Raw genomic sequence first — 57,005 nt, 5'->3', positions numbered from 1 at the left:
ACCATCGCTCGAGCCTCCCCGCATCGACTCTGGTCTCAGCAGAATCTAAAAACAATCCAAAATCTCTGTTCAACGGCAGGGCTGGCCAGGGAAAATAGCGGTGGCTTTGTTTTGTTCTATCGCACTGTTCCCAGCGCGCCCGAGATAATCAAGATAATCATGACTCAATCCTACGTACTGGCCTTAGATTTAGGAACCACTGGCAATCGTGCCATTGTGTTTAATCGAGAGGGTCAGATTATCGCCCAAGCCTATCGGGAACTCACCCAGCATTACCCGAAGCCGGGATGGTTAGAGCATGACCCCATCCAGATTTGGAAGGATACGCATTGGGCGATTGAAACTGCGATTCGTCAGGCTAAGATTGCCCCTGATGAGATTGCTGCCATGGGACTCACGGTCCAGCGGGAGACCTGTCTGCTGTGGGATAAAACCACCGGTGAGCCCCTTCATCGCGCCATTGTCTGGCAAGATCGCCGCACGGCCGATCTGTGTCATCAACTGCGCGATCGCGGTGTGGCCGCCGACGTTCAGGCAAAAACGGGACTGGTCTTAGATGCCTACTTTTCGGCCACCAAGCTCAAGTGGTTGCTTGACTGGGTCAAGGCTAGCCCAAAATATGCGGACTTAGATCTAACCAACGTTCTGGCCGGAACCATTGATAGCTGGGTGCTGTGGAATCTGACGGGCCGAGCGGTCCATGCCACCGACCACAGCAATGCCAGTCGAACCATGCTGATGAACCTGGCACAGCAAGACTGGGATGAGAGCCTGCTGGCTTTGTTTGAGATTCCGCCGTCGCTAATGCCTGAGATTCGCCCCAGTTTGGGGGATTTTGGCCAGGCCCAGCTTGGAGACACCTCGATTCCCGTTCGGGCCATTTTTGGGGATCAGCAGGCGGCTCTCTTTGCCCATGGTTGTAACCACCCTGGACTGATCAAATGTACCTACGGCACCGGGGCCTTTCTGGTGACCCATACGGGGACAGAGATTGTGCGATCGCAGCACCAGCTTCTCTCCACCATTGCCTGGACCCAGACGGGGCATCCTGCTGGCTATGCCATAGAAGGCAGCATGTTTACCGCGGGAGCCTGCATTCAGTGGCTTAGGGATGGTTTAAACCTTATTCAACAGGCCGCAGAAACGTCGGTGCTGGCGGATCAGGTGCCCGATAATAACGGCGTTTATTTTGTTCCAGCTTTGAGCGGGCTGGGCGCTCCCCATTGGGATATGTCTGCTCGCGGGGCGTTTTTTGGTCTCACGGGTGGGGTCCAGCGAGCCCACATGGTGCGGGCAGTCCTGGAGGCCATTGCTTACCAGGTACGCGATGTGGTGCAGGCGGTCAATGATGACTGCGATCGCCCCGTTGAGATTCTGAAGGTGGACGGCGGCGCCTGCCAGAATGATTTTCTCATGCAGTACCAGGCCGATGTGCTGGGAATCCCCGTGGAGCGCCCAGCCGTGCTGGAGGCCACGGCCCAAGGCGCGGGATTTGGAGCCGGGCTGATGGCCGGGCTCTGGAGCGACTATTCTCAACTCATTGAATCTCGCGCCATTGATCGGGTCTTTGAGCCCAGTCATCGCGCCCCGCAGGTGCAGCAGCAGTTTCAATCCTGGATCCAGGCCGTGGAGCGGACTAAAAACTGGACGGACTAGGCATAGCTAGGACGCTTGTTCAGCTGAGTGGTCAGAAAGGTTTCAAACACCGAGCGGGGAACCGGAGGACTCACCAGATAGCCCTGCATGACATCGCAGCCATGGTTGCGCAGAAACTCTCGCTCTTCTATCCGCTCTACCCCTTCGGCAACGACGCGTAAATTTAGGGTGTGGGCTAATTTGACTACGGCTTCGGTAATGGCACCGTTGCCAGGGTTTTGATCCACATTCTGAATAAAACACTGATCAATTTTGAGGGTGTCGAAGGGAAACTGCTGCAGGTAGCTCAGGGATGAATAGCCGACACCAAAATCATCAATGGCGAGGCTGACCCCTAGGGCTTTGAGATCTCGCATGGTTTGGGCTGATTTTTGCGTATCTTGCATCAGGATACTTTCGGTGACCTCCAGCTCTAGCCATTCAGGGGCCACGCCATATTCGTTAAGGACCTCCTCCACAAGCTCGCACAGGTTAGGGCGATTGAAGCTCAGCCCCGACAGGTTAATCGACACCGTCAGCGGCCTTGCGCTATTGGCAGACCAGCGCTGCATGGCCTGACAGGCTAAACGCAGGACGCGCTCATCAATTTGGGCAATGACACCCGTTTCCTCGGCGACGGGGATAAAGCGTCCTGGCTCCAGGACTCCCCAATCCGGGTGGTGCCAGCGAACCAGTGCCTCGGCCCCCACAAATTGGCCCGTGCTGAGATCCACCTGGGGTTGGTAGTAGGCATGGAATTGATCCTCAGTCAGTCCCCGAAGGATATTGGTGGCGATCGCAAACTGATCGCTAGCCTGGGAGGATTCGAGAAACGGCTCCGTGAGAATCTGATTGCCTCCCTTGCGCTTAATCCGATTCAACAACTGCCGAGCCTGTCCCAGCATCACCTCAAACTGGGGTGGCGCGTCCAGGGAATATTGAATCGAAGCAATACTAGTGGTGATCAAGATTTCCTGATCTTCTACGGTGAGGGGGAGGGAGAGCCGCTGCTGCCAGACTCCATCTGCTGCCTTGGTCAGCAAGGGACTGCAATCTGGTGGAAGCATCAAGGCATAGAGATTTTCCTCAACCCGAGCCATAAAGGGGACGGTTTCGGGGAGGGAGGCCCAAAGACGCTGCTCAAAGCATCGCAAGACTTCATCACTAAAGTGGGGGCCAGAGGTGCTGCGAAACCAATTCAGCTGATCAATGCTCATCAAAATAAATCCGCCGATTTTCTCGGCAGCGAGATCCTGCTCTGAAAAGGTAGGGACCTCATGGAGCCGAAGAAAGTGATGCGCCAGGTCTCGACTCTGGACAAAGGGAAGCTCACCCTCCGGGCCTTGGGACAAGGGGAGAGCCGCGCTTAATACAGCGCTCTGGTCAGGTTGCCCTTTATGCAATCGAGTCTCAATGGCCTCTTGCAGCTCTGCCGGCGAGAACGGCATGGATAAAAAGTCATCGGCTCCCATGGCCATGGCCCGGCGAAAGCTGGACCGGTCGCCGCGATCTGAAATCATCAGGATCTGCACGGACTGGGTATGGGTGGCTGCGCGAAGTTCTTGGAGCGCGTCAAAGCCATCCAGGTGGGGCAGGTGATCCACACAAATGACTAAATTGGGCCTGTGGGTCTTGGCTAGCGCTAAACCCAGCTCCAGCGAATCAGCCTCAGTCACTTGCCAAGGTGTCCCCTGCAAATACTCCATTACCCATGAGGAGGACATTGAACAATGCTCAATGACTAGTAGACGGTTCGTCATAGATCGCTATTCCATCCGCGTCGTGTGAGAAAACGGCACATACGTATTGTGATATTCCCTAGTCTTCACCAAGACCCCGAATTTCTTTCACCGTCAAAATCTTTTGCCCCTGTTTCCGATCCTCTGCCTCCATCGGCGGCCCTGCATTGGAGATCGCCTTGTCCCCTAGTTCTCAGTCGAGAGGCTGCCCGATTGTAGAAAGGGCGCGAGTTCTCGATTGAGCCATCCGGCCTGGACAAATTCCGCATAGCTTTCAGCTTCAACCGCAAGCAACTCGCTTTTGAGCTGGTTTTCCATAAACTGAACCAAATTAGGGTGCTCTTCCCGAAGCTCAACCACTTTCTCCGAGAGGCGTTCAATTTCCCCACTGATTAACGTTTCCTGATAGCGCAGAAATTCCTTGTCGACGCCGGGACGATCCTGGGCTTCTCGCAGGCGCTCCAGAGATCGCCGCAGGGCAAGCTGTCGGGCTACGGCCTCCGAGTAGAGCTGTTGGAGCGGCTGATCTCCGGCTAGGCGCAGCCACAGTAACATTGGTTTGGTGGACAATCCCTGCACCAAGAGGGTAAATAATACTACCCCAAACACTGTTGCAATGACCGTCTCGCGATCGCTGAGATAAATGGGCAAGCTCAGGGCCAGGGCAATGGACACCGATCCGCGCAGCCCTCCCCACCACAGAATGATTTGAACCGGCAGAGAAATGTCCGATTTGGCACCGTAATTGCTGAGCGCTCCTAGACCAAACACGGCAACGGCCCGAGCTAGGGTCATCGCCACAATCGTAATCATGATGGTGGGTAAATTTTCGAGCAGAATGGGAAACTGAACTTGATCTCCAATCAGCAGAAAAACAATGGAGTTCACGAAAAAGGCGAGGAATTCCCAAAACTCACTGACGATGATGCGAGTGCGCGGGTTCATGCCGATTCGGGATCCAAAGTTGCCCAAGATGAGCGCCGTGGTCACCACGCCAATCACTCCGGATCCGCCTAAATCTTCGGTAATGATATAGGTGCCATAGGCTGCCACTAGGGTCAGAGATTGCTCCACCAGCGGCAGGTCAAATCGCTGCGTCAGGTAGGAAATTCCAAAGCCAATCAGCCCGCCCACTGCCACCCCAATGCCGACGACTGTCACCAGTTCCAGAACGGTTCCCTGCACGCTCACGGACCCACTGCCAAAGGCAATGGTAAACAGGAGCCCAAAGGCAACAACGGCCATGCCGTCATTGAAGAGGCTTTCCCCCTCCATGAGCGTTGTGAGTCGTTTGTCCGCGCCGAGTTCTCGAAATAGAGCGGTTACCGAGACCGGATCGGTGGCGGACAAACTGGCTCCAATCAGCAGAGCACTGGTTAAGGGCAGTCCAGCAAACCTGTTGACTCCAAAGGAAATTCCGGCGATCGCCACCACGACGCCAATGACCGCATAGAGGCCAATGGGAATCCAATCTTTCTTGAGATTGGCCCATCGCAGATTCCAGGCAGCCTCAAATAAAAGAGGGGGAAGGAAAATCGACAGAATCAGTTCCGGCGAAAGATTCACCAGCCGGATGTCCACAAACGCCAGTCCCAATCCCACGATCACGAGCAAAAGCGTATAGGGAATTTGACGAAACCAGCTAAAAACTTGGGGCAAGGTGGCCACACTTAACGAGACGGATAGCACTAGCAGGAAAGACTTGAGATTTTCCTCAATTGCCAGCTCCGTAGCCATGGTCGCTAACAAATTTTCCACCTCTGTGACAGATCAGAAATATTTTACCCGCAGTCTCTGGGGTATTTGAATTTTCCCCCGCAGCCCCAGAATTGTCTCCCTAGGATAGATGTCGAGGATGGAAATAGATGCAAAAAATGAGAAAGGGAAGTTCCTTTCCCCCATCCCACTGCGTTGAATCTATGGTCAAGCCCTTGGTCCATGTTGTGATTGTTGAGGATCATCTTCCGACTCAGCAAAGAATCTGCCACATGCTTGAAAGGCAGGGGTTTCAGGTTAGCCCATTCCGAGATGGAGCCTCAGGCCTGCAGTTTGCCCAATCCTCTCCTCCCCATCTGGTGATTACGGATCTGGATTTACCGGGAATGCACGGCTTTCAGTTGATGGCGGCCCTGCGCAGCATGCCTGCAACCTGTGAGGTGCCTATCCTGGTCTGCTCTGGGACCCAGGATGCTCTGTCCCGGCGCCTAGCGCAGTCCTATGGAATCATGGGCTATGTTCACAAGCCGTTTTCCGATGGCCAACTGCTACAAATGGTGTCACAAACCCTAGAGGGCCAGTCCGTGTCTCCTGCTGGTCTGAGGGTTTAGCTTTAAACCATTGCCAGGTCGCCTATCACATCAAGGCGCTTGTGGGCACTCAGAACAAGGTACTGGTCAGCTAACTGTTCCGCTGCGGATAGATCAATCCAGCCGAGCTCCCGAAGCAGATGTAACGCTGCTGCATATTTCGCTCGCTGGGCCCCATCGCGCACCTTAATGGCTAAGCCCATGCCTTCCCCGAGGCGACCGACGCATTGCACACCTTCCGCCCCAGTCTTGCTCACAAGTTCGCCGCCTGTGGCCCTCATCAAGTCCGTATCAAACTGGCCTGGGCCAGCGACCATTTCAGGATGATGAATCATGGCTCGCACAATTCGCTCCATGGAAAGGCTCTCTCCCGATGAGAGTTGGGCAAATAACCAGGCCATCTGATCGAGCTGGAGAAACAGGGTCGGTACGCCGCAATCATCATGGGCCGTCATTAGCTCGGCGGCTGGAATTTTAAGTAGATCAGCAATATGGTCGAGAATATACTGCTGCACTGGATGATTGACTTGCATGTAGCTAGATAGCGGCCAGTTTCTTTGCTTGCAGACGGCTAGCATCCCAGCGTGCTTTCCAGAGCAGTTGTACTCAAGGGCGCTGTTGCGTCCGTCGGGAATGGGGCATTGCAAGTCATTAGCCGACAGATCACATCGCCAGAGGATGCCAAAAACTTGACGAACCTGATCCAGGGTCCCTTGATGAGATCCACACATAATGGCCAGATCGCGATCGCCGAGGCTGAAGCGTTCAATGGCCCCCGTGGTAGACACAGCCAGCGCTTGGAATGGCTTGAGGGCAGAGCGAATAAAGGCACTGGTGGAGGCCTGTCCAGCGGTGGAGAGGACCCGACCGCGCTCATCACAGACAACCGCCTCGGCAAAATGACGAGACTCGACAATGCCATCGCGAAGGAGCTGAATTTCAATGGCCGGAGTTCCATTCCGATGACCCATGTTCATGGAGTAGTCCTGATCATGATTGAGAAAATTGAGAGGACGGTGATAGAACCTACTGCGCCCAAGGTCGTAAGCAAGCGATGCATCACCGGCCGCACCTCATAGGTACTAATCAGAATATCGCGATCCCGCTGTCCTTGATCCTTCGGCCAGCGCTGACCGTCGTACCACCCTGTTTCCTCGTAATCCACCACATCACGCTCCAGGCGATCGCGGACATAGCGCCAGCCCAGGTAGACCCGCAAGAGGACTAAAAACATAAAAATGGTTGCCCCACAGTTTGCAGCCAGAAAAATTTTTAGGGGAGATCGTCCCACCACCAGCGCTTCATAGGCAAAGGGAAGCGAAAACAACAGGAACGCCATCCAGATTCCCAGACAGCGGATGCCGTACTGCTTTACCGAGAGGGTTGACCAGCGAAAAAACCAGGACTCCTTTAAGCTTTGAAACTCATTGAGAGGGAGTTGTTCAGGGGGAACTGGACAGTTGGGAATCGAAACGTTCATGATTCACTAAATCTCCTACTGGTTTTATAGCACCTTTTCAGAAAAGCAATTCGGTGGATCCGCATGCCTGTGTGAGGTCAAGGTGGAGGAGGTTGAGGCTGGGACGACTAGCAAGGATCGGGGGGGAAGCATTGGCTTCTCCCGCCATGGTTTAAACTCAGTGGGCTCGATCCGTGGCAATCCAAAAGATTGCCAGAGGTCTGGGCGATCATTTCTTTGTGTGAATATTAGAATAATTTATGCTTTGTCAATCCTTTTCAGACCCAGGGAATTCTAGGGTTGTCCTACAGTGACTGCTGGAGGTCGCTCCTTTACCCCTTGAGTGCCCCATGCAAAGCGGATATTGATTCTCTATACTGTCTATGGCGATTGGGATATAGGGGTTACACTGGATGCCGCACTCCCGTCTGCATCAATGGCATATTCGCCAATGTTCAATGCCTGAGGTCACCCCATTGAAGAATTCAAAGGGATATAAGCTTTTCCTATTAATTTTGTTGATGCTGCCTGGAATTGGACTGCTCACAGGCTGTCAAACCGTTGTCAGTCATCTGGAGGCAATTCTCAGGCACGACTCACCTGCCCAGCGTGACTCCAAGGGACGGGCTGCCTTTGCGGCCCTGGATCAAGGGCAGTATGAACAGTCGATTCCCCTTTTTCTCAAAGCCCTGGAGACGGAATCCAATCCCCAAACGAAAAGCCAGCTCTACAGTGGTTTGGGGAGCGCCTATGACGAACTGAATCAGCTTTCGGAATCCATGGCAGCCTATGAGCAGGCCCTGGCCCTGACCCCAGACAATCCGCAAATTTGGGTTAATTTGGGAATTGTCCAGCGGCTTCAGGGCAATCATCAACAGGCCCTGCAGTCCTATCAGCAGGCTCTGAAGCTGGATGGGAACCTGGCCACGGCCCATTCTAGTATGGGCAGCCTTTACGTGCTGCAGGGGCAGCCAAAGCAGGCGATCGCTGCGTTTAAAAAGGCCCTGAGTCTGGATGCCAATCTTGCAGTTAGCCACGGCAATCTAGCGCTGGCCTATGCGATGGATGGTCAGTTTGAAAATGCGAACCAGTCGCTGAAGCGAGCCGTTGCCCTTGGCTACAACAATGGTCCCGTAATTCAGGCTCGGATCGAAGAGCTCCAAAAGTTGACCAATTGAAGGGCGCTGCTTTGATCTGCTAGGGCAGGGTCAGGTAGTGCAGGGCACTGTAGAGATGAAAAGCCTGGTCCCAATAGCATTCGTGGCGTCGTAGCAGGTGAATATGGGCTTCAATCTGGGTCAAAATCTCAACTTGATCCAGAATGGATTCAGCAAAATTTTGAAACCTCTGATGAACCAGAAGGTCAGGCCTGTGGCGCTTAAGAAGCTGCTTTAATCCCTGCCAATAGGCCCAAGAGGTCTGCGCTTGGAGCGGGTGTTTTAGCGTTTGTACCAGGGAAACCCCACGGTGAAACTGATAGGCGGCGTCGTAGAAGCGGAGAATTCCCTGTCCCTGAGAAAGATGAAGATCGCAAATTTGGGCGTGATCCTGGGTTTGGGTTTTCCGACGAACCTTTCCCTGGGAATCGCGCTCGACCACCTCCTCCAGAAGAGGCAATAGGGCATCAACGCGCTGACGAACCTCAGCCCATTCAAAGGTGAAGGATTGGGTTTCCTGGGGATGATCCCGATGACGCACCTGTACCTGCACCTGAGGGCCTATTGCCTGGAGATAGAGGACCTCATAGACGGGCAGGGCTTGAACCTGAGCCAGCGGCACCGCCAAACTGGGAACTCCTGCTCTGTCAAGGGATTGGTGTAAAAAAGCCATTTCAGGGACGGATCCGCTTCGGCACAAACGGTACTCCAAGGTGGGCAGCTTGAGGCGGGCGGTGTAGGGATCTAAGTTCAGGATTTCTGCCAGCTGCGGGGCCAGGGCCGGTTTTGCCGCGGGTTCCACGGGGCACAGAATCAGTAGACTAGTGGCGGATCGCCAAAAAGGAGGCTCGGGGTCGCCACAACCTGAGCTTGTTTCTACGGCTGTTCCTGAGCCTGATTTCGAGGCCGCTTCTGCAACCGTTTCCAGATGAACGAGCGGGATGGGCTGACGCTGTTTTGCTGGGGTGATGCGCCGCAGCCCCTCTCGACACTTTCTTGTAATCTTGACCCCCACATCATGCTGCATCAAGAGTCGATAGAGACGTTCCGCTTCCGCCCAGTGGCCCACGGCTTCCGCCCGGCAAGCTCGATAGAGAAGGTCATAGCTCAGTGCTTGCAGGTAGTGGGCAAGGGGCGTTTTCCCCAGGGTTTGCTGAAGCAGGAAAAAGGACTGCCACCGATGTCTCAGGGGCATCTTGCGCAACAGCTTGAGGGACTCTCCGTAACGTTTTTCGGTTAAGGTTTGCCGGAATGCCTCGGCAGGGGTTGGTGGTACACTCGCGAGCATAGTCATCAGGCGCTAGGGGCAGGACAGTAAGCAGAGACAGACAACGCCGATACCTCATAGCAGACGGCGGCCACCAGGCTCAGGGCAACGATGGGTGCCGTAGCGGCTCGCAGTACCCGTCGTCCCAGGGAGACGGCATGAAACCCCGCCGTGATGCAACTGTGTTCTTCTGAGGGAGTCCATCCTCCCTCAGGGCCAATCATCACCGTAATCCTGACCTGATCGAGGGTCGAAGCGGTCAGGGATAGAATTTCGGGCGCAATCCCCAGGAGCTGGTTCCAAAGAAGGGGCGCCTGCGGGTTTAAAGAGCACAGGTATCGGTACTGTCCTAAAGTATTGACCGAAATCTGTGGATGAATGACATCCGCTAGCGGGATTACCTCCGTAATTTCCGGCACCCCTTGTCCGTGGGACTGCTCCGTGGCTTCCTGGGCAATTCGTCGCCAGCGATCGAGGCGCTGGGCGCTGGGCTTTAGCACCGTCCGCTGGGTTTGCACGGGGATAATTTGGGCTACCCCCAGCTCCGTTGCCATCCGCACAACTTCGTCGAAGTAATTGCCCTTAGGGGGGGCTGCAATCAAGGTTACTGGGATCGACCACTCTCGCGGTGCTGCTAGTGCCTGGAGGAACCGTGCGGAGTGGACCTTTGGCCCCAGCTGGGTCAACCACTGCTGCCCTGGGGAGATGAGGCTGATAAAGGACTCTCCCCCCTTGAGACGAAGCACCTGCTTCAGATAGTGCCATTGGGGAGGGGTGAGGGTAACTTGATCTCCTGTGATCTGTTCTGGGGCGATCACCAGCCGCGGCAACTGTGGCAAAGTAAACTCCTTCAAGCTGTGAGATAGTAGAGCCATTCCTGACGAGCGATGTCCCTGGGGCAGGCCCGTGAGTTCTTTAAGTCACCCGTAGCAGGTGAGTGTACCGTCTATGATCTCCATTGAAACCTTGCGTACCGTTCATCCTTCAGCCTCGGTGACAGCTGAGGATCCAGGGTACGATCCAGAATATGAGCTAGTACAGCCCCTCAACCTATACGATTCTCCGCAGTTGACCCGCCTGGCAACCCAGGCGATCGCGGGTCGCCATCTGCGGCTGCGCTGGTCTGATCTGCCTGAACCCTTAACGCCCCAGATTTCAGCCATTCCCGTTCGCCTCTGCGAAGATGATTACCCAGGCTGGCTCAATCCCAGAGATTTGGGCTCTCTGATTCCCTGCGCCCTGGCCTACCATCCGGTCCCCCTCGATGCTGCAACCATTCAGGCCCGGATTCCAGCGGTGATTGACTATACGCACCAGGCTATGGCAGTGGAGAATGAATATCTCTGGGGAGGAACCTTGGGACCGAATTTCGATTGCTCTGGGCTGGTGCAGCGGGCCTTTGGATCCCAGGGCATTTGGCTACCTCGCGATGCCTATCAGCAGGAGGCGTTTTCCTCCGCATTGCCCCATTCCGCCCCATCGCCTCAGGCGATGGTAGAGCTGCTGGTGCCGGGAGATTTAATTTTTTTTGGAACACCTGCGAAGGCCACCCATGTCGCTCTTTACTTAGGCCAGGGTCGATACATCCATAGCTCAGGGAAAGATCAGGGCCGCAATAGGATTGGCATTGATAGTCTGGTGCAGTTAGATCATCCCGTCAGTCAAACCTACCATCGGCAGTTTCGTGGGGCAGGCCGCGTTGTTGAAAGTTACCGGGGCAACCAGCCCTGGGTTGTACAATCTTGAGCAATTCTCACAAGAGTGACCCACAACCAAAGGAGTGACAGCTACCGCCATCACTCCTTTGCACCTTATCTTTACGCCTTGCTTGCGTGAATTTTCAGGATCCCGCAAGTAGGGAAGTATCGGGGAGCTGCGGAACCCTGTCCTGCCCCGACCCTCACTCCGGTTGAGCGCAGTGAATTCCGAAGGTTACTTATACAGCTCAGTGGCAAGGCGGAGGGCCCAAAAGCCAGGAATCAGGGCAATAAATAAGGCGACGAAAACTTGAGTGTCTGACATGATTCAAAGAACTCCTGAAATCAATTTGAGGGGCTAAAGTTCTGTGAATTAATGTCCGTTACTTTGGGCCAAAGGAAAAGGATTTGTTACAAAAATTGGGGACTTGAGCACCCCAGGTGGTTTGTCTGCAGAGTTGGAATGCCCCGATCCCTCCCCTATCTCAGTATGATGATGAAGAGCAAGTTCCTTCTCTCGATTCACTGTTGGCCCCTTTCTTTGCCCCCTAAATCTCTATGTTTGATCAACTCAACCAGCTTGTTGAGCAACACTCCCAGCTTGGCGTTCACACTGCAGTCATCCTTGTGGTTCTTGTGAGCCTAGAGGCCGTGCTATCTGCGGATAATGCGATCGCCCTAGCGGCTCTGGTGCAGGGATTGGGAAATGTGGAGCTTGAGCGCAAAGCGCTGAATATTGGTCTGGTGGCGGCCTTTGTCATGCGCATGGCCCTCATTTTGACTGCAACTTGGGTGATTCGTTTTTGGCAGTTTGAATTGCTGGGTGCCCTTTATCTGCTTTGGCTTGCCGGGAAATATTTCTTCTCCGATGAAGGGGAGGCCCACGAGCACCACGGACCCCGCTTCTCTTCGCTATGGCAGGCGATTCCCCTGATTGCAATTACCGATCTTGCCTTCTCCCTGGACAGCGTGACCACCGCCATTGCCTTAGCCGACGATCGCTGGTTGGTGGTGACGGGCGGCGTCATTGGGATTCTTACCCTGAGGTTTTTAGCCGAACTGTTCATCACCTGGCTCCAGGAATATACTCACTTGCAAGATGCAGGATATATCACTGTCTCCCTAGTGGGGGGTAGACTGCTTCTAAAGGTGATCAATGACCGTTGGGTTCCACCGGAATGGCTGATGATTGTGCTGATCGCCCTGACCTTTGCCTGGGGCTTTTCCAAAAGGCGAGTTGTGGAAACGGATCCAGGCTCGCCAGAATCGGATTCGGCGTCTGACCTGGAAGAGACGGTAACCCTGGTGCCAGAATCGGTGGATCACGTCAGCTCAAAACCCACGGTCAAATCTTCGTAAGCTCAGGGATTAACCCAGTTAATTGCCCTGTTGAGCCCAATTTTAGTTCTGAATTCCCCTGATTCAACGCCCTGACCCTGAGCGCGCCCAGAGGACTGTACCTGTTCCCTCAGGTTCCGGTCAGCGGCGATTCCATTGCTTAACGCACCCCATGACCTCTTCCCCATCCCCCAGCCCGAAGCTAGAGCTGGCAGATCTACGAGAAAACTACACCCAGGCCGGACTGATTGAGTCGGACTTGGCCGCGGATCCCTGGCGTCAGTTTACCCAGTGGTTTCAAGAAGCTTTAGGGGCTAACTTGATTGAGCCCAACGCCATGACCCTAGCCACCGTGACGCCCGAGGGAAAACCGACGGCTCGAATCGTGCTGCTAAAAGAGCTCGATGATCGCGGCTTTATCTTTTTTACAAACTACACCAGCCGCAAAGCCCAAGACCTTGCCTCCAACCCTTGGGCTGCCCTGGTATTTCTGTGGACAGCCCTAGAGCGACAGGTCCGCATTGAAGGCCAAGTGGAGAAAATTGCAGACTCTGAAACGGATGCCTATTTTCAAACGCGTCCCAGGGGGAGTCAACTGGGAGCCTGGGTCTCCCCCCAAAGTCAGGTCATTTCAGATCGTCAATATCTTGAGGATGAACTGGATCGTCTAACCCAGCAATACCGGAACCAGGCGATTCCTCGTCCTCCTCACTGGGGCGGCTACCGAGTTATTCCCAATCGAATTGAGTTTTGGCAAGGACGCCCTAATCGTTTGCACGATCGTCTTTGTTACCAGATCAAGGCCGAGGGGGGTTGGACGGTGGAACGCCTAGCGCCCTGATCAACCAGCGGGGGAGAGATCTTGTCGGGCTCCTCTAAGAGCAAAACGGTATGCAGTACTTCAAAATGAATGCTACATTTTGTTTACAATGGAGAAAATAGCGCTTCCTTTTCACAATTGCTATTTGAAAAGGCCTTCACCAGGCATTTCTGGGAACCCTAGAGACAGTGAAGGCAATTGGCACCAGAAGACATCAGAGAGGGTATATGACATTTGACCCCGAAAACGCAAGCTTCATTATGAGTGATGCATCAGAAGAAGCTCAGGCCAATCTTCTGATGAAGTATTTACAAAATCAGCCGCCTGAAATACTTGCACGGGTGGCTAAGTCCGTTTCTCCAGAAATTAAACAAATTATTTCTCAGAACGTGCAGGGGTTGGTCGGAGTTTTACCCAGTGAAGCGTTTAATGTTCAAGTGGTGACTGACCGCGATAATATTGCTGGTCTGCTGGCCTCAGCGATGATGACCGGCTATTTTCTCCGTAAAATGGAGCAGCGCATGGAGCTGGAAACCAATCTGCTGGGGAGTGCCTCCTTTGAAGACTCGGGCGAGTTTTAGCTTTAGCTTTCAATCCACGCTTCCCCAGGCCGCGTCCACATTCTCTTAGTAGCGGTGATGTCGGAGCTGCTGACGATAGTCCTGGGATCGAATTCTTGGGCTACCGTCCAAGCTTTTAGCCCACACGACCAGATCGCTGCTTTCGAGGCTCATGGATCGGCCCAGGAGTTTAATCACCAGTTTGCCGCGATCGCACTCCATCCCGCGTAGGGATTGCCAGGGTTGAGCCTGCTTTTCTGACCCAGGACACCAAACAATTAAATCCAGGGGAATTCCTGCCCGGAGCCCAAACCCCCGTCCCCAAGAGATGCGCCACAGGCTTTTTGCCGAGGTACAGTTAAGCTGATAGTTCGGCGGTGCCTCACAATAGCGATAGCGATAAACGGGAGTATCTGCTTTCTTTTCAAAGGGCATATACCCTTGCTGCGTTAGCTTTTGATGAATGCATCCCCAATAGCTTGAATTCTCACGGGCTTCCACCACCGTTGGAATATGCTTGAGATTAACCGTTGAAATCGCACCGTCTCGGTTGGAGAGCAGCTGCATTGAATTGAGGACCGGTTCAATCCGCAAATTGGCATTGGACTCTAAGGGGCGCTCTCCACGCAAAATACCGTCTATGTAGATTTCAATAATTTGTTCATCGGACAAGGGGATGAACTCGGAATGGTTATGGCGTTCTGGAAAACCGTCGACGGCATAAGTCATAGAATTGGGCGGGGAATCAAGGACTTACCAAGACGCCAGGAGCAGGCCTGAACTGTAGGTCTGTTTCAAGCTCGGCGTCAGCTCAGCTCCCTTTGATTGTGCCCAATTTTGTGAAGCCGTGTGAACCTGATTTCAAATCTGAAGCTGAGACACCAGATCCTGAACCAGGTCAGCGGCAGCGGGTTCTGCTCCCGCCGCGCAGCGCACCATCGTGGTGGTGGAGTTTTCCGCAAACCCCATCCTCTCGTAAAACGCCTGTTGATAGGTGGTCATTAAATAAACTCGCTCCACCCGACGCATCTGGGGGTGATCCAGTAAAGCCTCCAGCAGCTTGCGTCCGACACCGAGACCTCGGTATTCAGGATGGACTACCACATCCCAAATGGTTGCGCGAAAGACGCCATCGGATGTTGCCCGCGCAAATCCAATCAGCTGCGGCCCGTTCCATACCGAGATGACGGGGCTGCTAAAGGCAAGAGCGGTTGATAAATCTGCTTCAGAGCGATCCTTAGCCCAAAACGCAGCTCGATTAAACAGCTCTCGCAGCTGCTTTACGGGATCTGCCCCCGCTTCTGCTAAAGGGGGAGGAATGAGTCCATCACAAACGTCCATAGGATTGAGTTGTTGCTCCTGTATTTTCTATATTTCCCCAGCTTGTGGTTCGAGAGAACCGCTCTGGCGGAGAGAGCGATCCCTAGGAGATATCTTCAGCCGCACTCACCCTTGGGAGTTGTTATACTGATGGGGGCTGCGCCCTGAATCACAAGAAACTTAATCTTAAGTCACCTTTATAAACATTTCTGACTATTTGATTACAGTTTATTGCGAAGTCAGCTTCGGGCTTTTTGGCAATGGTAACGTCAGTAGCGTGATGTAGCGAAATTGGTAGAAGGAGTTTCCCTTGCAGTTCGACACTCAACTTCAAAATGAGCCATCCATGCAGGAAGACATGAGCGATTATGTGGCACATCTTCAGCTGCACATGTCGCTTCAAGCTAGAAACCTGGTTCCAAGTCTGAACTATACCCACGATAGTCGAGAAGAGCTTCTTCAGCAGACCCAGGCAAATTTTGAAAAGTTTATCTCTCGACAGGCAAAGGGGTTTTAAACCATTCATATAATTCAAACCAAGATCTCGGGCAGCGTTCGGGCTTCGGCCTGTAGAATCTAGTCGTTTGGGGTAGAGCCTTCGTTTTGAAGCAGTCCTAGATTGAAGACCTTCTGCAAAATATAGAAGACCTTAAGCCAACAAGGGTCGTAGAACAAACCGTTCTGCGACCCTTTTGCATCAAGAACCTAGCTTTGGATGCCCTTGAGCCGGTTTACACAGCACGACGCTATTGATCTTCGTCGTTTGTATCCACCTTTGGGACAAATCCGGGCCGATCCTTATCTTCCCAGCCTACGGGGCGCTTGGAATTGTAAAAAGCGATAGATCCTAAGGACACAGCAGCGACAAATCCAAGTCCAAGGACGCCCGCATAGATTTTTCCGTAGGGAAAAGCTCCTTTCACGGCGGGCTCAGCCACCGCTAGCATCGCATCAAAGGCCATGATTAAAAGATGGGTCATTTCTAGCATTGTTTGAATTTGTAACCTCTAGAATACAGGTTTTCTATGGATCCTCCAACTGGGGCTGACCCAATGGGGTTGACGGGACAGATTGGAACACTTAAGGTAGGGAACTGTCTACTCTTTACTCTATATCTAGGGGTCTGGTTGTTGAACTCCGCTAGATGAAGCGTCTGAGAGCCTTCTTGTTGTTGCCAGATTAAGGTTTTTGCATGGTGATCGCGCAGTCCCTTTCCGCCGAGCTGAGTGAATCTCAAAAAGCAGTTTTACAAAAGTACGTCGTTAACGAGGAAAAAAGTTGGGAGGATGTTGTGCAGCGTGTAGCCCGCTACGTGGCGAGCGCTGAAGAAACGCCTGAGTTGCAACAGCAGTGGGAACAAAAGTTTTTATCCATTCTGCGGCCCATGAAGTTTGTGCCGGGGGGGTCTATCCTGGCCAACTGCGATCACGGTACTCGGGGACTGTTAAACTGCTTTGTCCTGTCGGCGGAGGACAATATCTACGATATTACCAAGCTAGTTTCCGATGCGGTGCTCACCACTAAGTTTAGAGGTGGAGTGGGAATTAATATTGGGGCCGTGGGACAAAAGGGGTTCATTCGCGCCAAGGGGGCGCCGTTTCAGGATGGGAAGGCCCTGGGACCTTGTTCCGTGCTGGATATGGTTTCGGAAAATTCCAAGAAGATTACCACTGGAAACAAAGCTCGCCGGGGTGCTTTTTTATTTTCCATGAACTGGCGGCATCCAGATATTTGGGAGTTCATTCAGGCCAAAACCCAATCCACGATTGACGCGAATTTTACGCGGTCCATCATTGAGCAGATGGCGGCATTGATTAATGCGGACCGGCCCCAGGAGGAGAAGCAGCAAAAGCTCAAAGCCCTGAATCAAGAGCTGACCACTGCCTGGGTGGAAACCCATCTCAATCCGGAGGGTAAGCGCGATCGCCGCTGGCACAATGCCAATATTTCCGTACAGCTTGACGATGAATTCTTTGCCAGGCTAGATCAAGGTGATGAGGATGCAAATCGGCTGTGGAATCGGATTGCGGAGAACGCGCATCAAACCGCCGATCCCGGTCTGCTGCTGATTGATAATGCTAAGCGGCGCAGCCCCATTCGAGAGTTTGTAACCTGCACCAATCCCTGTGGTGAAATTTTCCTGCCACCCAATAGTGCCTGTAACCTAGGCTCGCTCGTTCTGACGAAATTTATCTTCCGCAATGACCAGGGAGAGGTTGAGGTGAACTGGGATGACCTGGCCGAGACCGTGGCGATCGCCATTCGCTTTCTGGATAACGTTCTGAATGTTTCAGAGTTTGCGACACCGGACCAGAAGCACAATGTACGGCATGTTTTCCGGCAGCTGGGACTGGGAATTATGGGGTGGGCAGACTATTTGAAATTGGCTCGCATTCCCTATGATTCCTCAGCCCACCTGGATGAAATTGATCGCTGGGGTCAATGGATTGCCCACCATGCCTATCGCACCTCCGAGTCCCTTGCGGCTGAAAAAGGTGCCTGTGGGGTCTGGGAGCAGATCAAGGAGGTGAGAACAGGAAACCCCTTCGAACTGTGGGTCGATAGTGAAGGTAACCAGTACAATGGCGCGGAAGTCTTGGTGTCTGAGCGCCAGGATCTCACCCAGGTTCCCCGGCGTAACTCTACGGTGCTTTCCATTGCGCCCACGGGCAGTATTGCTCAACTGGCGGCTTGCTCCTGGGCCTTTGAACCTGACTTTGGGCTGACGGTTTGGAAGCAGGTTTTTGTGGATGCTTCCCAGAGTCAGCAGAACTGGGTGCAGATTCTCAATCCTTACCTGGACGATCTCGCGCTGAGTGAGGCGGATGCAGACCTTGTGAAGCGGACCGGGTCTTTAAAGGGCACGGACTTTGCCAAGGCGCATCCAGAGATTGCGGCAAGCTTTAAAATTGCCCGGGAGATTCCCCCGGGCTGGCATATCTTGGTGCAGTCGAAGTGGCAGGACTGGATTGATTCTTCCATCTCAAAAACCATTAATCTTCCGGCCCACGCCACCGTTGCAGAAATTAAGCAAATCTATCGATTGGCCCAGAAAGCAGGTTTAAAGGGAGTCACCATCTATCGCTCTGGTACCCTGGAGTCGGAACCCATCAAAGTGGGTGATGACGAGCGTGCCGACTAGCGACGGAACCGCGCCTAGGCGCAGCCCCCGGACCCAATTTTCTCATTCCATCATCTGTGCAATACCCGTGGCTTATACCGTAGAACTCCTTGCCCTCATTGAAGCGTTTCCGGATGCCTTTTTGGAGCCGGAGCAAAACCCAAAGCCGTCGCGGTCTCTCATGACCAGGGAGGAAGACCTGGATGATCACGGGGATCTGCTGGCGCTCATCCGTGAATTTCCAGCGGCATTTCAAGACCCCAAGGATGTTGAACGGGGCCAGTCTGCATCGGCCCAGTCTGCATCGGCCCAGTCTGCATCGGCCCAGTCTGCATCGGTCCAGTCGCCATCGACCCAATCTCCATCGGCCCAATCTCCATCGGCCCAATCTCCACGGGACAAAACCGCGATCGCCGATCTCACAGAGGAGAGTGCCCACCTGGCTGCGGCTCCCCCTGGGTATGGCCTGGCCCTGCACCGTCAGATTTCGACGCTCGGGTGGGGACAAATTGAGGTTTTTTTAAACTACGGTTCGTCAGGGTTACGGTCGATTTGGATGACGGTCGGGAAGTCCGGGACGGAGGTGCAGTCGCTCTGTGAGGCCATCGCCCGTTTGGTGAATTTACTCCTGGAACAGCGGGTTCCCGCATCCGAGATTGTGCGCCAAATTCGCGGAATTCGCGGCGGCGACTCCGAAGGGCTGGGGCCGCATCGATTTTTAGGCCTGGCAGACTTAATTGGCAAGGTGTTGCAGGAGGCGCCTCAGCAAGGGCCCAATCCGCTTGGTGAGGTTTCCAGAGGGAACGCCTCTAATCCAGAAGCCTCCTCTCATCCCATAGTGGATCTACCACCTGTTGCTGGGGTTTCTGCGGAGTCCCCCGTGTCTCCTCCGCCTCAGGTTGCAACCGTGCCTCCTGTCTCCCCGCCGACGGCTGGGGACAGCCTCGGGTTGATGCTGTTAGACAACTCCGCCCTGGCGTCCCTTTGCCCGGACTGTGGGGCAGAACTGCAGCAGGTGAATGGCTGCTCGGGCGGAGCCTGTGTGGTTTGTGGGTATAGCAGCTGCAGCTAAGGGGGGCGGCTGATTTATGGGCTTCAGGGCGTGGGGGGGGGCAGGTCCCTTTGCAAAGCAGCCACCGCCGCCTGTCTCACCTGGGGATGTTCATCCTTAGCCAGATATAGCAGGGCGGAATGACTCTTCTCCGAGGGCAAATTTCCCAGGGCCTCCGCCACGCGCTGACGAATCAGCCAATCCTTTGACTGGACGAACTCTAAAATGCGCTCAATCGCGTTGATGGCGCGAATTTCGCCTAGAGCCGCGATCGCTGCCACCTGAATCACGGATTCTTGGCTTTCCAGGGCCTTCATGAGCACATCAAAGGCCCGGGGGTCCTCTAAATTGCCCAGGGCCACTGCGGCACTGAACTGCACCAGCCAGGTGGTGTCTTCAAAAAAAGCGCGCACCAGAGGTTCAAAGGCGCGAGTGTCCCCCAGATAGCCCAGGGCACCGGCAGCATCGGCCCGAATCCCGTAGTCCTCGTCCTCGACAAGCAGTTTCACCAGCAGGGGAAAGGCTTCGTCGGTGCCCTTAACGCCCAGGGCTAAAATGGCCATGGAGCGCACGGGCAGATGCTCATCGTAGAGCACCTTCTTGATGAGGGGAAGGGCTTCTTCGGCAGAAAACTCGCGCAGTTCAGCCAGCGCCATGAGGCGATCGCGGGAATTCTCGCTGTCTAGCTGATTAGACAGATCTTGAATCGTGGGTCGGGACATGGAAAAATAGGCCAATCTAGTGGGAGAAGAAGCCGGTGAAGAGCAGCGGAGCGAGCAGCATAACTGCAATGACGAGCAGCAGCGTTCCAGCATCCACATCCAAGATAATCGGTGCTTTCTTCGGTTTCTCTTGAGGATCGCTCATGGTGATTTACTCCTGAGTTACGACTTTGCCACCCCACCGAAACTCTCCAGGGATGATGCCCTTTTTGCGGGCGAGTTCACCGGCAATGAGCTGAATCGGGAGAATTTCCAGGAGTGGAGCAAGACCCTGGTGACAGGGCGGGAGCGAAAGGTGGACCGAACCAGCTTCAGACCCTTGCTGACCGATGGTGACCAGATGGCCACCTCGCAAGGCAACATCGGCCCCCAGTCGCTGACTTAACTCTAACGTAGAACCCGCTGTGGTAAAGATTAAAACGCCCAAATTGGGGCTGAGCATTTCCATGGGACCGTGGCGAAACTCCCCCCCGGAAAAGCCGTGGGCTAACTGGCGCAGGGATTCCTTAAGTACGAGGGCTCCATCGTAAACCGCGGCCAGGCTAGGGCCTCGACCCACCAGGGCAAAGGTGGAAACCGCCGCAAGCGGATCCAGGGCCGGGGCAATCCATGCTTGATGCTGATGCAGCAGTGCCTGTTGGCTTTTCGCGATCGCTTCAATGGCCGCAAAGTCATTGGTGGTGAGTCGGTTCAGCAGTGCTTGTCCAATCCAGTGAAGCAGCGCTAGGGTGCTGGTAAAGGTTTTAGTGGCCACCCCCACCTCTGCTCCAGCCTGGGTGACAAAGGCTACATCACTGGCCTGGGCCAGGGTGTTATTGAGGGTGGTGGTGATGCTCAGGAGGTGGGGAGCGGCTTGTCCCCGCTGGCGGCGATCGCGGATCTGAGCGACGAGCCGCTGAATTTCGACGCTCTCCCCAGACTGGGAAACCGCCATACATAGACCGGGTCGATGGAGTAATTGGGGTAGATAGTGAATGAGCTCGGAGGTTTCCGCCCGCTGCACCCACAGTCCCTGCTGCATCAAGTTGAGATAAATTGGCCAGAGAACGCTGTGGGAGGCGCCCATACCGGTGAGCAGAATAGGGCTTGGATGTTCCCAGGACCAGAGGGGACGAATGGCGCTGGCGATTGAGGTGGGACTGTAGCGATCCAGCAGCGATCGCAGAATCTGGGGCTGTTCCAGAATATTATCGATGTAGCCCGATTTTTGTTGTTCGTTTCCCTGGCTGGAGGCAATGATCATGGCTCATTGGAGGCTTCTGTCGGGGGTAAGAGTAGATTCAGCGCTTGAGGGGGGGGCAGCCCCTGCACGCTGAGCAGGGCACTGTCCACGATTGTTGGGATCACGGGAGGTATCCGAGAAGCGCTCTGTGCGATCGCCCATGGACGTCTCTGTGACCCACCGGTGGGCTGGGGTGGGCAGGGATGATCCAGTTTGATCAGTGGAAAGAGAGATAGAGATGTCCGGCAACTGTTCAGCTGTGGACTCCACCGCAGGTTGAGTCTCAGAGTTAATAGGAGGAACTGTGGGTTGAGCGACATTGCCAGTGGGGCGATTGCACCATTTCACCTGATGCCAGCGTACCTCTTGGGGCTGGCCCTGGTTTTCGATTTTGCTGTCTTCCACAAGAAGAATCGAGCCTCTTGGAAGTTCAGCCCAGTCTGCTGTGGCTTCTGAATCAGTACTTTTAAAGATTTTCAGGCCTCTTTCATCGATAACTTCATACAGTTGACGCGACCGAAACTCCGGCAATGATGACGTTTGGGCACCCTGGTTCGTTCCCGGTGCGGCGGGGGATGAGGGAGAAGTCCTGCCAGATTCAAGAGGGCTGGGAGAGGGAGAACCGCCGCGCACCTGCTTGAGAAAGCTCGCCCCGCTCCAGGCTAGCAGGGCGAGTAGCGCCAGAACCAGCGCGCCTCCGCCAAACAAGAACGCTGGTGAACGCTTTGCAGATTTAGCCTGGTGACGCTGGGTGGAGGGAGGCTGGCCCTCAGTGGGTAACCAGGCCTCCTCCTCCGTTCGCTTATTCGATGGGCGGGGCACCGTCGGAGGACCACTCGGGGCTGCGGGAATGGCTTGCTGGACTGTCTTTTGGGCGGTGGCGGCCCCAGTGGAAAATCCAATCTGCATCAAGGCCACGGTGACGTTGTCATGGCCATTGAGCTGGTTGGCCAGTTCAATCAAACGCTGGCTGACGGAGGATAGTTCCTGGGACCGATACAACAGCGGCAGCAGTTCCTCTTGCCAGATCTCTTCAACCCGGTCGTAGTCGCTTAGTCCATCGGAACACAGGAGAACAATGCAGTCTTCATCGAGAACAAATCGCTGGACTGTTGGGTGCAAAATGGAAGAGGAGGCCATCCCTAAGGCTTGCACCAGCGATCCAGCCGTGGGCTGGCGCAGTGCTTCACGGTAGGGAAGGTAGCCTAGCCTGACTTCTCGGGAGGCGATATCATCATCCACCGTCATCTGGTAGCAGCCCAACTTGGTAATCAGGTAAGCACGACTGTCTCCCACATGGACTAGATAAAGCTGCTGATCATGCTCAAGGGCCATGATCAAGGTGGTGCCCATGCGCTGCCGATCCTGGCGCTGCTCCTGGTCGTTGCGTTGACTGATTAAATCGTTGGCATGACAGCAGGCTGCAGACAGTTGGGCTCTGATTTCTTCGGGAGAGAGGGTCCCTAGATCCAGCTTGCTAATGTGCTCGTGGAGTGCCGCGATTGCAGTGGCCGAGGCAACCTCCCCGCCAGCGTGTCCTCCTACTCCATCGCAAACAATGGCCAGCCGATCCTGGGACTGTTGGACGTAGGTGCCATTGGCGGGAAAGCACTGATCTTCGTTATGCTCCCGCACCATGCCCTTATCGGTGCGGGTGGCAAGGGCCACCGTGCAATATTGATCTTGCTGGAACTTTTGCATGGCCATTTCCAGCCGGGCAATGAGTTGGGCTGGCTGAGCCAGCTGCCCGGTGGTGAGTTCCTCGCAAATTTGGCCTAAAATTCCCCGCAGCGGTCCCGGCGTTGCTTGTAGCCAGTGACTCCAAAGCTGACCTAGTTGTACTAGAGTGGGCGGATCGGCCTCTGGATGGTCTTCGCGCAGTTCCAGGACCCGAAACAGACGACCTTCAACGCGCAGCAGATCTTGCATCAATAGGCTACTCGTCACCTTCTGAGCTTGGAAAGGTTCCCAGAGGCGGGCAATTTGCCAAAGCCAATTGAGCTGGCGCATGGGTTTTGCCTGGGACCAAGCCTGTTTGAGAGGGAGAGCGGGCGTCACGGGGGCCATGAGGCGCGGGTGCTTCTCATCGGTGGCAATCAAGGTCTGACTGAGATCTGTAGGGCACAGCGGGGCATCTTCCAGGAGCATAATGGGCAGCTGCTCCTCCTCGCCCACCCAGACCAGGGTATAAAATTGTGAATAGTGGATACGGTGGGGAAATAGCCGCAGATAGGGAAGTAGCGGCTCTGGAATCTCAACTTCAGTTTTAACGATCAGTCCTGGCTTCATGTCCAGAACTACTTGCGGCCCTCGAAATACGTAGCGATCGCTGAGGGTGTCTCCCGCTGCGAACTCTTGCTCTGAAAAATTGACAACCCACAGATATCGCTTGGGAATCCGCGTTTTACAATTGTGGCAAAACGTCTGTTCCTCAGGGTTTGCTGCCCGACATTTCATGTTGGGGCAGGTGATTGTCAGTGGAGCATTTTGCATGTGTGCCTGTATGTGGGATCAAGCAAGAACATCCGACCATTCAATGGGAAATCGTTGGGGATCTAAACCAAAGTAGACCAGGTTTGGTGTCACTACAGTGTAGAACTTGATTTCTTGACTAGTCTACAAAAGACTACCTGAAACCCGCAGGTTTGAGTTCTCTGTATTGCTAATTTTCACATCTGGCCTGGCCAAAGTTGCGAAATTGTGTGAGGGTTCGGTGGATCTAGGCCCGTCAAACCGGCCCCGGCCCCGGTTAGGATCACCATAGGTTTTGCAACAAAAAAAAACAATTTGACTGCTTCTGTCTTTGAGCGTGAACAGCTCCTGTTTGAACCCACCGTGGCGGCCTCGGATGCCGTGAACCTGGTGCTGGCGTTTCCCAATACTTACGACATTGGGATTACCAGCCTGGGCTATCAAGTGGTGTGGGCTACCCTCGCCTGTCGGGGGGATGTCAATGTGGCCCGCTATTTTACGGATGTGCATGAATCGCTGCCCAGTGACCTGGATTTGCTAGGTTTTTCCCTCTCCTGGGAACTAGACTATGGCAACATTCTCGATACCCTGGATGCCCTGCAAATCCCGCTTCGTGCTGGCGAGCGATCGCCGCGCGATCCGCTGGTGTTTGGAGGCGGGCCAGTGCTCACGGCCAATCCGGAACCCTACGCAGAATTTTTTGATGTGATTTTGCTGGGGGATGGGGAGGACCTACTGGGCGCCTTTATTGAGACCTATCAGCAGGTTCGAGGAGACCCGCGAGAGGCACAGCTGTTGGCCCTGGCCCAGGTTCCGGGAATCTATATTCCCAGTCTGTACCAGGTGAGCTACGAACATCCAGAGGGGGCAATTGCGGCCATTACTCCTCTGCACGCCCAGGTGCCTGCGGAAGTGGTGAAGCAAACCTATCGCGGTGACCGGCTCTCTGCATCGACGGTGGTGACGGACAGGGCTGCCTGGGAAAACATTTATATGGTGGAGGTGGTACGAAGCTGTCCAGAGCTGTGCCGCTTTTGTCTGGCTAGCTATCTAACCCTGCCCTTTCGAACCCCCCATGCCACCGACTCGCTCATCCCGCTCATTGAGCAGGGACTCAAGGTAACCAACCGGATTGGGCTACTGGGGGCATCGGTGACCCAGCATCCCGAGTTTGAAACCCTGCTGCACTATTTTGATCGTCCGCAGTGCGACGGAGTGCGCCTCAGCGTTGCTTCAATGCGCACGAACACTATCACTCCCCGGCTGGCCACCACCTTGGCCAACCATGGAACGCGATCGGTGACCATCGCCATTGAGAGCGGCTCGGAGCGGGTTCGCAATATTGTGAACAAAAAGCTGGATCAAGCCGACATTTTTCGGGCGGCGGAACATGCCAGGGCAGGAGGCCTTAAGGGGGTCAAGTTTTACGGTATGGCTGGGATTCCTGGCGAGGTGCCAGCGGATCTAGAGGCAACGGCGCAACTGATGCTGGATTTAAAGAAAGCGGTGCCAGGACTCAAGCTAACCCTGGGATGCAGCACCTTTGTGCCCAAGGCCCATACTCCCTTCCAGTGGATGGGGGTGAATCCTGAGGCCAAAAAGCGCTTGCCGCAACTCCAGAAAAGGCTGGCCCCCAAGGGGATTGAGTTTCGGCCTGAGAGTTATAACTGGTCAATCATTCAAGGGCTGCTGTCGCGCGGCGATCGCCGTCTTGGGCGAGTGCTGGAATTAACGCGGCGCTATGGGGATTCCGTTGGGAGCATTCGGCGGGCGTTTAAGGAGCTGCGGGGACAGGTGCCAGCCCTGGAATTTTACGTGTTTGAGAACTGGCCCAGTGATCGGGTCTTGCCCTGGGAACATCTGCGCGGACCGTTGCCAAAATCAACGCTCCTGAAACATCTGCAGGATGCCAAGGCGTTGATGGAATAGATTCTGGCGTCAATGGGGATGAATCTGCCAAGTCTGTCGGCTTTGGTTCAGGTTGTCCGCTGGGGGATTCTGGCAACCTCGACCCGATTACGTCCCTTATGCTTCGCCCGATACAGCGCTTGGTCAGCTCTGGACAGGGCGTTTTCCAGGGTTTCCGAAACGGCAATGGGCGTGATGCCAATGCTAATGGACAGCGAGATCTTGAGTTGCCCCACCTTCAGGGTGCTTTCTGCGACCGCTCTGCGCAGTCGCTCGGCAATCATCTGACCGGCATCGGGGGGGGTCTGGGGCAAAATCAGCGCAAATTCTTCTCCTCCCAGCCGTCCCAGGAGGTCGCCCTGGCGCAGGGTGGTCAGGCAAATCTGGACCAAATGCTGCAGGGCGCGATCGCCCGTGGCATGGCCAAAGGTGTCATTAATGGACTTGAAGTGATCCACATCCAGGATGGCAACACAGAGGGGCTGCCCCTCTTGACGGGTTGCCATCAGCAGGTGAGCCGCGCCATTGAGGAAGGATCGACGGTTGTGGATGCCGGTCAGGGGGTCCGTTTCTGCAAGGGCACGCAGCTCGGACTCTAACACCTTCCGTGCTGAAATATCGTTGCAGGAAAATAAAAAACAGCGTTCGTCGTTGAATAGGAGTTCCACCCCAGAAATGAGGGACCAAAAGGGGTCGCCATTCACCCGCCGCAGTTCCGTTTCGAAATCCAGAACCCGGCGATCGCGCCGAATCCGATCTAGAAACTCCGCCCGAGTCGTCGGTGTGGCCCAAAAGTCCGGCTCCCGGTAGCGGCCCGTTTCCGGGAGGGTAAATCCAAACAGTTCCGCGGCCCGCTCGTTGAGGTAGTGAATAACGCCGGTTTCCGGTTCGCTGATGACCACGGGGAAAGCCTGAGAATTGAGAATTGTGAGCAGCCGCTCCCGGCTGGCCACCAGTTCAGAGGTCACATTCTGGACCTTTTGGAGCACATTGTTATAGTGAATGGCGATCGCCGCTGCATCTGTTTCCGGCTCCACCTCCACCGGCTGGCTAAAATCTCCCACTAGGGAATGGGCCTTCATACTGGTCAGCAACTGTTGTATGGCGGTGCTGGCACCATGTTCGGAAATATTAAGGCCCACTCGCTCTTGCTCAACCGTAACCCGCAGGGGCACGATTCGGTCTAATAGCCAGAGCAGCCCATAGCCCATGCCAAAGGCATAGGCGCCCACAATCACCACGCCCAGTAATTGGATGGCCAGGCGTTGCCCTAGGACATTCTGGCTGCCCCAAACCTCTCCTGGAACAAACAGCGCCACCGCGACCGTGCCCCAGATTCCGCAGACCAGATGCGCTGGCACCACCCCCACCGCATCATCAATGTGTTGTTTTGCCATCCACTTGTCCGCAAGGGTACAGAGCAGCCCCGCAACGGCCCCAGTCCAAGTGGCACTGGCAGACCCCATCAGGTCGCAGCCCGCCGTGACGGCCACCAGCCCGCCGATGACCCCATTCATGATCAGCGGTACCTTGGGGCGTCGATCTAAGACCCAAGTTGTGAGGAGCGCCATCAAGCCGCCCATGGCTCCCCCATGGGCCGTGTTGACAAGAATCTGAGGAACCTTCTCGCTGAGCTGATAGGTGCTGCCTCCGTTAAATCCGAACCAGCCAAACCAGAGCAGGAAAACCCCCAAGACCGCAATGGGGAGATTGTCTCCCTCCACGGGGCGAGCATGGGGCTGAAACCGCCCCGTGCGGGGACCGATGATTAAAATGGCCGCTAAAGAAACCCATCCTCCCACTGAATGCACCACGGTGGATCCGGCGAAGTCATGGAACTGAAGCCTGGCTAACCAGCCCGGATCGGTGCTGTTAAACTCGCCCCCCCAAATCCAATGCCCAGAGACAGGATAGATGAGACTGGAGAGCAGGGTAGCTGTTAGAAAATATCCTAAAAAGCTCATGCGTTCCGCCACGGCCCCGGAGACAATGGTGGTGGCTGTGCCGCAGAACACCAGTTGGAATAGAAAAAAGGCGTAATGATTGGCGTTCCAGTCAGCCTCTGGCAGAATGCCGCTGCCCACCAGCCCCAATTGGGATTGTCCAAACATCAGCCCAAACCCTACGGCCCAGTAGATTGTGCAGGCAATACAAAAGTCCACCAGATTCTTGATGGCAACATTAATGCTGTTCTTGGCCCGGACCAGACCACTTTCTAAGCAGCAAAAGCCAGCTTGCATCGTGGTCACCAGGATGGCACAAAGAATAACCCAGACAACATCCATAGAAATTGGCATGGCGGAAGGAGTGAAAACCTCAATGAAGGAGATCTGGGAATTCTGAAATCTGTGGATTTTTATCCCAGGAATGTGACCAGGGGGAATCCTCTGCCAACTAGCACTTTACCCTGGAGTTAGCATCATCCATCATCCTCGCCCGGTTCTTCCGGCGGAGGGCAGTGGCTGGGTTGGTGCCTTCCCCCCGAGGGAATGTTGCCAAAGGCTAGGTTAAAGGGGCTCAGCACGTTAGAATTCAGTCTGAGACTTGAGAGAAGGCGTCGATTCAAAATTCTATGGATATTGCCAACCTTGCTGGCCAGCTCAATGCTGGCACGATTCTCCCGGAGGGGCTAGTAACCCTTACCCTACTGGTGGTCATCATTGGAGAAGTTGCCCTGGGCCGAAAGTCTGCAAAGTGGACTCCCTACGCCGCGATCGCAGGTCTTTTAGGTGCGGTGGCAGTCCTCTGCCTGCAGTGGGATCAGCCCAATCCCATGAGCTTTCTGGGGAGCTTTAACGCGGACAATGTCAGCATCGTTTTCCGCAGCATTATTGCCCTCTCGTCCGTGGTCACTATCTTGATGTCTGTTCGCTATGTGGAGCAGGCCGGTAGCTCCATTGGGGAATTTATGACTATCTTGCTCAGCGCCACCTTGGGGGGGATGTTCCTCTCGGGGGCCGAGGAACTGGTGATGATTTTTATCTCCCTGGAAACCCTGAGTATTGCTTCCTATCTGATGACCGGGTATATGAAGCGCGATCCCCGATCCAACGAAGCCGCGCTGAAATATCTGCTCATTGGGGCTGCTAGCTCTGCCATTTTCCTGTATGGGTTGACGCTCTTGTACGGGCTCTCTGGGGGGCAAACAACGCTGCCGGGGATTGCCACCCACATTGGCACTCAGCACTCCTTAGCCCTATTGATTTCTCTGGTCTTTGTGATTGCCGGCATTAGCTTCAAAATTTCGGCGGTGCCCTTTCATCAGTGGACCCCTGATGTCTATGAAGGCGCTCCCACTCCGGTGGTGGCTTTTTTGTCCGTGGGATCAAAGGCAGCGGGCTTTGCCCTGGCCATTCGTTTGCTCACCGAGGCCTATCCCGTGGTGGTGGAACAGTGGCACTACATTTTCACAGCCCTGGCGGTCCTCAGTATGATTTTGGGAAATGTGGTCGCCTTGGCCCAAACCAGCATGAAACGGATGCTTGCCTATTCCTCCATTGGTCAGGCTGGATTTGTGATGATTGGGTTTGTGGTGGGTACCGAAGCGGGGTACGCCAGCATGGTCTTTTACTTACTCATTTATTTGTTCATGAACCTGGGGGCATTTGCCTGCATCGTCTTGTTTGCCCTGCGCACGGGGAGTGACCAGATTAGTGACTACGCAGGACTCTACCAGAAAGATCCCCTCCTGACCCTGGCCCTGAGTTTGTGTCTGTTGTCTTTAGGGGGAATTCCCCCCCTGGCTGGGTTTTTTGGCAAGCTGTATTTGTTCTGGGCCGGTTGGCAAGCAGGGGCCTATGGCCTGGTGATCTTAGGATTACTCACCAGCGTTGTATCGATTTACTACTACATCCGCGTGGTCAAAATGATGGTGGTTAAGGAGCCTCAGGAAATGTCTGAGGTGATAGAGCACTATCCGGCCCTGACCTGGAAACCCTTTGGAATGCGACCGCTGCAGGTGGGCCTCATTGTGACGCTGATTTCCACCTCTCTAGCTGGAATTCTCTCAAGTCCCGTGTTTTCTGTGATTAACCAGTCGATCGCTGATATTCCTGCCCGTACCCAACTGACGCAGGTGCGCTCCTCCGCAGCTGTTTCATTCCTCTCAACGCCGCCGCCCAATGCCCGTTCTTAGCTGCCCTTTTCCATGCCTGGTTCCTTTGCTTCTTCTCCCCTAGTCAAAATCTGCGGGATTACCCGGGCCGATCAGGCTCAGCAGATTGTGACGCTAGGGGCCGATGCCCTGGGATTTATCTGTGTTCCGACTTCGGCGCGCTACCTTGATCCGGATCAAATTCGCTGCATTCTGGAGACTCTGCCACGGTTTTCCCGTGCTAAACAACCGCTGCTGAGTGTTGGTGTGTTTGCCGATGCCTCCCTTGAGACCATTGCTCAAACCCTGGCGCTTAGCCAATTGAACAGTGTTCAGCTGCATGGCAATGAAGATCTTGACTATTGCTTAACGCTTAAACAAAGCCATCCCCATCTCACGCTGATCAAGGCCTTCCGTGTCAAGGATCAAAAGACCCTCTATCAGGCTCAGCGCTATGGTTCAGCCGTGGATTTTTTTCTGTTTGATGCATTCCATGCCCAGGCCCTGGGGGGAAGCGGACAAACCTGGGACTGGACCTGGCTTGATCCAGTGCCCATGGCACGTCCATGGTGGCTGGCGGGGGGATTGACGCCGGAGAACCTACAGAAAGCACTGGTAAACTGTGCTCCGGCGGGCATTGATCTATCCAGTGGTGTGGAGGTTGAACCTGGCATTAAGGATCTCGAAAAAGTTACCCAGCTCTTTCGCCTACTGGCTTTGCCAGACCCTACAAGTCACCCAGTGTAATGGGGCGATTTTCCTCCCAGCCACAGGTTCGGCACCGGCTTCCTCCTTGAACACGCGATGAAATGTGCATGCTGTGCTTACAGGCAGGACAAACCCCGGTAAAGAATGGATGGGTCAGAATTGTGCGAATTTCGCTGAGATATTGCGCCTGGTTGAGCAAGGATGGGGGAGATAAATTCACCGGTTGTTTCTGCTTTTGGCGATGGAGTTGAGGATGTTCAAGGGTCATGGTCAGGTTCTAAAGGCTTGTAATCACAATCTCAGGCTCAAGGGGGAAACAAATTGGCAGCAGATCGGTCAGGCCACGCGAGTTGCGTCCTCAAACTAGACTGACAAGATCTAGACAAATTTGTGAATTTTCTTAAGAGCTTCAGGTTACGGTTTCATCAGTTTTGGTGAGAGAACGCAAAATTACTTTCAAAAAATAAAACTTTCGCCCCCCTATATTTGAAGGGGTGATTTATTTATACTTTGTCAGATAAAAATAATCTTCGCCATTGTGGAAACTACTGAATCTCTTTCTGGATGGGCTATTCGAGGAAAAGCGTTTGCCTGGGGATCGCGCACCTACATCATGGGAATCCTCAATGTCACGCCGGATAGTTTTAGCGACGGGGGTGACTTTTTTGAGTGCGATCGCGCCCTTGTCCAGGCCCAAGAGATGCGCGCTTGGGACGTGGATATTATCGATATTGGCGGGCAGTCAAGTCGCCCGGATGCGGATGAAATTCCCCTGCAAGCAGAGCTGAAGCGGGTTATTCCGGTGATTCAAGCGATCCGTGGCGTGGATGATCAAACGCCGATTTCCATTGATACCACCCGATCTGAGGTTGCCCAGGCCGCGATTGCTGCAGGGGCGGATCTCATTAACGATATCTCCGGTGGTTTGGAGGACCCGCGGATGTTTTCGGTGGCGGCCAAGCACCAGGTGCCGATGATTTTGATGCACCGCCGTGGAAACGCTAAAACCATGCAATCGATGACGACCTACGGCGATTTGGTGGCAGAGGTGATGGAATTTCTAGATCAGCAGCTTCAGGCCGCGGTCAAGGCGGGGGTGGATCGGCAGCAGTTGGCGGTTGATCCGGGCATTGGCTTTGCCAAAACCTTTGGACAAAATATTCAGCTACTTCAATCGCTCAGGCGATTCCAGCGCCTAGGTGCTCCCCTTTTGATTGGAACCTCCCGAAAAAGTTTCATTGGCCAGATCCTCAACGAGCCCGATCCGAAACAGCGCGTTTGGGGCACCGCAGCCAGCTGCTGCACGGCCATTGCTCAGGGTGCGGATATTCTTCGGGTACACGATGTTCCGGCCATGACCCAGGTGAGTCGAGTGGCCGATGCTTTCTGGCGATCGGGAGGCGGTGTGCTTTAGGGAGTCTGGCTGAAGCTGCAAACCGGTTCTCTATGATGGAGTCGATGACTGAGCCATTACCGCCTGGTTGCGTCCTTGCTGCTTAGCGCGGTACAGGGCGGCATCGGCCTGTTGAATCAAGGTGGCTGCTTGGTGTGCCGGTCCCTCAGGCACCAGGCAGGCTACCCCTAGGCTAAGGGTCACCCATTCGGCCGCGGAGGAATGGGCGTGGGGGATCTTGAGATTGGCCACACTTTGACGCACGCAGTTGGCTAAATGGTAAGCGCCGGTTAGGGGGGTATTGGGCAGCAGAATCACAAATTCTTCGCCGCCGTAGCGTGCGGCGAGGTCAGCTGGGCGCTTGGCGGTAGCCTGGATTGTTTGGGCCACCTCATAAAGACAGCGATCGCCCCTGGGATGACCGTAGTGGTCATTAAACTGCTTAAAGTGATCGATATCGCAAAGAATAAGCGACAGGGGATTGCCCTCACGCCGTAACCGCAGCCATTCTCGCTCTAGGGTGCGATCAAACTGGCCACGATTGGCAATTTGGGTCAGGGCATCGATCAGGGCTAGATCTTCAAGTTTCAAGTTCAGCTCTTGCAACAGGACCTCAACTCGCTTGCGCTCTAAAATTTCCTGATGAAGTTGACGATGCTTGAGCTCGAGTTCCTGGGTTCGCCGGGTAATGGTTTGCTCCATTTCCTCCATTAAAAAGGCTCGCTCGAGGGCAATGCCGGCCTGGTGGTTAAAGCTGGCGAGAAATGCCTCGTCCTCCACATCGAAGTTAGCTCGTGGCACGGGATGGGATGGAGTGGCGCGCTGCCGATACTTGTTGCATAGAACCGTGAGCCCAATTAAACGGCCCTGGTTATTCATCAGCGGCATGCAAAGCAGATTGTACGCCGGAAATGAGAGTCCCAAGTCTTCTGGCTGTAGCTCTCCTGTCCGCAAGCCATTGCGCCGCAGAGGTTGGCCCGCTTGAACCACCGATCCCAGCCAGCTGTGTTCAAGGGGCAGCTCAATCCGCTGTGGAGAAGACCCACAGGGACGCCAGAGCACGGATCGATCTCGGTTAATCAACCACAGATCGCAGTGCTGGACCTGAATAAACGATTTTGCCTCTGCTAGCACCTTCACCAGTGCTGTTTCCCAGTCCAGGCTAGCTTCGCTCAAAAACTGGGTGGCCCGCATCAAGGCTTCTCCGGCCCGGTGTCGCCGCGAGGCCCGATCAAAGGACTGGGCACTCTCTAGCAGCAACGCGATCGCCCCCCCAAATTCTTGGATTAAGGCCTCATCTTGATCCGTAAAGCCGCTGCGATCCACCCTTTGGGCCAGGGGTAAACTTCCCCCCTCAGGCTCTGGCACCACTTTGTTCACCAGTTGCACCACCGCAATCACGGCCTGATGATGATTCAGGAGTGGCAACGTTAGCAGGGAATAGGTGCGATAGCCATTGGTTTGATCCAGCTGCTTTGCTGTTTCAGAGCGCGGATCATCATAGAAATCGTAGGGAATATTGACCACCTGCCGAAGCTGGGCCACCTGCCCTGCAATGCCCTGGTCCGCTGGGATGCGAATTTCTAAGGGTTCGTCTCCTTCCCGCTGGGCCACCAGGGACCAAAGTTCCTGTTGCTGCGGGTCCAGTAAAAAAATCGTAGCGCGATCGGCCCTCAGCAGCTCTCCAATTTTTAGGGTGACCGCCTGGAGCATACTGTGTAACAAACCATCCCATTCCTGGTGCTCTAGCAACGCCAGCACCTGATTTAGAAACAGCACATTTTGCTGAATCGATCCAATCACCTCTTGAAAGGTATCGGGGGTTAGGGGAGCAAGCCAATCTTGAAAAATTTTCTGAAACCCGATGCTGGCGGAAGGATTTCCCCCTGCCAGGGCACCAGCGTGCCAGTCTTTGTGCAGGAGCCAAAGCGGATTGAGTTCGGTGTTGGGCAATGGGTCAGACATGGCGTTGCGATGATGGCGTTGCGGTAAATAGCGAATAGGCTTCCTTCGCCAACCCAAAGAGGATAAGGGCCTGAGGCCCCTCTCCTGCGGTTAACTATCCTGCGATCAGCAGCTGTTTAGATCTAGATCTAAACCTGGAGCTTCCCTATGTTCAAAGTGCCCCAATCCGCCCACCGACCCAGCGTCGGGCCGGTTTTTCTAAGCTCCTTTATGGGGGGATGGGAAATGGGGAATGGGCGACGGGCCGCAACGATACTGGGTGTCTGCCCCCGATGGGCGCTAGCGATAGCTAGCCATAAGCCTCGACCCAGGCGATCATGCCCTCCAACAGAAGCTGGGGATTGTGCTGTAGTGGGATCTGAGCTAACCAAGCATTGGCGGGGAGGGCCTGGATATATTGCATAATCTGGGGGCCATCTCCCCCGGTTATCACCAAGGTGCTGGCGGGCTGGCGGGTTTTCCAGTCCTGGCAGAACCTTTGAATGGTGGCGATCGCCCCATGGACCACTCCGCTTTGCAGAGCGCCCTCAGTGTCCCTTGCCCATAGCTGGGGGATTGTGCCCGGTAAGGGAACCGCCGGGAGCGCAGCGGTTCCCTGGGAAAGGGCCAGTAACTGTAGCCCTAATCCCGGTAAAATGGCGCCCCCTTGACACCGACCCGCCGAATCCGCCGCTGTAAAGGTCAAAGCGGTGCCCGCATCAATGACGAGTGCTGGCCATCCATAGCGCCCGCCTGCCCCCCAGAGGGCTAAGGCTCGGTCAAGGCCTAAGGTGGGGTAGCGTCCCTGCAACGGGATTTGGTCCAGAGAGAGAAGCAAAAGGGTTGGATACTGCTGCCAGGTCTTGAGTTGGGATGCAACCACGCTGGCAACGATCAGGGGAGGAAAGGGAGTCTGACCCTGCTGCTGATGCCATCTGAGGGCCGGAGAAGATTGACAGTAAGCCTCCCAGGATTGAGGCAGATCACAAGATGGGATGTGGGGCGTGACCCACTGCTGCTGTATCTGCCCCTGGCGGATGTAGGCCCACCGCAGATGGGTATTTCCAATGGCCAGGGCCACCCAGACTTGAAAAGCTCCCATCGCTGCCTTGTAATTGCTGAAGGATTTACGTTCGCGCTTCCAGTTCATCATCTCTCAACTCGCTCAGGAATCCCCAGCCCTTTCCAGGAAAGCAACCGCGGGGATGTCGAATCTATAATTCTTGCTACAGGACCGCTTTTTACGCCCTAGTTGGCAATAAAGTAGGAGAATACCAGTCTTTTCCCGTCAAGCCGGGAACTCGTGGGTTATGTCGGGGTTGCCAGCCAGAACTATTGCCGCAGGGGGATCCGCCACACCGCCGCCCGCTCCGGCCCATGTCGTGATTCTTGAGCAAGATCCTCTGGTGCGTCGTCGCCTGCGCCAGCTTCTCACGGATCAAGGCTATCAGGTTGCCCTAGCCAAAACGGCGGAGCGAGGCATTGCGTTGATGACCCAGACTCCCCCTGCTTTGGCACTTCTAGACTGGTCCCTGAGTGGGTCGGGCCAGCTCTGTCGCTATCTGCGTCAACAATGCTGCTACACCTATCAAATCTGTCTACAGCACCAGGCGCGGGTGAGCGATCGCATTCAGGGCCTTGATGCAGGGGCCGATGAGTTTCTGAGCAAACCGATCTTGGAGGCTGAGCTGTTAGCCCGCGTTAAAGCCGGAATCCGAACTTCCCAGATGCAGCAAACCCTAGTGCTTCAAAATCAGATCATCGTTGCTCAAAACCAAACTCTGGCAGCGGAGCTGGAAGAAGCCACCCAATATATTCGCTCACAGCTTCCCCCACCGATGCACACCCCGCTCAAGATTGACTTTCGGTTTCTGCCTTCTCAACATCTTGGCGGGGACTGTTTTGATTATTTTTGGCACCATTCCGGATCGCTGGTGCTCTACTTGCTAGATGTGTCAGGACACGGGATGAGCGCAACGTTGATGGCCATCGGCGTTTTAAATGAGCTCCGACACCCCCCTGAGCAAGTCGATCTGCTCAACCCTGCCGAGGTGTTATGCACCCTGAATCAACGGCTCCCTATGGAAAATCACCACAACAAATATTTAACCATTTGGTATGGGGTTTATCAGCCTCAGGATCGCTGTCTCACCTATGCCAGTGCGGGTCATCCTCCCGCTCTACTTTTGAAACCCTCTCCCGTCCCGGTATCTGCCCCCTCCCGTTCTGCGCTCGCCGCTGTTCCTGACCTGGAATGCTTGAAGACCCCTGGACTCCCGGTGGGTCTGTTTCAGGGGCAGAACTATTGCAACGCCTGTCAGGGGGTAGATTCAGGCGACACTCTCTATCTATTCAGCGATGGAATCTACGAATTCCCGGATGCCCAGGGAAACATTTGGGGCCTGGATCAATTTCAGCAACTTATCCAGCAGCAGCCCCTTTCCCTGGATCGCCTCCTTCAGCAGCTGCGATCGCGCTGCGCCGCCCCCACCTTTACCGATGATTTATCTCTGCTTAGGGTTCGGTTTGGTTGATGGTTGGATCCTTGAGGTTTTGACTGTTGTCTGAGCCCCTGTTGTCCCTAAACCGCTAGTAAACTCTGTTCCGCCTCATGACGGCTGGGAAAGACCTCAAAGATTTGAGCTAAATCTGTCAACTCCAGCAAAGTTTTAACCTGCTCATTAATGGCACAAAGAAGGAGGCCAATGCCAGCTTGCTTAAGCGACTTGTAGGCTAAAATCAGCTCACCCAGGCCAGAGCTATCCATAAACGAAACCCCTTGACAGTCTAAAATGACCAGTGTCGCGGATGAGGTCAGAGCCGCTTGAACTTGTCGGCGAAGCTCAGGGGCGATGCTGCTGTCAAAGCTGCCAGTGGGCTCGATGGTATAAAGCGTTGGATGGTTCATGGAACAGGCCCCCATTGGGATCACGGGTTCTCTTGACTGAACGGCTTCTTGACTCAACGTTTTCTCAAGGGCCTGAGTTGCCCACGGGTCTGACCCGACACGAGGGATAAGGCCAACTCAAACCATTGTGACACAGCTGCTGGCGGTGGAAATCCCAGTCTGTATCCCGCTAGTCTTCCCTTGAGTGGACTTCTCCCCCACAGGTCGGGTTTGCTGTTGATCAGAAAGTCTAAAGATTTCCCACAATGCTTAACAAATAGGATAACGGAACGTTAACCTGCCTTCAGAGTCATTGCAGCAATCCTGCGGCTGGAATCATCATTTGTCTCCCCACCTATATGCCCTGGACCCGAATTTTTAGCAGTATTGTTGCCATCATCATTGCCCTAAGCATGACTCTCTTAGGGGGCTGGTACTTCACGCTCATTTTTTGCCTGCTGGTCTATTTGGGACAGATCGAATATTTCCAGCTTGTGAAGGCCAAGGGCACGCTACCAGCGGCTAAAACCACGATGATTGTGAGTCAGGGTTTACTGATCGTGGCCAACGCTACGGCCTCGACTCCCAACGAAGTGTTTGCAGACGCCATTTTACCCGTGGCAGGGTCGCTGATCTGCTTTTACTTACTCTTCCAGCCCAGGCTCTCGTCAATTGCCGATATTTCCGCCTCCATTCTTGGCCTTTTTTACAGTGGTTACCTGCCCAGTTATTGGGTCCGGCTGCGAACGGTGGGAAATGCTGAGGTGAGCAACCTGCCTCTCCATGGATTTTGGCCGCAAAACTGGATCGATCTCACCCGTTTTCCCCTTGGATTTAAGGTCACCCTGCTGGCGTTTTTCTGTATCTGGGCTGCCGATATTGGGGCTTACACCATGGGGCGCTGGGTCGGACGGACTAAACTGTCGAATATCAGTCCTAAAAAAACGGTGGAAGGGGCCGCCTTTGGCATTCTGGGCAGCATCGGGATTGGGATCTCCGGGGCGGCTGTTTTGCAGTGGCCTTTCTGGTGGGGGACGGGTTTGGCCTGGGGCGGCATGATTGGGGTCGCTAGTCTCCTGGGCGATCTGACTGAGTCGATGATGAAGCGAGATGCAGGGGTTAAGGATTCCGGCCAGCTGATCCCAGGGCATGGGGGCATTCTGGATCGCGCAGATAGCTATGTATTCACTGCCCCTCTGGTGTATTACTTTGTCACTATCCTCATTCCTCTGCTGGAGTCCTCTCGTCCGTAAGCACGGGGCTGATTGTCTCCTTAGAAGGCTTGAATCCACTCGCGAATTTGATAGTCTGTCCAAATGCCGTGTTGCCAATAGGGGTCGCCTTCTACCCAGGCGCGAACCTGGGCCTCGGATTCGGCTTCGTACAGGCCAAATACCATGGTGGTATCTTGAGTGGGTCCCAGGGTCAGTAAGGTGCCCGCTTGCTTTTGAGCTGATAATCCGGCTAGATGGGCTTCTCGGTAGGGAGCCCGTTTCTCCAGCACATTGTCACAATAATGGCCCCACATGACGTACTTAGGCATTGGTGAATTGCATCTCCAACAGCAGCCTCAAAATTATACCCACAGACGCTTCGAGATCGTGGCACAATGCCCTAGGACAAGTTTCTTGAGAGCAATGGCATGGGGTTACAGGAGTTTCAGGTTTTTGATCAAGATCTCAGCGCGGCGGCGACAGCGGCCTATTTAAGCTGCGATCGCCTGGCGGTGGATACGGAAACCATGGGTCTGCGGCACCACCGCGACCGTCTGTGCCTGGTTCAAATCAGCAATGGGGAAGGTCAAATTAGTGTGGTGCGCATTGAGCAAGGCCAAACCAGCGCGCCCCAACTGCAGCAGCTGATGGAGAGTCCAGCTGTGGAAAAAATCTTCCACTTTGCCCGGTTTGATATGGCCGCGCTGCGCCATCATTTAGGCATTGTCACCCAGCCTGTATTTTGCACCAAAATTGCCAGTAAGCTGGTGCGCACTTACAGTTCTCGCCATGGTTTGAAGGAACTGGTGCGGGAAATGACGGGCATAGAACTGGATAAAAGCGCCCAGAGTTCTGACTGGGGAAATGCTCGGGCACTCTCCGACGAACAGTTGAGCTATGCCAGCAACGATGTTCGCTACCTCATTGCGGTGCAAGATCAGCTCAAGGGGATGCTGCATCGAGAGCAGCGCCTGAGTTTGGCGCAATCTTGCTTCGAGTGCCTTCCCACCCTTGTGACCCTGGATTTGATGCACTTCGAGAACATCTTTGAGCATTGATGGGCCTCCGCAATCTGGCAGCTGCTCACGGCTTTGAATCAAACTTGGTTCCCTCGCAAGCTGAAGGATTCCCGTGTATTTAAATCGCCTCGCTCTGGTTAATTTTCGGAACTATGCTCAACAAACGCTGGGCTTTTCAGCTCCGAAAACCATTCTGGTGGGGGAAAATGCCCAGGGGAAGTCCAATTTGCTGGAAGCCATTGAACTCCTTTCGACCCTGCGATCGCACCGCACCTCCCGCGATCGCGATCTAGTCCGTGAAAATGAAACCCAGGGACAAATTTTGGCAGAGATTTTGCGCGACAGCGGTCAGCTTGATTTAAGTCTGACCCTGCGCTCTAGGGGGCGCCGCACCTTGACCCTCAATAGTGAGCCCCAACGACGCCATCTCGATGTGCTTGGTGCTCTCAATACGGTGGAGTTCTCTAGCCTGGATCTTGATTTGGTTCGCGGGGGGCCTACAGAGCGCCGCAACTGGCTAGATGCGGTTCTCCTTCAGCTAGAGCCAATCTATGCCTATCTCTCCCAGCAGTACCACCATATCCTCAAACAGCGCAATGCACTTTTAAAGCAGCATCGACGCGAGGAAAACCGTCCCCTAGACCCGCAGCAGCTTCAGCTTTGGAACCAGCAGCTGGCCACCATTGGCGCTAAGGTCATGCAGCGCCGCATCCGACTGATGGATCGCCTGCAGCCCCTGGCTCAGTCCTGGCACAGCGCCATCAGTGGTCAGATTGAGCAGCTTCACCTGAACTACCTGCCCAGCGTTCCCTGGGAAACCGAAGGGCCAGATCAGATTTATGCAACTTTTTTGGACCGGTTGTCCCAGCGGGCGATCGCGGAGCAGTCCCAGGGCATGACGCTGGTGGGTCCGCATCGGGATGATGTGCAGCTCACCATCAATGAAACTCCAGCGCGGCAGTATGGTTCCCAGGGACAACAGCGTACCCTGGTGCTGGCGTTAAAACTGGCTGAACTCCAGCTCATTGAATCGGTGATTGGCGAACCGCCCGTTTTGCTCCTGGATGATGTGTTGGCTGAGCTGGATCTTAAGCGGCAAAATCAGTTGTTAGAGGCCATCCAAGATCGGTTCCAAACCATCATTACCACTACCCACCTCGGTGCCTTTGATGCCCACTGGCTAGAATCGGCAGAAATTCTGACGGTTTCCCAGGGGCAGATTTTAACCTGACGATCCTATCCCCAAGACCCTTGCCCAGGGCAGAGGCGCCACCGTGAACTTTGATTGGCTAACCTACAGACTGATGCCTGTGATACTGGCAATTAAATCCTTGGCGGTCGCCACAAGCTGATCCTGATTAGGACTCTCAGAATTAATCTCCGTCTTCAGCGTCTCAAGATTCGTCTCAATTTGGGTGTAGGTCTCCCCAGACTTTTCTTTTACCTGGTCAGAAATCCCCGACCAGGACTTCTGGAGCTTTTCGACCTCGGTCCTTGCTCGGTCGAAATCTCCCTCCTGAACCGCCGCCAAGGTGTTAGACGCGTTCTCTCTAAAGCTGGCGGCACCACCGGCCAGACTCGTTAACTCGCTGACCTCCTGTTTAGCCGTTTCCGCCGTCTCGCTCACTTTTTTCTGGACCCCTTCAACGGTTTTTGAAACCTCAGAGGTGGCCTCCTGGGCTTGATCCGTGACGTTTTCCACCTGTTCGCCACAGGCGGTTGTCAACGCCAAGAGTCCAGCGGTCGTGAACACCAGCGCTAGCTTACGGGGTTGAATCATGCTCCTTCTCCTCATCAAACACGCAGTCCTTAGACATGGGCGTAATTTTACTCAGTGTTTGCGAAATTCACAAGATTTTGTAAAATTCAGCTCCAAAAACCCTGTCGGGAATCTTGGGGGAGCGATGAATGGCTCAGTGCAGTAATTCCAGGGCACGCTTGGTCAGGGCTTCCGCCGTGATTCCATTAAAGGCCATCAACTCTCCAGCACTGGCGGTCGTTTCTCCTCGCTTCCAGGCAAAGACATCGCGTCTTAGGGAACTTCGCAATAAAATAGGCTCTAGCATGGCACTGGCTCCTCCTGTGACCCCAATCAATGCATCTCCTGCAAACAGCGCCTCAAAGCGTGAATCGTTCAAGAAAACACCATCGGGTTCTGAACAAGATTCCCAGGCCACATCGCTGGGACGATAAAGTCGTCGGGGGTTGATCACTGAAACAATCCGAACGCCGTACCCTTCGGCTTCCAGGGAGGCAGCCGCCTCAAACACCGGAATCAGAGTCATATCGCCAATCACGGCGAAGGTCAGCACCTTGCCCTGTTCTGTGCCCGGAACATCCTGGAGCACCACCGCCCCCGTTTCAATTCCCTGACGGGCCTGGGCAAGGGTAATGCGCAGGGGCAGCGGCGACTTGCTGGCCGTGATGATCATTCCCTTGTTGTGCGTCCCCAAGGCCCATTCGTAGGTCACCTGAATACTATTGGCATCAATGGGAAATAAGGGATAAACATTGCCATTGCGCATCATGGCCGCGAAGTAATTTTCAACCTCTGGCCGCTGGTGGGTCCAGCCGTTGCGCCCCTGCTCCAGTGCTCCGGCGGTGTACAGCGTCACAATGGATGGGGTTGGCCGCCGCAGTTCCGCCATGGCCTGGGTGACGGTTTGGAGGATTGGTAAGCCATTGATGGCAAAGGACTCGTAGGAACACCACAGCGCTCGACCTCCGAGCAGGGATAGACCGGCCGCAAGTCCCGCGCAGGCATCTTCACTTAAGGGCTCGTACACCTGACCGTTGGGACCTTGGAAATAATCATCGTCTGCGGTGGGATGGATAATTTTCAAGGCCTGGTTGATGTTGCCAATCCCAGAGGCTGCGTTGCCATCTGCATTGGTGACCAGATAGCGCCGATCGATCTGCCCCACTTTGGCCACCAGCGCTCCCATGGCAGTGGTGGCAACCTTGGGCTCTCCAGCGATCGCAAATTCCTCGAGCGGCAAGGGGCCTATTTCAGGCAGAGGCAGCACTGATTCGGTGACCACCGTTTTTGCCGCGGGTCCTCCCCCTGCCCGGCTCAAATTCTGACGCACAATCTCCCAGGCTTGGGGCGGCAAGGCGCGGGCCTTCAGTGCCGCTACGATCTCAGGATTGTCTAAGGTGTGGTGGGCATAAAGATTGTGTGATTTTGCGCCGCGGGCATGGACTCCGGCTCCCTTAAGCTGTTTCAGGATCAGCACCGTCAGACGGCCGCCTAGGGCAGACTGGGCCGCTGTCTGGGCGGCCTCCAGAACCGCCGCCATAAAGGCCAGGCGCTGCTCAAAGGGGAAGGCCGTACTGTCGACGTAGGGACCGCTTTGCTCACCGTCTCGATCAAACGCCTTGGCGTCCACTAAAATGACGGTGTCAAATCCCTGGGCCTTCCAGTAGGCCGTCATGGCCTCGTTGGACTGGGTGGAGACCATGCTGTGGTGCTCCTGGCTAAACCCATTCCAGGCCAGTACAGGCAAAAAGTTCGTGACCTGGGGATAGGCCGTGTGAAAATGACCCATGCTGCTCATGACATAGGGTTCTCCCAATCCCCCGTCGCCTAGGGTAAAGGGAAACAGACGATTGCGGTGTAGCAGCGCCGCGGCCATGGCAAAGTGCTGCCCTTGCCCAAGAGGCCCTGCTGGACCCAGCAGTCCTGGAATTTGACCAGATAGGTGACCCAAGAGGCCGTGGCGCTCCCGAAAGCGATCGCGGAGATGCTGGACCGTGGTAATCCCCATCTCCTCCAGGGACTGGTCCATGAACATGGCTGCGTAGAACCCCGGCGCATGGTGTCCGACTTCGGTAAACACATTCTTATGCCCCAGCATTAACAGGGCAACATAGGCCTCCACACAGCTTGCAAATCCCCCTGGATGCCCTGAGGACTTGCTTGCCGTCATCTGTAACACTAAATATCGCAGCGCATCAGCGGCCAGTAAGCTCTGGTAAACCGCGGCACGATCCGTCGAATCCGCGATGGCCTGGGACTGCTGGGCAATGACGGGCCTCTGTCCCAGGGTCTCAAACTCTGGCCAGGGGTCTCCAAAATATTGAATGCCTTCGGTAAAGGCCAGGGGGGAGGGGGATTCAACTGCGACGGTCATAATAGAAAAATATCAATAACAATAAGAAAGTACATTGATTTCTATTAAGAGTCTACCCTGGATAAGTCCCGATGGCTGACCCCGTACAAAGCCACTGAACCTTATCCAGGATTAGCCGTTCGGTGGCCGTGCCTCTGGGGCCCGGCCCTCGGGTGCAAAAACTCTGGTGTTAAGACTCGGCTGGCCGAGAGTCTTCGAGCCAGTCAAAAATTTGGTCAACTTGTTCCAGGGAAACCAGACCCCGCTGCCACAGCACAATGGGAAATTGATTTAAAAAGGAAAACGACTGACGAGACGCTAGGGCGATCGCCTCCTCAGAAAGATGCAATTCCTGCTGAAGATAATGAATAAGCTGGGGGGCCAGGGTCTTGGACATGCAATTGAATCGTTGAAGTCTCAGCATCCTAGCAGATGATTTCACGACCGACCAGGGTTGGACACAAAAAGCTGTATCTGGAAATACAGACAAAACCTCGCTGCCCTACCTCACTGCTCTTAACGCCGGTTCCTTGCGCAAGGCCTTCCCCTTAGCCAAAGGTGGTTCCATTCCAACCCCATAGCGATCCCTTAGACTCATTGAATTCAATATAGATGCGATTTTTGGGAATCTTCAGCTCGTCCTCAAGGATCTGGCAGAGGTCCTGGCTGATGGCCTGGGTTTGTAGGGGGCTAATAGTCCCTACGCTCTTGACTTCCAGGTAGCATGCTGGGGCTTCGCTGCCCCCAAAGGTCATGGGGATGTCTGCCTCAAAGGCCGTCATTACGTAGGCTTCCGACTTATGCAAATGGTTGGCCAGTTGAGAGGATAGCTGTTTCAAGAGACGATTGACCTGCGATGGGTCGGGGGTGGCAACCGAAGCTTGAATTTTGAGTAAGGGCATAGGTACAGTCCTCGCATGATAGCGCTCGTCGTCATCTTACCCTCTGCCAGGAGGGGAGGAAAACCGTCCATTCGGGTCGGGAGGCCCAGATGACGTGGAGGACAAGACTGTGGCACATTGAACACAGCGTTAGCGGTGTTGTTTACTATGCCCATTCTTCGGAAAGCTTTTTCTGGTGTCCAGGCTCAATGGTGGCTTTCCCTCTTGGTGCTGGGGCTGGTGGTCGGAGGATGCCAAACCCAGCGCGCCGATAATGCAGCGCCGGAACTGCCGCTAACCCCCAGTGGTTCCCCGACCCCCCCGAATTCTCGACCCGTCATTAGCCCTAGCCCTAATTTTGTAGTCGATGTGGTCGATCAGGTCGGGTCAGCCGTGGTGCGCATTAATGCTTCTCGGACCGTGAGTCGGCAGCCTAACTCCCTCTTTGGCGACCTGTTTGGGTTGCCCAATCAGCGACCCTCGGAACGGGTAGAGCGCGGGACGGGTTCAGGCTTTATCTACGATAAGTCAGGGTTGGTCCTGACCAATCGCCATGTGGTGGAGGAGGCCGATCAAGTGACGGTGGTTCTCAAGGATGGTCGTCAGTTAGAGGGTAAGGTTCTAGGCGCCGATGCCCTGACCGATGTGGCCGTGATCAAAATTGAAGCGGATAACCTGCCCACCCTTAGTTTGGGAAATTCGGAGGCGATTCAGCCCGGCGAATGGGCGATCGCCATTGGTAATCCCCTGGGACTGGACAATACCGTCACCGTTGGAATTATTAGCGCCACCGGTCGCTCTAGCTCAGAAGTGGGAATTCCAGACCAGCGAGTGAACTTTATTCAGACCGATGCCGCCATTAATCCTGGCAACTCTGGGGGGCCACTACTCAATCAAGCTGGACAGGTCATTGGCGTGAACACTGCTATTATCAGCGGAGCGCAGGGGTTGGGGTTTGCGATTCCCATTGACCTAGCCAAAGATATCGCCGATCAGCTTGTGACCAGTGGAACGGTGGAACGAGCCTACATCGGGGTCAAAATGATCAACCTAACGCCAGCCCTGGTGGAACGCCTGCGGCGAGAAAACCCAGATCTACAGGTGAATAGCGATCAGGGGGTCTTAGTTTTCGAGGTGGTTCGGGACTCCCCGGCTGAAAAAGCGGGGTTAGAACCGGGTGATATTATTCAATCCATTGATGGCAAGGCTATTCAAGATTCTGCTGAGGTTCAGGCGGTCGTCGAACAGTCTAAGCCAGGAGAGGTGCTGCGCCTGCAGGTTAACCATGAAGGAGAAAGGCGCAATCTACAGCTGACCCTGGGCACTCTCTCGCCGGAGTCCTTTCGATCCCCAGGTTAACCCATCCCCATTGGCGGAATCTTACACTGGATTGCAGGGCCCAAAGGCGGGGTGATCAATCCTTCCCAAGGTCCCAGTGCGAGGCCCGGTACCCCTGCTTGCCATTGAGCAGGAACCCAGGCAATGCCATAATAGGCCTCACTGGCATAAAAAGGTCTATGAAAACGCTGGAAAAAAATCCGTTACGCGACCAGGGTACCCTAATTCTAGGGATAATCGGCACGCTGCTGCTGCTTACCTACCTATTTGACTTTGGGATTCGGCTGTTTACGGCCCAGTTTGAGAACTTAACCTGGCAACAAAACTTTCTCAACGAGTTGATTGATCGTGGGGTGACGCCCTTACTAGGGCTGGTTTTCATTTATATTGGCACCCTATTTCACTCCAGCACTGACGCCACGGTTCCTAGCCAAGAGAGTCCTCTTAAAGATGGTCGATTCTGGCTCTTTGTGGTGTCCAGTCTGCTTGGATTACTGTACTTAATCTTGATTCCGTTCCACTTCAATACCACGGGGAGTATTTTAAGTAGCGCCATTGAACAGTACGATCAAGAGGAAGGGCGGGCCCAGCAGGAAATTCAGCTTCGACAGCAGCAGCTCTCTGCCCTGGCCAGCAGCGATCAAGCGGATCAAATTTTGCAAAATCAGCAAATTCCTGAGGCTCAGAAGGAACTGCTGAGGCAGGCCAAGGAAAATCCCAGCGTGATTGAGCAGCGTGCCCAGCAAGAATTAACCAATGTGCAACAGCAGAAGGCCGAAGCGATTAAGAAAGCCAACTCCGAAGCCCTCGTTGCCCGGCTGCGGGCCGAATTTCGCAGTGCTCTTCTCGCCGTGGCCTTTGCGGTATTGGGCTGGACGGGGTTGCGCAATGTGCTGAAGGGGTAGCTAGGCCCAAATTCGCCTACCATAGGCGATCCCCAGCGGTTCCCTCAATTGCAAACTTTTGCAAAAAATAGCTAAGCTAGCATTATCGACCGATTCTTTTCCTGCGTTTTTCCTGGCGATCTAGTGTTCGAGCGTCTCAAGCAAGACCTAAAGAATGATCTCATTGCCGGACTGCTGGTGGTTATCCCGCTAGCAACGACTATCTGGCTGTCCGTCACCATTGCTATTGGTGTCGTCACCTTTCTCACTAAGATTCCCAAGCAGCTTAATCCCTTCCAGGACTTGCACCCCATCTTGCTGGACTTGATCAACTTACTGATTGGGTTTGCAGTTCCGCTGTTCAGCATCCTGGCCATTGGTCTGATGGCGCGTAATATTGTCGGTCAGTGGCTTTTGAATACGGGGGAGCAAACGGTTCAGGCAATTCCCCTGGCTGGGTCCGTCTACAAAACTCTAAAGCAGCTTTTAGAAACCATCCTGAGGGATTCTCGAACGCGATTCCGTCGGGTGGTGCTAGTGGAGTATCCTCGCCCTGGACTGTGGGCTATTGCCTTTGTGACGGGCACTCTGGGAGAAGCCGTCGCCCCTGATCTGCCCGAAACGATGCTCAGCTTGTTTATCCCCACCTCTCCCAACCCCACCACAGGCTGGTACTCCATTGTTCCAGAACGGGAAGTGATTGATCTGAAAATTCCGGTGGAGGACGCCTTCAAGCTGGTGATCTCGGGGGGAATTGTTACGCCCAACCTCCACAAGTTTTTAGAGGCGATCGCCCAGATTCCCCCTGGAAAAAGCGATTCCGTATCCTCCGGCGACCCTGTGGTTTCCGAATCCCCTGCGACTCACCCCCAGCTTTCTAGCTGAGTGGATTTATTCTTTGGTTTAAACCGTATCCGCTGATGGTCGTGGAGACCAATTTTTGTAATAGACTAAACCGATGCCTCACGATAAAGCCAGTTGACCTTGGTTCTATCTTCTGGGGGCTTGAGGAATCGATGAAGGGTACGTTAAGGACATTACGCCTCTATGCCGCCAATTGAAGTTTTTCGGACTCTAATTCCTGGGAATTTTCCCTCTTTACTTGCGATTACTTCTGAATCTGAAGCTGGCCCTGTGATTCTTACCGGGGTTCTGTTAAGCCTGGTGGTGATTTATTTCGCCAGTAAGCTAGGAGCAGAGCTGTCTCGGTATCTGAGTTTGCCCCCGGTTCTGGGAGAGCTAATTGCCGGGGTGCTGGTGGGGGTTTCAGCCTTTCAGCTGATTTTGTTCCCAGAGGATGGTATTACCGCCAGCAATTCCAATTTAATGTCGGTCATCCATCTAATTGAACCCATGACCGATGAGCTGGCAGACTTAATTTTTAAAACCCAAAGCGAGGTCATTTCCGTCCTGGCAGAAATTGGAGTGATTATTCTGCTCTTTGAAATTGGCCTGGAGTCTGAGCTGCGCGAGCTGGGGAAAGTGGGCTATCAGGCCGCCATTGTGGCCTGTGTTGGGGTTGCGGCTCCCTTTGCTGCGGGAACTCTGGGGCTGATTGCCCTGTTCCATGTTCCGGCTATTCCAGCCATCTTTGCCGGAGCGGCCTTGACCGCCACCAGCATTGGCATTACCTCCAAAGTGCTGTCCGAATTGGGGCATCTCAAGTCGCGGGAGGGCCAAATTATCGTTGGGGCTGCAGTTATTGATGATGTCTTGGGCATTATTGTCCTGGCGGTGGTGGCCAGCCTCGCCAAAACTGGAGAAGTAGACCTGATGAACGTTTTGTTCCTGATTGTGGGGGCAACGGTCTTTTTGTTGGGGGCTATTTTACTGGGCAAATTTTTCAATCAAGCCTTTGTTTCCCTGGCTCAAACCTTGAAAACCCGAGGCAACCTGGTGATTCCAGCCTTTATTTTTGCCTTTTTCATGGCCTTTGTGGGCAATGCGATCCACCTGGAGGCTATTCTAGGGGCCTTTGCCGCTGGCTTGGTGCTGGATGAAACCGATACCCGCAAGGAACTTGATGAGCAGGTGCGGCCGATTGCCGACGTGCTGGTTCCCATTTTCTTTGTGACGGTGGGGGCCAAGGTGAATCTTGGGGTGCTGAATCCCGTAGTCCCGGAAAACCGGGAGGGGTTAATTATTGCGGGCTTCTTAATTGTGGTGGCCATTGTCGGGAAGGTGATTAGTGGCTGGAGCATTGTGGGGAACAATGAACCGGTGAATCGATTGGCGGTGGGAGTGGGGATGATTCCCCGTGGTGAGGTGGGGTTGGTCTTTGCGGGGATTGGGGCTGCCAGTGGTGCCCTTTCTCCAGCACTGCAGGCCGCCATTATTGTGATGGTGATTTTGACCACCTTTATTGCTCCGCCATTCCTGCAGTTGGCGCTGAAATCGAGTGAAGCTCCAGAGCAAAGTTTAGATGCCTCGAACTAGGGAGTATCCAAGATGGCGAGTCTGTCCCGCGAATTAAATCTGTACGTTTTTGAAACCTGCCAAGCGGAACATATTGCCCTGGCGGACTTGCTGTCGGTGGCCGAAGAGCGGGTATTCGGACTGCTGTTTGTGATTTTAGCGCTGCCCTCTGCCCTGCCGATTCCTGCCCCAGGGTATTCCATTCCCTTTGGACTTGCGCTGTTTATCCTGGCGGTGCAGCTGATGCTCGGCTGGTCTACCCCCTGGTTGCCCCATCGCCTGGCTAAACATCCCTTTTCGCGGCAGAAGGCGCAGGGCATCTTAAGGGCGGGAACCCCCTGGCTTCAGAAAATTGAAGCCGTGACTCGCCCTCGCATGACCTACATCTGTAAAGGGCGAATTGGAAACCTGATTCTTGGGGCGGCGATCGCGTTGATGGCCATCTCCATGATGATTCCCATTCCAGGAACCAATACCATTCCTGCCATGGGTATTTTTGTCCTGGGATTTGGCCTGTTAGAGGATGATGGTGTAATGAGCTTGGTGGGGCTGGCAATATGCACAGTGGGTTTAGTGGTCTCCACCTCCATTATTGGCGCTTTGCTGTGGGGCGGGAGCAGTCTGGTGGATCTGGCGAAGATCTGGCTCAATGCCCTCTAGTCACACCTCGGTAAAAACGCCCATTTTGCGAAACTTCTCGTAGCGGAGTTGGCGGCGTTGGTCGGGCGGCAGCAAGGCCACCTCTGCTAGGGTCTCGGTTAAGGCCGCTTTCAACGTTTCAGTGGCCTGTAAAGGATTGGCGTGGGCGCCTCCCAGGGGCTCAGGCAAAATACGATCAATTAACCCTAGCTTCAGCAGATCGGGAGCGGTAATCTTCAGCGCATCGGCGGCCTGGGGACCCTTTTGTGCATCTCGCCAGAGAATTGCGGCGCAGGCCTCGGGAGGAGCAACGCTGTAAATGGAATGCTCAAACATTAAAACGCGATCACCCACCCCAATGGCTAAGGCGCCCCCCGATCCTCCTTCTCCAATGACTGTGCAGATAATGGGCACCTCATATTTGAACATTTCGCGCAGATTGACGGCGATGGCCTCTCCCTGGCCATACTGCTCCGCCTCAAGACCGGCCCAGGCGGCTGGGGTATCGATGAAGGTCAAGATCGGCATTCGAAAGCGGTTCGCATGCTCCATCAAGCGCAAGGCCTTGCGGTAGCCGCTGGGGGAGGCCATGCCAAAGTTTCTCAGAACGTTATCCTTCGTATCGCGGCCCTTCTGTTGGCCCAACATAACCACGGGCTGACCGTTGAGGCGACCCACTCCAGCCACCATGGCGCTGTCGTCATGGCCCTGGCGATCGCCATGCAGCTCCATCCATTCATCACTAATGGCATTGATGTAATCCATCGTGCTGGGGCGGCGCGGATGCCGAGCTACCTGTAGCTCTTGCATCGGCGTGAGGTTACTAAAAATCTCCTTGCGCAGCTCCACTGCCCGCAGCTCTAACTGTCGGAGCTGGTCAGAAACATCAATGTTTTTCTCAGCTGCAAGGATACGGATTTCGTCCATCCTGGTATCCAGCTCTTCTAGAGGCTTTTCAAAATCGAGGAGCTGTTTCTTGCGAGGGGGGGCCGCCATCCTGGAATCCTATAAAGTGCAATGCTGCCAACGGGCCGCAAAGCTCTATTTTATCGCTGAGAGGCAAACAATTGTGAGCCACCATGGGGAGAAGGCGTTGATGGTCTCAGGCCGCGAGGAGCTGACGCAGAACGTACTGTAAGATACCGCCATTTCGATAATATTCAACCTCATCGAGGGTATCAATGCGGCAGAGTAAATCCACACAGTCAGTCTCTCCACTGGAACGCAGGATCTCTAAGGTGACCTTCATTCCTGGTTCCAGACCTTGGGACAGTCCCGTCAGGTTAAACAGTTCGCTGCCATCGAGATCCAGGGTTTTGCGATTAACCCCTGCCGGAAACTGCAGCGGTAATATCCCCATTCCCACCAGATTAGAGCGATGAATCCGCTCATAGCTTTCAGCGATAACAGCCTGAACCCCCAACAGTCGCACGCCCTTCGCGGCCCAATCCCGAGAGGACCCCGTTCCATATTCCTTGCCTGCAATGACAATTAACGGTACGCCCTCGGCCTGGTACTGCATGGCCGCATCAAAGATGGACATCTCGGTGCCCTCGGGCATGTGCCGGGTCACTCCGCCCGCTGAATCAGGCACCAGCTCATTGCGCAGGCGAATGTTGCCAAAGGTGCCTCGCATCATCACTTCGTGGTTGCCGCGCCGTGACCCAAAGGAGTTAAAATCAACGGGCACCACATTGTTCTGCACTAAATAGTCTCCCGCTGGGCTTGCGGCCTTAATGGCGCCCGCTGGTGAAATATGGTCTGTGGTGATGCTATCTCCCAAGAGGGCAAGCAAACGTGCCCCTTGAATGTCTTCAATGCTTTCCCCCTCCACCTTTGCGCTCATACCTGTAAAAAATGGTGGGTTCTGAACGTAGGTGCTCTCTGACTGCCAGGCATAGGTTTGACTCTCGCTGGCAGCAATCTTTTGCCAGGCCGTATCCCCGGTGAACACGTTGCTGTATCGACTGCGATATAGCTGGGGCGTGAGGGCGCCCTGCAGCACTGATTTAATTTCCTGGCTGCTGGGCCAAATATCTTTTAAGAAAATATCCTGCCCATCGCTGCCCTGTCCCAGGGGTTCATGGAGTAAATCAATACCGAGATTTCCGGCGATGGCGTAGGCTACCACCAGGGGCGGAGAGGCTAAGTAGTTGGCTTTGGTATGGGGACTGACGCGCCCCTCAAAGTTTCGATTTCCAGACAGAACTGCGCCCACCACCAGATCCTCGGCATCAATGGCCTTTACGATGGGATCGGGGAGTGGACCGGAGTTTCCAATGCAGGTGGTGCAGCCGTAGCCCACCAGGTTAAAGCCCAGCGCATCGAGATCTTCTTGGAGTCCGGCCCGCTCTAGATAATCTGAAACTACCTGACTGCCTGGAGCCAGGGAGGTCTTTACCCAAGGCTTAACCGCGAGTCCCAGCGCTCTGGCTTTGCGGGCTACCAGTCCCGCCGCCAGCATGACGGAGGGATTGGAGGTGTTGGTGCAGCTGGTAATGGCGGCAATGACGACATCGCCATCTCTGAGGCTGTAGGAGGCGTCCGCCACCGGCACAGAAAAGGCCGGGTCATAGGCGCGATCGCTAAAGCTGGGAAAGTCCTGCGTGCGAAACTGCCTGGCGACATCGGCAAGCAGCACCCGGTCCTGGGGGCGTTTAGGTCCGGCCAAGGAGGGTTGCACAGTCCCGAGATCTAAGGCCAGGGTGTCGGCGAACATGGGCACAGGGCTCGCTGCATCACGCCACATTCCCTGGGCCTTGGCATAGGCCTCCACCAGCTGAACGCGATCTTCATCTCGTCCTGTAAAGCGCAGATAGTCAATGGTTTCTTGGTCAATGGGGAAAAATCCACAGGTGGCGCCGTACTCCGGAGCCATGTTACTAATGGTGGCGCGATCAGCCAGGGAAAGATGATCCAAACCATCCCCATAAAACTCTACAAACTTCCCGACGACCCCTTGGGCCCGCAGCATCTGAGTTACGGTCAGCACCAGGTCGGTGGCGGTGGCGCCCTCGGGCAGCTCACCTGTTAACTCAAATCCCACCACCTCAGGAATCATCATGGAAATGGGCTGGCCCAGCATGGCGGCCTCAGCTTCGATGCCTCCGACCCCCCAGCCTAAAACTGCAAGGCCATTAATCATGGTTGTGTGGCTATCAGTGCCCACCACGGTATCCGGGTAAGCCAGGGTCTGGTCTCCTTGGGACTTAGTCCAAACTACCTGGGCCAAGTACTCCAAGTTTACCTGGTGACAAATTCCGGTTCCAGGCGGGACCACGCGAAAATTGTCGAAGGCTGCGGCACCCCAGCGGAGAAATTCGTAACGCTCTGCGTTCCGCTGAAATTCTCGAGTCACGTTGACTTCGAAGGCCTCGGCATTCCCGGCTACGTCCACCATCACCGAATGGTCAATCACTAAGTCCACAGGCGAGAGTGGATTAATTTTGTCGGGGTCATCGCCGAGGCTGACCATGGCATCGCGCATTGCGGCCAGGTCCACCACCGCCGGGACTCCCGTAAAATCTTGCATGAGCACCCGTGCTGGGCGATAGGCGATCTCACGACTGGGGGCATTCGGCTGTAGCCGGGCCGCGATCGCCCGCACATCATCAGCCGTCACCGTTCTTCCGTCTTCATGGCGCAGTAAATTTTCCAATAGCACCTTTAGACAAAAGGGAAGTCGACTTAAGTCCCCCAGTGCAGTTTCTGCCGTGGGCAGACTGTAGATCTGATAGGTTTTATCCCCCACGGTAAGGGTTTTCTTGGCGTTAAAGCTATTCCCCTGACTCATGACCCCTCTGACCCATATTTCTAAATTTCACATTGAACTTGCACGGCGAACTGGCGTGGCAATTACCATTTCAGGAGATTGAACGCCTCCATATCAATGGTGTCCCGGTTGCGGTAAATCGACAGAATAATGGCCAGACCCACCGCTGCCTCCGCTGCTGCCACTGTAATCACAAAGATCGTAAATACCTGACCGTGAATATCCTGTCGGTCCAAAAAATTCGAAAAGGCAATGAGATTGAGGTTGACGGCATTTAGCATCAGCTCAATGGACATCAGAACGCGAACTGCATTTCGACTCATGACCAGACCGTAAATCCCGATGCAAAATAAAGCAGCGGCAAGCAGTAGATAAAATTGAAGCGGCATAGCGGCAATTAGTGACCAGGAAATAAACTAAAAATTAAATTACGAGACAGGCTCCTTCGGGCGTTCGGGTAGCTCCAGAATCGGTGCGTTCTGCTCACCCACCACCACATCTTCGACCCCAACAACATATTCACGACGGGCCAACACCACAGCGCCAATTAAGGCCATCAACAGCAAAATGGATGCCAGCTCAAAGGGGAGAAGATAATCTGAGAAAAAGTGCAGTCCCAGCGCCTCTAGGGTCGATTCTGGGGGAGCTACGGTTGGGTTCACATTCCAATCGGTCCGTACCAGCATGACCGAGAGCAGGACAAACAGGCCAACGCAGACCAGTGCGGTGCCTCCTTTGCGAATCCATCGTCGGGGAAGGGGTTGAAAGTCTTCTCGCTTGTTGACCAACATGATGGCAAAGAGGATGAGGACATTGATGGCCCCCACATAGATCAGCACCTGAGCTGCAGATACAAAATCTGCATTCTGGAGTAAATAAATGCCCGCAATACCCACAAAGACTGCTCCCAGCGTGAAGGCAGAGTAGACAATATTTTCGAATAAAACCACGCCTAGCGCTCCGGTTAAGACCAGGGCCGCTAGAATGATGACCGTAATTAGCTGAACGCCTTCGGCAATAGTCACGGAATATTACTCCTCACTGCTGGACTGGGACTGTGGGGCAGCCGCCACAATTTCTTGAGGGGATTGACCCGCACGACGCGCTTGGTCGTAGGGAACCTCATGGCCTGTCAAGTCTCCCTCAGGTAGATAAGCAAACTGACGAATGGGCGTCACCATCGGATCGTCGGTCACCTTGTAGGGCAAGCGGCCCATGGCCACATTATCAAAGTTCAGCTCGTGGCGATCGAAGGTGGAAAGTTCGTACTCCTCGGTTACGGACAGACAGTTGGTGGGACAGTATTCGACACAATTTGCGCAAAAGATACAAACCCCAAAGTCGATGCTGTAGGATTTTAGCTCTTTTTTCTTGATCTCCCGGTTCATCTCCCAATCCACCACCGGTAGATTAATTGGACAAACGCGGACGCAAACCTCGCAGGAGATACATTTATCAAATTCAAAGTGAATCCGGCCCCGAAAACGCTCCGAGGGAATCAGCTTTTGATAGGGGTACTGCACCGTGACCGGGCGCCGGCGCATGTGGTCAAAGGTGACTGAAAGCCCCTGACCGATATATTTTGCGGCCTGCACCGTTTCCTTCGCATAACCGCCGACTTTATTGAGAAACTTCAGCATAGGAATTTGATTGCTCTGCAAATGTGGCCATAGAAAAGCGTTCTGAAAATCCTGACTGGCAAGCTTGGTCCCTAACCGCCGAAGGCAACCGGAAGGGCTAGTTTGAGACCTGCCGTTAGCAGTAAGTTGACCAACCCCACGGGCAGTAGAAATTTCCAACCCAGATCCAGTAGCTGATCGATGCGCACCCGAGGTACTGTCCACCGCAGCAGAATGGCCAGAAATATGAAGAAGTAGGCCTTAAGTAGGGTCATGGTAATGCCTAACCCCCCCATGACCACTTGCAAAATTAGATTGTCAGACCCAATGCCGAGCCAGCCCGCAAGGGTCGCGATGGGAATGGGAAAGTCCCAGCCCCCAAAGTAGAGGACTGCAACCATCAAAGCCGACAGAACCAGGTTCACGTAAGACCCAACGTAAAACAGACCGAACTTCATTCCGGTGTACTCAGTCTGGTAACCGGCCACCAGTTCCTCCTCTGCCTCCGGTAGGTCAAAGGGAATTCGCTCACATTCTGCCAAAGCCGCAATCCAAAATAGCATCAGCCCCACAGGCTGACGCCAGACGTTCCATCCTAGGATTCCATAGCCAGACTGCTGCTGAACAATATCCACAGTGCTGAGACTGTTGGACATCATGACGATTGCCAGCGCCGCCAGGGCTAGCGGAATCTCGTAGCTGATGGATTGTGCCGCAGCCCTCAGCCCGCCTAACAGAGAGTACTTATTGTTCGACGAGTAGCCTGCCATCAGAAGGCCAATGGGGGCAATGCTCGATAGAGCAATCCACAAAAAGATGCCAATCCCCACATCGGAAATTAGCAGGCGCTGACCAAAGGGCACAATCAAATAGGACAAGAATACTGGGATCACCACCAAAATTGGCCCCAGGGTAAAGAGCCAGGGGTCGGCGTTTGCGGGAACAACATCTTCTTTAAAGACTAGCTTGGTGCCGTCTGCCACTGGCGCCAGAATACCGAGTGGCCCAATAAACTCTGGACCAATCCGCTGCTGAGCGGCTGCGGAGATCTTTCGCTCAAGCCACACTGAAACCAAAACGCCAACCGTGGCCCCGATGAGCATCAACAGCATGGGCAGGGGCATCCAGAGAAGCTTGGCAACACCGGGGGCGAGTCCCATGTCAACCAGAGTCTGGGTGAAGTTCTGCTGGAGATCAATGCTGGGGTTCATTGTCCCGAATTGTGAAACCATTCTTTATGTAACTTTTTAATGCTTTACAGTATATCCCCATTTTGGGTGGACGCACCGCCGCTCATTTAGAATCTAAACCACTCCATGCGGCGAGGGTGTGCCTCGCTCGTGAATTGGAATGTAGGGCTGATTGTGATTCCCAATATATTCCTGAGTTGGACGAAAAATTCGATTGGCCTCAAGCTGTTCTTTCCAATGGGCGAGCCAACCGGCTACCCGAGCAATGGCAAAGATGGGGGTAAACAGGTCCGTGGGAATTCCCAGGCGGTGGTACACCAGTCCGGAATAAAAATCGACGTTGGGATGGACGCCCTTATGCCCCACTTTTTCGGCCACAACCTTTTCCAGCTCCAGGGCAATCTCGTAGCGGGAATCTCGGCCAAACTTATCAAAGAGCTGCTCCGCAAGTTTTTGCAAGATGGTGGCTCTGGGGTCTTTCACCTTATAGACTCGGTGGCCAAAGCCCATAATTTTTTGCTTGTTTACAAGCCGATGTTCTACAAAGGTGCGCACGTTGTCTACAGACCCGATGGTGTCTAGCATGTCGATGACCTCCTCGTTGGCCCCTCCGTGGAGCGGTCCTCCCAGGGTGCCGACTGCCGAGGCAATCACGGCATAGGGATCGGTGAGGGTAGAGGCTGTGACCCGTGCTGAAAAGGTGGAAGCGTTCATGGTGTGCTCAGCATGCAGGGTCAGACAGGTGTCAAAAATATGAGCGGACAGAGCATCCGGCTCTCGTTCGCTGAGCATATACAAGAAATTGGCCGAATAGCTCAAATCGTCGCAGGGGGGAACCGGATCATTTCCCTTGCGGATGTTCTGAAATGCGGCCACCATGGTCGGCAGCTTTGCTAGTAAGCGCACCACTGCCGCTCGAATGTAATCCGGGTCATTGAGGGCTCGCTTGGAGTAGAACAGGCCCAGGGCAGCTGCGGAGGCCTGCAGGGCATCCATGGGATGGCCCTTATCGGGAAAACACTTCATCATGTCCCGAATGCGGTACTTGATGCGGCGATGGTAGGTGATTTCATGTTCGAATTCCGCCAACTCCTCGGCGGTGG

At 54.5% G+C, this 57,005-nt stretch carries 54 protein-coding genes (1 of these 54 running past the window's edge); 23 read left to right on the top strand and 31 right to left on the bottom strand.

Annotation, left to right across the window (positions count from 1 at the left end):
• Positions 1–159 precede the first annotated feature (159 nt).
• Positions 160–1,656 (top strand): glycerol kinase GlpK, encoded by a 1,497-nt coding sequence (glpK, locus tag QQ91_RS11460; RefSeq protein WP_166275196.1) that lies wholly within the window; start codon positions 160–162, stop codon positions 1,654–1,656.
• Here the strand turns inward: glpK and QQ91_RS11455 are convergent.
• Complete coding sequence (locus QQ91_RS11455; RefSeq protein ID WP_166275194.1) at positions 1,653–3,395, bottom strand: EAL domain-containing protein; 1,743 nt, start codon at positions 3,393–3,395, stop codon at positions 1,653–1,655. The two genes, glpK and QQ91_RS11455, sit on opposite strands and share 4 nt — an antisense overlap.
• 165 nt (positions 3,396–3,560) lie before the next feature.
• The gene (locus QQ91_RS11450) at positions 3,561–5,111 is read right to left on the bottom strand and encodes a cation:proton antiporter (protein ID WP_166275320.1); all 1,551 of its coding nucleotides are present in this window, start codon (positions 5,109–5,111) and stop codon (positions 3,561–3,563) included.
• A gap of 182 nt (positions 5,112–5,293) precedes the next feature.
• On the opposite strand from QQ91_RS11450, the gene QQ91_RS11445 reads away from it, so the two are divergent.
• Positions 5,294–5,701 (top strand): response regulator, encoded by a 408-nt coding sequence (locus QQ91_RS11445; RefSeq protein ID WP_166275193.1) that lies wholly within the window; start codon positions 5,294–5,296, stop codon positions 5,699–5,701.
• 2 nt (positions 5,702–5,703) lie between these two features.
• Here the strand turns inward: QQ91_RS11445 and QQ91_RS11440 are convergent, their stop codons facing one another.
• Together QQ91_RS11440 and QQ91_RS11435 are read right to left on the bottom strand one after the other, a co-directional pair.
• Positions 5,704–6,657, bottom strand: coding sequence for an asparaginase (locus tag QQ91_RS11440; RefSeq protein ID WP_166275191.1), 954 nt, complete (start codon positions 6,655–6,657; stop codon positions 5,704–5,706).
• The gene (locus tag QQ91_RS11435) at positions 6,654–7,160 is read right to left on the bottom strand and encodes a CGLD27 family protein (RefSeq protein ID WP_166275189.1); all 507 of its coding nucleotides are present in this window, start codon (positions 7,158–7,160) and stop codon (positions 6,654–6,656) included. Before QQ91_RS11435 ends, QQ91_RS11440 begins: the two co-directional genes overlap by 4 nt.
• 392 nt (positions 7,161–7,552) lie before the next feature.
• On the opposite strand from QQ91_RS11435, the gene QQ91_RS11430 reads away from it, so the two are divergent.
• Positions 7,553–8,317, top strand: coding sequence for a tetratricopeptide repeat protein (locus QQ91_RS11430; protein WP_166275187.1), 765 nt, complete (start codon positions 7,553–7,555; stop codon positions 8,315–8,317).
• 19 nt (positions 8,318–8,336) lie between these two features.
• On the opposite strand, the gene QQ91_RS11425 is transcribed toward QQ91_RS11430, so the two are convergent.
• Complete coding sequence (locus QQ91_RS11425; protein ID WP_250833337.1) at positions 8,337–9,584, bottom strand: hypothetical protein; 1,248 nt, start codon at positions 9,582–9,584, stop codon at positions 8,337–8,339.
• A gap of 5 nt (positions 9,585–9,589) precedes the next feature.
• Complete coding sequence (locus tag QQ91_RS11420; RefSeq protein WP_250833336.1) at positions 9,590–10,438, bottom strand: RsmE family RNA methyltransferase; 849 nt, start codon at positions 10,436–10,438, stop codon at positions 9,590–9,592.
• Positions 10,439–10,496: 58 nt separating this feature from the next.
• On the opposite strand from QQ91_RS11420, the gene QQ91_RS11415 reads away from it, so the two are divergent.
• The gene (locus QQ91_RS11415; protein ID WP_250833335.1) at positions 10,497–11,309 is read left to right on the top strand and encodes a C40 family peptidase; all 813 of its coding nucleotides are present in this window, start codon (positions 10,497–10,499) and stop codon (positions 11,307–11,309) included.
• Between the two features lie 186 nt (positions 11,310–11,495).
• On the opposite strand, the gene psaM is transcribed toward QQ91_RS11415, so the two are convergent.
• Positions 11,496–11,585 (bottom strand): photosystem I reaction center subunit XII, encoded by a 90-nt coding sequence (gene psaM / locus QQ91_RS11410; protein ID WP_166275179.1) that lies wholly within the window; start codon positions 11,583–11,585, stop codon positions 11,496–11,498.
• 233 nt (positions 11,586–11,818) lie between these two features.
• On the opposite strand from psaM, the gene QQ91_RS11405 reads away from it, so the two are divergent.
• From QQ91_RS11405 to QQ91_RS11395, 3 genes are all read left to right on the top strand, one after another.
• Positions 11,819–12,619 (top strand): MeeY/MeeF family manganese export membrane protein, encoded by an 801-nt coding sequence (locus QQ91_RS11405; protein ID WP_166275177.1) that lies wholly within the window; start codon positions 11,819–11,821, stop codon positions 12,617–12,619.
• 151 nt (positions 12,620–12,770) lie between these two features.
• The gene (gene pdxH / locus QQ91_RS11400) at positions 12,771–13,439 is read left to right on the top strand and encodes a pyridoxamine 5'-phosphate oxidase (protein ID WP_166275175.1); all 669 of its coding nucleotides are present in this window, start codon (positions 12,771–12,773) and stop codon (positions 13,437–13,439) included.
• Positions 13,440–13,678: 239 nt separating this feature from the next.
• Entirely contained in the window at positions 13,679–13,999 is a 321-nt protein-coding gene (locus QQ91_RS11395) for a DUF760 domain-containing protein (RefSeq protein WP_375340945.1), read from the top strand.
• A gap of 45 nt (positions 14,000–14,044) precedes the next feature.
• Here the strand turns inward: QQ91_RS11395 and QQ91_RS11390 are convergent, their stop codons facing one another.
• Positions 14,045–14,707 (bottom strand): hypothetical protein, encoded by a 663-nt coding sequence (locus tag QQ91_RS11390; protein WP_166275171.1) that lies wholly within the window; start codon positions 14,705–14,707, stop codon positions 14,045–14,047.
• 132 nt (positions 14,708–14,839) lie between these two features.
• Entirely contained in the window at positions 14,840–15,319 is a 480-nt protein-coding gene (locus QQ91_RS11385; protein WP_166275169.1) for a GNAT family N-acetyltransferase, read from the bottom strand.
• Positions 15,320–15,608: 289 nt separating this feature from the next.
• Between QQ91_RS11385 and QQ91_RS11380 the strand changes: the two genes are divergently transcribed.
• Entirely contained in the window at positions 15,609–15,815 is a 207-nt protein-coding gene (locus QQ91_RS11380) for a hypothetical protein (RefSeq protein WP_166274910.1), read from the top strand.
• 229 nt (positions 15,816–16,044) lie between these two features.
• Here QQ91_RS11380 and psb35 read toward each other — a convergent pair whose 3' ends face one another.
• Positions 16,045–16,245 (bottom strand): photosystem II assembly protein Psb35, encoded by a 201-nt coding sequence (psb35, locus tag QQ91_RS11375; protein ID WP_201277100.1) that lies wholly within the window; start codon positions 16,243–16,245, stop codon positions 16,045–16,047.
• A 245-nt stretch (positions 16,246–16,490) separates the two neighbouring features.
• Here psb35 and QQ91_RS11370 point away from each other — a divergent pair, with 245 nt between their 5' ends.
• Together QQ91_RS11370 and QQ91_RS11365 are read left to right on the top strand one after the other, a co-directional pair.
• Entirely contained in the window at positions 16,491–18,440 is a 1,950-nt protein-coding gene (locus QQ91_RS11370) for an adenosylcobalamin-dependent ribonucleoside-diphosphate reductase (protein WP_166275165.1), read from the top strand.
• Positions 18,441–18,507: 67 nt separating this feature from the next.
• Positions 18,508–19,491: a TSCPD domain-containing protein gene (locus QQ91_RS11365; protein ID WP_166275163.1), complete on the top strand. Its 984-nt coding sequence runs from the start codon at positions 18,508–18,510 to the stop codon at positions 19,489–19,491.
• Positions 19,492–19,514: 23 nt separating this feature from the next.
• Here QQ91_RS11365 and QQ91_RS11360 read toward each other — a convergent pair whose 3' ends face one another.
• From QQ91_RS11360 to QQ91_RS11350, 4 genes are read right to left on the bottom strand one after another with little or no spacing between them, the layout of a single operon-like run.
• Entirely contained in the window at positions 19,515–20,192 is a 678-nt protein-coding gene (locus QQ91_RS11360; RefSeq protein WP_166275161.1) for a HEAT repeat domain-containing protein, read from the bottom strand.
• Positions 20,193–20,208: 16 nt separating this feature from the next.
• Positions 20,209–20,337, bottom strand: coding sequence for a hypothetical protein (locus tag QQ91_RS21645; RefSeq protein ID WP_284707170.1), 129 nt, complete (start codon positions 20,335–20,337; stop codon positions 20,209–20,211).
• 6 nt (positions 20,338–20,343) lie between these two features.
• Entirely contained in the window at positions 20,344–21,435 is a 1,092-nt protein-coding gene (locus QQ91_RS11355; RefSeq protein ID WP_166275159.1) for an SIS domain-containing protein, read from the bottom strand.
• A gap of 3 nt (positions 21,436–21,438) precedes the next feature.
• A complete protein-coding gene (locus QQ91_RS11350; RefSeq protein WP_201277089.1) occupies positions 21,439–23,907 on the bottom strand; it encodes a protein phosphatase 2C domain-containing protein in 2,469 nt (822 codons plus the stop codon).
• A 294-nt stretch (positions 23,908–24,201) separates the two neighbouring features.
• On the opposite strand from QQ91_RS11350, the gene QQ91_RS11345 reads away from it, so the two are divergent.
• Positions 24,202–25,815, top strand: a complete 1,614-nt coding sequence (locus QQ91_RS11345) for a B12-binding domain-containing radical SAM protein (RefSeq protein WP_166275155.1) — start codon at positions 24,202–24,204, stop codon at positions 25,813–25,815.
• Positions 25,816–25,862: 47 nt separating this feature from the next.
• Here QQ91_RS11345 and amt read toward each other — a convergent pair whose 3' ends face one another.
• The gene (amt, locus tag QQ91_RS11340) at positions 25,863–28,079 is read right to left on the bottom strand and encodes an ammonium transporter (RefSeq protein WP_166275153.1); all 2,217 of its coding nucleotides are present in this window, start codon (positions 28,077–28,079) and stop codon (positions 25,863–25,865) included.
• A 287-nt stretch (positions 28,080–28,366) separates the two neighbouring features.
• Here amt and QQ91_RS11335 point away from each other — a divergent pair, with 287 nt between their 5' ends.
• Complete coding sequence (locus QQ91_RS11335) at positions 28,367–29,929, top strand: NAD(P)H-quinone oxidoreductase subunit N (RefSeq protein WP_166275151.1); 1,563 nt, start codon at positions 28,367–28,369, stop codon at positions 29,927–29,929.
• Between the two features lie 12 nt (positions 29,930–29,941).
• Complete coding sequence (locus QQ91_RS11330; protein WP_166275149.1) at positions 29,942–30,634, top strand: phosphoribosylanthranilate isomerase; 693 nt, start codon at positions 29,942–29,944, stop codon at positions 30,632–30,634.
• Here QQ91_RS11330 and QQ91_RS11325 read toward each other — a convergent pair.
• Positions 30,615–30,863 (bottom strand): hypothetical protein, encoded by a 249-nt coding sequence (locus tag QQ91_RS11325; RefSeq protein ID WP_166275147.1) that lies wholly within the window; start codon positions 30,861–30,863, stop codon positions 30,615–30,617. The two genes, QQ91_RS11330 and QQ91_RS11325, sit on opposite strands and share 20 nt — an antisense overlap.
• A gap of 270 nt (positions 30,864–31,133) precedes the next feature.
• Between QQ91_RS11325 and folP the strand changes: the two genes are divergently transcribed.
• Positions 31,134–32,009: a dihydropteroate synthase gene (gene folP, locus QQ91_RS11320; protein WP_250833334.1), complete on the top strand. Its 876-nt coding sequence runs from the start codon at positions 31,134–31,136 to the stop codon at positions 32,007–32,009.
• 30 nt (positions 32,010–32,039) lie between these two features.
• Here the strand turns inward: folP and QQ91_RS11315 are convergent, their stop codons facing one another.
• Complete coding sequence (locus QQ91_RS11315; protein WP_166275145.1) at positions 32,040–33,953, bottom strand: sensor domain-containing diguanylate cyclase; 1,914 nt, start codon at positions 33,951–33,953, stop codon at positions 32,040–32,042.
• Positions 33,954–34,242: 289 nt separating this feature from the next.
• Positions 34,243–35,085 (bottom strand): pantothenate kinase, encoded by an 843-nt coding sequence (locus tag QQ91_RS11310; RefSeq protein WP_166275143.1) that lies wholly within the window; start codon positions 35,083–35,085, stop codon positions 34,243–34,245.
• Between the two features lie 157 nt (positions 35,086–35,242).
• Here QQ91_RS11310 and QQ91_RS11305 point away from each other — a divergent pair, with 157 nt between their 5' ends.
• On the top strand, positions 35,243–36,466 hold the full coding sequence (locus QQ91_RS11305; RefSeq protein WP_166275141.1) for a SpoIIE family protein phosphatase: 1,224 nt from the start codon (positions 35,243–35,245) through the stop codon (positions 36,464–36,466).
• 47 nt (positions 36,467–36,513) lie between these two features.
• Here QQ91_RS11305 and QQ91_RS11300 read toward each other — a convergent pair whose 3' ends face one another.
• Positions 36,514–36,840 (bottom strand): STAS domain-containing protein, encoded by a 327-nt coding sequence (locus QQ91_RS11300; protein WP_166275139.1) that lies wholly within the window; start codon positions 36,838–36,840, stop codon positions 36,514–36,516.
• A gap of 338 nt (positions 36,841–37,178) precedes the next feature.
• Between QQ91_RS11300 and QQ91_RS11295 the strand changes: the two genes are divergently transcribed.
• Positions 37,179–38,072, top strand: a complete 894-nt coding sequence (locus QQ91_RS11295; RefSeq protein WP_166275137.1) for a phosphatidate cytidylyltransferase — start codon at positions 37,179–37,181, stop codon at positions 38,070–38,072.
• 20 nt (positions 38,073–38,092) lie between these two features.
• On the opposite strand, the gene QQ91_RS11290 is transcribed toward QQ91_RS11295, so the two are convergent.
• Positions 38,093–38,362: a YciI family protein gene (locus tag QQ91_RS11290; RefSeq protein WP_166275135.1), complete on the bottom strand. Its 270-nt coding sequence runs from the start codon at positions 38,360–38,362 to the stop codon at positions 38,093–38,095.
• A 99-nt stretch (positions 38,363–38,461) separates the two neighbouring features.
• On the opposite strand from QQ91_RS11290, the gene QQ91_RS11285 reads away from it, so the two are divergent.
• Together QQ91_RS11285 and recF are read left to right on the top strand one after the other, a co-directional pair.
• Positions 38,462–39,091, top strand: coding sequence for a ribonuclease D (locus tag QQ91_RS11285; RefSeq protein ID WP_166275133.1), 630 nt, complete (start codon positions 38,462–38,464; stop codon positions 39,089–39,091).
• 73 nt (positions 39,092–39,164) lie between these two features.
• The gene (gene recF, locus QQ91_RS11280) at positions 39,165–40,283 is read left to right on the top strand and encodes a DNA replication/repair protein RecF (RefSeq protein ID WP_166275131.1); all 1,119 of its coding nucleotides are present in this window, start codon (positions 39,165–39,167) and stop codon (positions 40,281–40,283) included.
• A gap of 63 nt (positions 40,284–40,346) precedes the next feature.
• Here recF and QQ91_RS11275 read toward each other — a convergent pair whose 3' ends face one another.
• The 4 genes from QQ91_RS11275 to QQ91_RS11260 all read right to left on the bottom strand — a co-directional run bounded on the left by QQ91_RS11275 (position 40,347) and on the right by QQ91_RS11260 (position 44,066).
• The gene (locus QQ91_RS11275) at positions 40,347–40,832 is read right to left on the bottom strand and encodes a hypothetical protein (RefSeq protein ID WP_166275129.1); all 486 of its coding nucleotides are present in this window, start codon (positions 40,830–40,832) and stop codon (positions 40,347–40,349) included.
• Positions 40,833–40,965: 133 nt separating this feature from the next.
• Positions 40,966–43,185, bottom strand: a complete 2,220-nt coding sequence (locus tag QQ91_RS11270) for a phosphoketolase family protein (RefSeq protein WP_166275127.1) — start codon at positions 43,183–43,185, stop codon at positions 40,966–40,968.
• Between the two features lie 169 nt (positions 43,186–43,354).
• On the bottom strand, positions 43,355–43,561 hold the full coding sequence (locus QQ91_RS11265) for a DUF2949 domain-containing protein (RefSeq protein ID WP_166275125.1): 207 nt from the start codon (positions 43,559–43,561) through the stop codon (positions 43,355–43,357).
• 151 nt (positions 43,562–43,712) lie between these two features.
• A complete protein-coding gene (locus QQ91_RS11260; protein ID WP_166275123.1) occupies positions 43,713–44,066 on the bottom strand; it encodes a phenylpyruvate tautomerase MIF-related protein in 354 nt (117 codons plus the stop codon).
• 147 nt (positions 44,067–44,213) lie between these two features.
• On the opposite strand from QQ91_RS11260, the gene QQ91_RS11255 reads away from it, so the two are divergent.
• From QQ91_RS11255 to QQ91_RS11235, 5 genes are all read left to right on the top strand, one after another.
• Positions 44,214–45,404, top strand: coding sequence for an HhoA/HhoB/HtrA family serine endopeptidase (locus QQ91_RS11255; protein WP_166275121.1), 1,191 nt, complete (start codon positions 44,214–44,216; stop codon positions 45,402–45,404).
• A 158-nt stretch (positions 45,405–45,562) separates the two neighbouring features.
• Entirely contained in the window at positions 45,563–46,288 is a 726-nt protein-coding gene (locus QQ91_RS11250; protein ID WP_166275119.1) for an HpsJ family protein, read from the top strand.
• Between the two features lie 123 nt (positions 46,289–46,411).
• Positions 46,412–47,152 carry a DUF502 domain-containing protein gene (locus tag QQ91_RS11245; RefSeq protein WP_166275117.1) on the top strand — a complete coding sequence of 247 codons (741 nt, stop codon included), beginning with the start codon at positions 46,412–46,414 and terminating at the stop codon, positions 47,150–47,152.
• 162 nt (positions 47,153–47,314) lie between these two features.
• A complete protein-coding gene (locus tag QQ91_RS11240; protein ID WP_166275115.1) occupies positions 47,315–48,703 on the top strand; it encodes a cation:proton antiporter in 1,389 nt (462 codons plus the stop codon).
• A gap of 12 nt (positions 48,704–48,715) precedes the next feature.
• Entirely contained in the window at positions 48,716–49,342 is a 627-nt protein-coding gene (locus QQ91_RS11235) for an exopolysaccharide biosynthesis protein (protein ID WP_166275113.1), read from the top strand.
• Here QQ91_RS11235 and QQ91_RS11230 read toward each other — a convergent pair whose 3' ends face one another.
• From QQ91_RS11230 to QQ91_RS11200, 7 genes are all read right to left on the bottom strand, one after another.
• The gene (locus QQ91_RS11230; RefSeq protein ID WP_166275111.1) at positions 49,343–50,317 is read right to left on the bottom strand and encodes an acetyl-CoA carboxylase carboxyltransferase subunit alpha; all 975 of its coding nucleotides are present in this window, start codon (positions 50,315–50,317) and stop codon (positions 49,343–49,345) included. It abuts the gene before it with no gap.
• A 106-nt stretch (positions 50,318–50,423) separates the two neighbouring features.
• On the bottom strand, positions 50,424–53,114 hold the full coding sequence (acnA, locus tag QQ91_RS11225) for an aconitate hydratase AcnA (RefSeq protein ID WP_166275109.1): 2,691 nt from the start codon (positions 53,112–53,114) through the stop codon (positions 50,424–50,426).
• Between the two features lie 62 nt (positions 53,115–53,176).
• Positions 53,177–53,482: an NADH-quinone oxidoreductase subunit NuoK gene (nuoK, locus tag QQ91_RS11220; RefSeq protein WP_166275106.1), complete on the bottom strand. Its 306-nt coding sequence runs from the start codon at positions 53,480–53,482 to the stop codon at positions 53,177–53,179.
• A 39-nt stretch (positions 53,483–53,521) separates the two neighbouring features.
• Positions 53,522–54,118 (bottom strand): NADH-quinone oxidoreductase subunit J, encoded by a 597-nt coding sequence (locus tag QQ91_RS11215; protein ID WP_166275104.1) that lies wholly within the window; start codon positions 54,116–54,118, stop codon positions 53,522–53,524.
• A gap of 6 nt (positions 54,119–54,124) precedes the next feature.
• On the bottom strand, positions 54,125–54,730 hold the full coding sequence (ndhI, locus tag QQ91_RS11210) for an NAD(P)H-quinone oxidoreductase subunit I (RefSeq protein ID WP_250833340.1): 606 nt from the start codon (positions 54,728–54,730) through the stop codon (positions 54,125–54,127).
• Positions 54,731–54,804: 74 nt separating this feature from the next.
• Positions 54,805–55,923 carry an NADH-quinone oxidoreductase subunit NuoH gene (gene nuoH, locus QQ91_RS11205; protein ID WP_166275100.1) on the bottom strand — a complete coding sequence of 373 codons (1,119 nt, stop codon included), beginning with the start codon at positions 55,921–55,923 and terminating at the stop codon, positions 54,805–54,807.
• 93 nt (positions 55,924–56,016) lie between these two features.
• Positions 56,017–57,005 carry the 3' portion of a citrate synthase gene (locus QQ91_RS11200; protein ID WP_166275098.1) on the bottom strand. It continues 175 nt past the right edge of the window, so 989 of the gene's 1,164 nt are visible here — the last part of the coding sequence; its start codon lies beyond the right edge, outside the window; the stop codon is at positions 56,017–56,019.

The sequence above is a fragment of the Lyngbya confervoides BDU141951 genome (genome assembly GCF_000817775.3).
GTDB classification, from domain to species: domain Bacteria; phylum Cyanobacteriota; class Cyanobacteriia; order Thermosynechococcales; family Thermosynechococcaceae; genus Lyngbya; species Lyngbya confervoides.
Note: the sequence above shows the minus strand (reverse complement) of the source record. Positions and strands in the feature narration are given on the sequence as shown.

Coding starts and splice junctions, on each gene's coding strand:
- glpK (WP_166275196.1), top strand. CDS start 160: ATGACTCAATCCTACGTACTGGCCTTAGATTTAGGAACCACTGGCAAT.
- QQ91_RS11455 (WP_166275194.1), bottom strand. CDS start 3,395: ATGACGAACCGTCTACTAGTCATTGAGCATTGTTCAATGTCCTCCTCA.
- QQ91_RS11450 (WP_166275320.1), bottom strand. CDS start 5,111: ATGGCTACGGAGCTGGCAATTGAGGAAAATCTCAAGTCTTTCCTGCTA.
- QQ91_RS11445 (WP_166275193.1), top strand. CDS start 5,294: ATGGTCAAGCCCTTGGTCCATGTTGTGATTGTTGAGGATCATCTTCCG.
- QQ91_RS11440 (WP_166275191.1), bottom strand. CDS start 6,657: ATGAACATGGGTCATCGGAATGGAACTCCGGCCATTGAAATTCAGCTC.
- QQ91_RS11435 (WP_166275189.1), bottom strand. CDS start 7,160: ATGAACGTTTCGATTCCCAACTGTCCAGTTCCCCCTGAACAACTCCCT.
- QQ91_RS11430 (WP_166275187.1), top strand. CDS start 7,553: ATGCCGCACTCCCGTCTGCATCAATGGCATATTCGCCAATGTTCAATG.
- QQ91_RS11425 (WP_250833337.1), bottom strand. CDS start 9,584: ATGCTCGCGAGTGTACCACCAACCCCTGCCGAGGCATTCCGGCAAACC.
- QQ91_RS11420 (WP_250833336.1), bottom strand. CDS start 10,438: ATGGCTCTACTATCTCACAGCTTGAAGGAGTTTACTTTGCCACAGTTG.
- psaM (WP_166275179.1), bottom strand. CDS start 11,585: ATGTCAGACACTCAAGTTTTCGTCGCCTTATTTATTGCCCTGATTCCT.
- QQ91_RS11405 (WP_166275177.1), top strand. CDS start 11,819: ATGTTTGATCAACTCAACCAGCTTGTTGAGCAACACTCCCAGCTTGGC.
- pdxH (WP_166275175.1), top strand. CDS start 12,771: ATGACCTCTTCCCCATCCCCCAGCCCGAAGCTAGAGCTGGCAGATCTA.
- QQ91_RS11395 (WP_375340945.1), top strand. CDS start 13,679: ATGAGTGATGCATCAGAAGAAGCTCAGGCCAATCTTCTGATGAAGTAT.
- QQ91_RS11390 (WP_166275171.1), bottom strand. CDS start 14,707: ATGACTTATGCCGTCGACGGTTTTCCAGAACGCCATAACCATTCCGAG.
- QQ91_RS11385 (WP_166275169.1), bottom strand. CDS start 15,319: ATGGACGTTTGTGATGGACTCATTCCTCCCCCTTTAGCAGAAGCGGGG.
- psb35 (WP_201277100.1), bottom strand. CDS start 16,245: ATGCTAGCGGTGGCTGAGCCCGCCGTGAAAGGAGCTTTTCCCTACGGA.
- QQ91_RS11370 (WP_166275165.1), top strand. CDS start 16,491: ATGGTGATCGCGCAGTCCCTTTCCGCCGAGCTGAGTGAATCTCAAAAA.
- QQ91_RS11360 (WP_166275161.1), bottom strand. CDS start 20,192: ATGTCCCGACCCACGATTCAAGATCTGTCTAATCAGCTAGACAGCGAG.
- QQ91_RS21645 (WP_284707170.1), bottom strand. CDS start 20,337: ATGAGCGATCCTCAAGAGAAACCGAAGAAAGCACCGATTATCTTGGAT.
- QQ91_RS11355 (WP_166275159.1), bottom strand. CDS start 21,435: ATGATCATTGCCTCCAGCCAGGGAAACGAACAACAAAAATCGGGCTAC.
- QQ91_RS11350 (WP_201277089.1), bottom strand. CDS start 23,907: ATGCAAAATGCTCCACTGACAATCACCTGCCCCAACATGAAATGTCGG.
- amt (WP_166275153.1), bottom strand. CDS start 28,079: ATGGATGTTGTCTGGGTTATTCTTTGTGCCATCCTGGTGACCACGATG.
- QQ91_RS11335 (WP_166275151.1), top strand. CDS start 28,367: ATGGATATTGCCAACCTTGCTGGCCAGCTCAATGCTGGCACGATTCTC.
- QQ91_RS11330 (WP_166275149.1), top strand. CDS start 29,942: ATGCCTGGTTCCTTTGCTTCTTCTCCCCTAGTCAAAATCTGCGGGATT.
- QQ91_RS11325 (WP_166275147.1), bottom strand. CDS start 30,863: ATGACCCTTGAACATCCTCAACTCCATCGCCAAAAGCAGAAACAACCG.
- QQ91_RS11315 (WP_166275145.1), bottom strand. CDS start 33,953: ATGTCTGACCCATTGCCCAACACCGAACTCAATCCGCTTTGGCTCCTG.
- QQ91_RS11310 (WP_166275143.1), bottom strand. CDS start 35,085: ATGATGAACTGGAAGCGCGAACGTAAATCCTTCAGCAATTACAAGGCA.
- QQ91_RS11305 (WP_166275141.1), top strand. CDS start 35,243: ATGTCGGGGTTGCCAGCCAGAACTATTGCCGCAGGGGGATCCGCCACA.
- QQ91_RS11300 (WP_166275139.1), bottom strand. CDS start 36,840: ATGAACCATCCAACGCTTTATACCATCGAGCCCACTGGCAGCTTTGAC.
- QQ91_RS11295 (WP_166275137.1), top strand. CDS start 37,179: ATGCCCTGGACCCGAATTTTTAGCAGTATTGTTGCCATCATCATTGCC.
- QQ91_RS11290 (WP_166275135.1), bottom strand. CDS start 38,362: ATGCCTAAGTACGTCATGTGGGGCCATTATTGTGACAATGTGCTGGAG.
- QQ91_RS11285 (WP_166275133.1), top strand. CDS start 38,462: ATGGGGTTACAGGAGTTTCAGGTTTTTGATCAAGATCTCAGCGCGGCG.
- QQ91_RS11275 (WP_166275129.1), bottom strand. CDS start 40,832: ATGATTCAACCCCGTAAGCTAGCGCTGGTGTTCACGACCGCTGGACTC.
- QQ91_RS11270 (WP_166275127.1), bottom strand. CDS start 43,185: ATGACCGTCGCAGTTGAATCCCCCTCCCCCCTGGCCTTTACCGAAGGC.
- QQ91_RS11265 (WP_166275125.1), bottom strand. CDS start 43,561: ATGTCCAAGACCCTGGCCCCCCAGCTTATTCATTATCTTCAGCAGGAA.
- QQ91_RS11260 (WP_166275123.1), bottom strand. CDS start 44,066: ATGCCCTTACTCAAAATTCAAGCTTCGGTTGCCACCCCCGACCCATCG.
- QQ91_RS11255 (WP_166275121.1), top strand. CDS start 44,214: ATGCCCATTCTTCGGAAAGCTTTTTCTGGTGTCCAGGCTCAATGGTGG.
- QQ91_RS11250 (WP_166275119.1), top strand. CDS start 45,563: ATGAAAACGCTGGAAAAAAATCCGTTACGCGACCAGGGTACCCTAATT.
- QQ91_RS11240 (WP_166275115.1), top strand. CDS start 47,315: ATGCCGCCAATTGAAGTTTTTCGGACTCTAATTCCTGGGAATTTTCCC.
- QQ91_RS11235 (WP_166275113.1), top strand. CDS start 48,716: ATGGCGAGTCTGTCCCGCGAATTAAATCTGTACGTTTTTGAAACCTGC.
- QQ91_RS11230 (WP_166275111.1), bottom strand. CDS start 50,317: ATGGCGGCCCCCCCTCGCAAGAAACAGCTCCTCGATTTTGAAAAGCCT.
- acnA (WP_166275109.1), bottom strand. CDS start 53,114: ATGAGTCAGGGGAATAGCTTTAACGCCAAGAAAACCCTTACCGTGGGG.
- nuoK (WP_166275106.1), bottom strand. CDS start 53,482: ATGCCGCTTCAATTTTATCTACTGCTTGCCGCTGCTTTATTTTGCATC.
- nuoH (WP_166275100.1), bottom strand. CDS start 55,923: ATGAACCCCAGCATTGATCTCCAGCAGAACTTCACCCAGACTCTGGTT.